Genomic DNA, 56615 nt, shown 5'->3' with positions numbered 1-56615 from the left:
CGCGCCGCCTCCCGTACGGAACGGACGGCGGCCACTTCCGCCGTGCCCACCGGCGGCAGCTCCGTCAGACGGTCCCGCTGGGTCTCCAGCCAGTCCGCGAGGCCGGCCGGGTCCGCGACGAGGTCCCCGATCGCGGTGTCGGTGTTGAGGAGGTCCAGGGCGAGGGGTTCGCCGGTGAGGGGGAAAGTCGCTGTCATGGTTCCACTCTATCTCTGACTAATGGGTGAGATGACCCTTGACCCGTTAGTGATCTCCGGTGAGACTAATGGAAACAACGCCCTTGGAGGAATGTGATGACCGCCGTGCCCGCCATCCGTCACCGCAGCGTCGACGTCGCCGGAGTCCAGGTCGCCTACCGCGAGAGCGGTCCGGCCGACGGCCCCGTCCTGCTTCTCCTGCACGGCTTCCCGACCTCCTCGCACCAGTTCGCCCGCCTGATGGACGCCCTCGGCTCCACCCCGTACCGGCTGATCGCCCCGGACTACCCCGGCTTCGGCCGCACCCGGGCCCCGGACGGGTTCACGTACACCTTCGACCGCCTCGCGGACATCGTGGAGGGCTTCACCGACGCCCTCGGCCTGGAGGGCTACGCCCTCTACGTCTTCGACTTCGGCGCCCCCGTCGGCCTGCGCCTCGCCGAGCGCCGGCCGGACCGGGTGACCGGCCTGATCGTGCAGAACGGCAACGCGTACGAGGAGGGACTGTCGGACATGGCCCGGGAGTTCGCCGGGCTGCGCCGGGAGGTGCCGGGCAACGAGGAGCAGGTGCGGGGGCTGTTCGGCGAGGACGGCACCCGGTTCCAGTACGAGGCGGGCGTCGCCGACACCTCCCTGATCTCCCCGGACGGCTGGACGCTCGACGTCCACTACCTGGGTCTGCCCGGACGCGCCGACGCCCAGGCCGACCTCGCCTTCGACTACCACTCGAACTTCGCCCACTACCCGGCCTGGCAGGCCTGGCTCCGCGCGGCGGGGGTTCCGGTCCTCGTCGTCTGGGGCGAGGGCGACCCCTTCTTCCTGCCCGCGGGCGCGAAGGCGTACCAGCGGGACGTGCCCGACGCCGAGGTGCACCTCTTCGAAGGCGCCGGGCACTTCGCGCTGGAGACGCACCTTGCGGAGATCGCCCCGCTGATCGAGGACTTCCTGGCGAAGCTGGGCTGAGCCCGGCCCGCGGCGGCCTCAGCCGACTGCGGCGGCGCCGCCCGCCTCGTGCCGGAAGGGGTCGCTGCGCAGCCCGCTGCCGCTGCTGACCACCACGGTGAAGGCGGCCGGTGCCGGGTCCGGCAGGGGAGCCGTCAGGGTGCCGCCCGATGCGTCCACGGAGGTGCCGGCGGCCGGGAGCGGTACGGAGTCCAGCTCCACGCGCGGGTCGCTCCCGAAGCCGCCGCCCCCGACGAGCAGCCGCCCGTCGGCGACCGTGACGTGGGTGATGACCGGGTTCGCCCGGGTCGCCATCTTGTTCACCAGGTAGGCCCCGGCCGGGGCTCCCGTCAGCGCCCACATCTCCGCCGGGAGCTTCGGCAGTCCGCCGCCGACGTCCGTCACGAAGAACGCCACCACGTAGAGCATGGTGACCGCGCTCAGGGCGACGTACTGGAGGTCGACCAGGTCGGTCCGCCCGCCGTCGTTCGAGATCAGGTCGTGCAGCGGGCGCCGCCCGGCGCCCTTCGGTGCGGGTTTGGCCATGCTGCCGTTCTCCACGCGCACGCCGACCACCGCCTTCGCCCCGATCATGGCGGCGTACGGGCCCCCGAGCAGCGGGAGGTAGACGCTGGTCAGCGAGGACAGGGGGCCGTCGGGGCCCTGGAACCAGGCGACTCCGCCGCCCGCGGTGAGCCCGTAGACGAGGATCGCGAGGAGCAGCCAGACCAGGATCACCGTCCAGGCCAGGGCCAGGGTGGTGGAGGTGGAGAGGCGGCCGTCGCGGCCGGTGACGAAGCCCGGGTGCCGGACGAGCCGCAGGGTGACGGGGCCGGCGACGGCGGCGAGTAAGGCGAGTGCGAAGAGTGCGGAAAGCATGGTGTCCCCCCGGGAGTGTGTCTCCGCAGAGAGTTACTCGTTCGGTCGGGTCATGACAAGTCATCCCCGCGCCGGGTCCTGGTCCCGCTCCTGGTCCCCGCCGGGTCCCGCTCCCGGGCCCGCGACTACTCCCGCAGTTCCGGCAGGACCGGGAACCGGCGCGGTGCCATCAGCAGCAGCACGAGCGCCGACGCGACCGCCGCCACCGACGCGCCGAGGAAGATGTGGTCCCCGGCGGCGTCCACCGCGCGCCGCAGGTAGTCGGACGCGTCCGGCGTGAGCAGCCCCGGCTGGGCCAGGGCCTTGGCCACGTCGTCCAGGTGCGAGGGGAGTCCGGTCATCGGGGCGTCCGCCAGCCGGCCGCTGATGGTGGCGTTGGCGACGGCCCCGAGCAGGGCCGCTCCGATGCTCTGGCCGACGTTGCGGCAGAACAGCACCGACGCGGTGGTGGTTCCGCGCTCCGCCCAGCCCACCGTGGACTGGACGCCGACGGTCAGCGGGAGCTGGAAGAGCCCGAGGGCCCCGCCCAGCAGGAGCATGATCAGCGCGGGCTGCCAGATGGTCGGGGGGTAGGGGAGCAGGGTGAAGGAGAAGAGGATCACGGCGGCCAGGGAGACCCCGATGGCGGCGGTGTTGCGGAAGCCGATCCGCCGGTAGACGTGCTGGGAGAAGGCGGCGCTGATGGGCCAGCTCAGGGTCATCGCGGAGGTGACCAGGCCGGCGCTGGTGGGGCCGAGGCCGAGCACGGTCTGCGCGTACGTCGGCATGAACACCATCGGGGCCACCATCAGCAGGCCGAGCGCGGCCATGGCGAGGTTGACGGCGGCGATGGTGCGCCGGCGCCACACCCAGCCGGGCAGAATCGGTTCCGCGGCCCGCCGTTCGATCCGCACGACCAGGGCGCCGAACGCCGCGCTCGCACCCAGCAGCCCCAGTGAGGGCGCCGACAGCCAGGGCCAGGCGACTCCGCCCTGGACGAGTGCGAAGAGCAGCAGCCCGCCGCAGGCGAAGACGCCGAGGGCGCCGGCCCAGTCGACGGGGCCCCGGCGGCCCGGGGCGCGGGTGGGCTCGACCAGGTGACGGCTGATGATCCACAGGGCGGCGGCCGCCGCCGGCAGGTTGAGCAGGAAGATCCAGCGCCAGTCGGTGTACGAGGCGATGAGCCCGCCGAGCGCGGGGCCGGCCAGTGCGGAGGAGGCCCACACCACGGACATCCGGGCCTGGATGCGCGGGCGGTCCTTGAGCGCGTAGAGGTCGGCGGCCAGGGTGTGGACGGTTCCTTGCAGGGCGCCGCCGCCGAGGCCCTGGAGGACCCGGAAGGCGATGAGGGCGGCCATGTTCCAGGCGGACGCGCACAGCAGCGAGCCGAGGAGGAAGAGGCTGATGCCGAAGAGCAGGACGGGCTTGCGGCCGTAGGTGTCGGAGAACTTGCCGTAGACGGGCAGGGTGACGGTTCCGGCCAGGATGTAGCCGGAGAAGATCCAGGAGAAGAGGGCGAAGCCGCCGAGGTCGCCGACGATCTGCGGGACGGCGGTGGAGACGATGGCCGCGTCGATGGCGACGAGTCCCATCGTCAGCATGAGCGCGGCGACCACGGCGGTACGGGGCCGCGCGGGCGCCCCGGCCCCGGCCCCGCCGGCCTTGGCTCCAGCTCTGGCCCCGGCTCCGGCTCCGGGTATGCCGCCGGGCGGGCCCGCGGCGCCCTCGTCAGTACTCGCGCCCGTGCTCTCCCCTGATGCCATGGCCGACCCTTCCCCCGTGCGTCCCCCGTGCGTACCTGCGCAGATACCTTCTCACCGTCCCGTGGCGGAGCGGTATCCCTCAGGGTGCGTCCTCCGGAGGGCCGAGAACCCCTAGGGGTTGCTCCTCACAAGGATCCAGGGACGCTTCGTCCCGGCGGAGGAGGAAGTCGGGCGCGGGCGGTCTTTAACTGGTTTCTACGGGGGACGGGGAGTCCGGGGGGTGGGGCTAGCACCCGTATGAATACGGCGCTTGGCACCAGCGCGCCGGACCCCCCGGTCCCGACAGACTTCACAGCAGATGATTCGCACCGATCGAGGGGGACACACCGTGACAACGGCTATGACCGAAACCAGGCACGGGGGCGCTGGAGGGCATGGAGCCGTCGCGGCGCGGGCGCGGCAGGTCGTCAAGGCCTACGGCTCCGGCGAGACCCGGGTCACCGCCCTCGATTCGGTGGACGTGGACATCCACGCCGGCCAGTTCACCGCGATCATGGGGCCCTCGGGCTCCGGCAAGTCCACGCTGATGCACTGCCTCGCCGGCCTGGACACGGTGACCAGCGGTCAGATCTTCCTTGACGAGACCGAGATCACCGGCCTCAAGGACAAGAAGCTCACGCAGCTGCGCCGCGACCGGATCGGCTTCATCTTCCAGGCCTTCAACCTGCTGCCGACGCTCAACGCCCTGGAGAACATCACGCTCCCCATGGACATCGCGGGCCGCAAGCCCGATGCGGAGTGGCTGAACCGGGTCGTGGAGACGGTGGGGCTGGCGGGGCGCCTCAAGCACCGGCCGACCGAGCTGTCGGGCGGTCAGCAGCAGCGCGTGGCGGTCGCCCGCGCCCTCGCCGCCCGCCCGCAGATCATCTTCGGCGACGAGCCGACCGGAAACCTGGACTCCCGGGCCGGCGCCGAGGTGCTCGGCTTCCTGCGCCGCTCGGTCAACGAGCTGGGCCAGACCATCGTGATGGTCACCCACGACCCGGTCGCCGCCTCCTACGCGGACCGCGTCATCTTCCTCGCCGACGGCCGGATCGTGGACGAGCTCCACGAGCCTACGGCTGACCAGGTCCTGGACCGCATGCTGTGCTTTTCTGGGGGACGCCCCCAGACCCCCGACTTCGACGCGCGCGGGCGGACGTCATGACCGTCATGAAGACCGCGCGGCGCAACTTCTTCGCGCACAAGGGGCGGATGGCGCTCTCCGCCGTCGCCGTCATGCTCTCCGTCGCCTTCGTCTGCGGCACCTTGGTGTTCACCGACACCATGAACACCACCTTCGACAAGCTGTTCGCGGTCACCGGTTCCGATGTCACGGTGACTCCGAAGAAGGCCGAGACCAGCGGTCAGACCGCCGACAGCGGCGTGCCCCGGACGCTGGCCGCCTCGGTCGTGGCGCAGGTGAAGAAGGCCGAAGGCGTGAAGTCCGTCGAGGGCGGCGTCTCGTCGATGGCCGTCACCGTCGTCAACTCCAAGAACGAGAATCTCGGTTCCACCACCGGTGCCCCGACCTTCGCGGGCAACTGGACCGAGAACGAACTGAAGTCGATGAAGATCATCGAAGGCCAGGCCCCGCGCGGTCCCACCGACGTGATGATCGACGCGGACACCGCGAAGAAGCACCACCTCAAGCTCGGTGACGACATCCGCACCATCGCCGTCACCGGCGACATCCGTTCCAAGATCACCGGCATAGCCGCCTTCACCGTGACCAACCCGGGTGCGACCGTCGTCTACTTCGACACCGCCACCGCGCAGCAGAAGCTGCTCGGTTCCACCGACGCCTTCTCCCTCGTCAACGTCACCGCCAAGGACGGGGTGAGCGACGAGCGGCTCAAGCAGAACATCGCTTCGGCCGTCGGGGCGGACACGTACACGCTCCAGACCGCCAAGGAAGCCGCGGACGCCGGCCGCAAGGACCTGTCCTTCCTCGACATCATGAAGTGGGTGATGCTCGGCTTCGCCGGGATCGCCTTCCTCGTCGGAATCTTCCTGATCTTCAACACCTTCTCGATGCTGGTCGCCCAGCGCACCCGGGAGATCGGCCTGATGCGCGCCATCGGAGCCGGCAGCGGCCAGGTGCTCAAGTCCGTGGTCGTCGAAGCCTTCCTGCTCGGTGCCGCCGGGTCGGTCCTCGGGGTCGGGGCGGGCATCGGCCTGGCCGTCGGCCTGATGAAGCTCATGGGCCAGTTGGGCATGAGCCTGTCCACCGACGATCTGACGATCGCCTGGACCACTCCGGTCGTCGGCATCGTCCTCGGCATGGTCGTCACGGTGGTCTCGGCCTACATACCGGCCCGCCGGGCCGGCAAGGTCTCCCCGATGGCCGCCCTGCGCGAGGTCGGCACCCCCGGGGACAAGAAGGCCGGCCGGATCCGGGCCGCGGTCGGCCTGGTCCTCACCGGCATCGGCGCCGCGGGCCTGTTCCTCGCCGCGACCGCCGACAAGGCGGGTACCGGAGCCCTGTGGCTGGCCCTGGGCGTCCTGTTCACCCTCATCGGCTTCATCGTGATCGGCCCGCTCCTCGCGGGTGTCGTGGTCAGGGCCCTGTCGGCCCCGGTGCTGCGGCCCTTCGGCTCCATAGGCCGGCTCGCCGAGCGCAACGCGCTGCGCAACCCGCGCCGTACCGGCGCCACCGCCGCCGCGCTGATGATCGGCCTCGCGCTGGTCGCCTGCCTGTCGGTGGTCGGGTCCTCGATGGTGGCCTCCGCCACCGAGGAGCTCGACAAGTCGGTCGGCGCGGACTACATCGTCCAGTCGCCGACCCGGCAGCCGGTCGTACCGCAGGCCGAGGAGGCCATCCGCAAGACCCAGGGGCTGGACCACGTCACGGCCTACCGGGAGGTGGACGTCAAGATCACGGCCCCCGACGGCACGACCGCGCAGGACGGACTCGGCGTCCAGGAGTCCACGTACGCCAAGGACATCCGGCGCAAGATGATCGCCGGCGAGCACGCGGCGGCGTACGGTCCGGGAGCGATGTCGGTCGGCTCGGAGTACGCCGACCAGCACCACGTCAAGCTGGGTGACGACCTGACGGTCGCCTTCACCGGCGGAAAGACCGCCAAGCTCAAGGTCGCGGCGATCACCAGCGACGAGGGCAACCTCGACAAGGGCATGAAGTACACCAGCCTCGCCGTCGCCGAGGCGAACCTCCCGGCCGACAAGCTGCCGATGCCGTTCATGCTGCTGGCCAGTGCGAAGGACGGTCAGCAGGACGCCGCGTACAAGGCGGTCAAGGCGGCGCTGGCGGAGTACCCCCAGTACACGGCGCAGAACCAGACCGACTACAAGCAGGCGCTGAAGGACCAGGTCGGCCAGTTGCTGAACGTGGTCTACGCACTCCTCGCCCTCGCGATCATCGTCGCGATCCTGGGCGTCGTGAACACCCTCGCCCTCTCGGTGGTCGAGCGGACCCGTGAGATCGGCCTGATGCGCGCCATCGGCCTCTCCCGCCGCCAGCTGCGCCGCATGATCCGCCTGGAGTCGGTGGTCATCGCCCTCTTCGGCGCCCTGCTGGGCCTCGGTCTGGGCATGGGCTGGGGCGCCACCGCCCACCAGCTCCTCGCGCTCCAGGGCATGAAGGTCCTGGAGATCCCGTGGCCGACGATCCTCGGAGTCTTCGCGGGCTCGGCCCTGGTCGGCCTGCTGGCCGCGCTCTTCCCGGCCTTCCGGGCGGGCCGGATGAACGTCCTGAACGCGATCGCCAGCGAGTAGCTCCAGCGGTCGTACGGGGGAACGCCCCGGCCCCGGTCCACCCTTTCGGGCGGACCGGGGCCGGTCGGCGTCCGCCGGTCAGACGGCCAGCACGGGGACGTCGTAGAGCGGGATGAACTTGTCGCGGGTGACGACCGTGAGCCCTTCGCTCTGGGCCTGGGCGACGAGCATCCGGTCGAAGGGGTCTTTGTGGTGGGGCGGCAGCTGGCCGGCCCGGATGCCGTGTTCGGCGACGATCGGCAGTGGCTGGAACTGGGTTTCCCGCGCGCGCACCGCCAGGTCCTCTGGACTGTTCAGCTTTCCAGTGGCCTGCTTCACGGAGATCTCCCATGGAGTCACGGCGCTCATGTAGACGTACCGTTCACGGGCCAGAAGCTCCCGTGTCTCCTCGGACAGGTCGCCGTTAAGCCACCACAGGACGACGTGCGTGTCGAGCAGAAGGCTCATGCGTCGGCTCCGAAGGCCTCGGCGAAGCCGTCGGGGAGCTCGTCGAAGTCCTCGGCGATCTCGACCTGGCCGCGCAAGGAGCCGTAATCGGTCCGCCGGACCTTGCCTGGAAGCGGGATCACCTTCGCGACCGGTTCGCCGGCCTTGCTGATGATCACCTCTTCGCCGGTGGCGACCGCCTCCAGGATCTTGGAGAAGTTCGTCTTCGCCTCGTGGACGTTGTACTGCCGGGCCGCTTCCATCGCGTACTCCAGGGCATGGGTGGACTAACTCCTGGGCTAAGCGTAATCAGGTTGGCTCAGTCCCCGCCAGCTCCGTCACTCGTCCGGGGGCCGGAATCCCTCGCGCGAGTGACACACCCGCGTCGTAGGGTGGGAACCCCCGGCCCGTGAGACGTGTCGGGTCCTTCGCGTTGCCGCTCCACGGCACCTCACCGGATGGAAAGCCGCTTCATGAGCCTGCACGGACTGCTCGACGCCGTCACCCGGGATCCCGCACTCGCCGAGGCGGTCACCGCGGCCGGGGACGGCAACCGCATGCACGTGGACCTCGTCGGCCCGGCCGCCGCGCGGCCCTTCGCGATCGCCGCGCTGGCCGCCCGTACCGAGCGCACCGTCCTCGCGGTCACCGCCACCGGCCGGGAGGCCGAGGACCTGGCGGCCGCGCTGCGCTCCCTGTTGCCGCCGGACGAGGTGGCGGAGTACCCGTCCTGGGAGACGCTGCCCCACGAGCGGCTCTCGCCGCGCAGCGACACCGTGGGCCGCCGGATCGCCGTACTGCGCCGGCTCGCGCACCCCAGCAAGGACGATCCGGCCGCGGGGCCCGTGTCCGTGGTCGTCGCGCCCATCCGGTCCGTGCTCCAGCCGCAGGTCAAGGGGTTGGGGGACCTGGTCCCGGTCAGCCTGCGGCAGGGCGAGAGCGTGGACCTGGGCGAGGTGACGCACGCGCTCGCCGCGGCCGCGTACGCCCGCGTCGAGCTCGTCGAGAAGCGCGGGGAGTTCGCCGTGCGCGGCGGGATCCTCGACGTGTTCCCGCCCACCGAGGAGCACCCGCTGCGCGTGGAGTTCTGGGGCGACGAGGTCGAGGAGATCCGGTACTTCAAGGTCGCCGACCAGCGGTCCCTGGAGATCGCCCAGCACGGCCTGTGGGCCCCGCCCTGCCGCGAGCTGCTCCTCACCGACCAGGTGCGGGAGCGCGCCGCGGCCCTTGCCGAGCTCCACCCCGAGCTCGGCGAACTGCTGAACAAGATCGCCGAGGGGATCGCGGTCGAGGGCATGGAGTCCCTCGCCCCGGTCCTGGTCGACGACATGGAACTGCTGATCGACGTCCTGCCCGCCGGGTCGATGGCCGTGGTCTGCGACCCCGAGCGGGTCCGTACGCGCGCCTCCGACCTGGTGGCCACGAGCCAGGAGTTCCTGATGGCCTCCTGGGCGGCCACCGCCGGCGGCGGCGAGGCCCCCATCGACGTCGGCGCGGCCTCGCTGCGCGGGATCGCCGACGTACGGGAGCACGCGCGCGAGCTCGGCATGATGTGGTGGTCGGTGTCCCCGTTCGCCGCCGACGAGGCGGATCTGAGCGGTGGCGACACGTTGAAGCTCGGCCTGCACGCCCCCGAGGCCTACCGCGGCGACACCGCCCGCGCCCTCGCCGACACCAAGGCCTGGATCGCCGACGGCTGGCACACCGTCTACCTCACCGAGGGCCACGGCCCCGCCGCCCGTACCGTCGAGGTCCTCGGCGGCGAGGGGATCGCGGCCCGGCTGGAGGCGAACCTCGACACCCTGGAGCCCTCCCTGGTCCACGTCTCGTGCGGCTCCCTCGACAACGGCTTCGTGGCCCCGGCCCTCAAGCTCGCCGTCCTCACCGAGACCGACCTGACCGGCCAGCGCACCGCCACCAAGGACCTCGGCCGGATGCCGACCCGGCGCCGCAAGACGATCGACCCCCTCACCCTGGAGGTCGGCGACTACATCGTCCACGAGCAGCACGGCGTCGGCCGGTACGTGGAGATGGTGCAGCGCACCGTGCAGGGCGCCACCCGCGAGTACCTCCTCGTGGAGTACGCCCCGGCCAAGCGCGGGCAGCCCGGCGACCGGCTCTACATCCCCACCGACCAGCTGGAGCAGGTCACCAAGTACGTCGGCGGCGAGGCCCCGACCCTGCACCGGCTCGGCGGAGCCGACTGGACCAAGACCAAGGCGCGCGCGAAGAAGGCCGTCAAGGAGATCGCCGGCGACCTGATCAAGCTCTACAGCGCCCGCATGGCCGCCCCCGGCCACACCTTCGGCCCCGACACCCCCTGGCAGCGGGAGCTGGAGGACGCCTTCCCGTACGCGGAGACGCCCGACCAGCTCACCACCATCGCCGAGGTCAAGGAGGACATGGAGAAGTCGGTCCCCATGGACCGCCTGATCTGTGGAGACGTCGGCTACGGGAAGACGGAGATCGCGGTCCGCGCCGCCTTCAAGGCCGTCCAGGACGGCAAGCAGGTCGCCGTCCTCGTACCGACCACACTGCTGGTGCAGCAGCACTTCGGGACCTTCTCGGAGCGGTACGCGCAGTTCCCCGTCAAGGTGAAGGCGCTGTCGCGCTTCCAGAGCGAGAGCGAGTCCAAGGCGACCCTGGAAGGCCTGCGCGAGGGCTCCGTGGACATCGTCATCGGCACGCACCGGCTGTTCTCGCAGGAGACCAAGTTCAAGGACCTGGGCCTGGTCATCGTCGACGAGGAGCAGCGGTTCGGCGTCGAGCACAAGGAGCAGCTGAAGAAGCTGCGTGCCAACGTCGACGTCCTGACCATGTCGGCGACCCCGATCCCGCGCACCCTGGAGATGGCGGTCACCGGCATCCGCGAGATGTCCACGATCACCACCCCGCCCGAGGAGCGCCACCCGGTCCTGACCTTCGTCGGCCCCTACGAGGAGAAGCAGATCGGCGCCGCGATCCGCCGCGAGCTGCTCCGCGAGGGCCAGTGCTTCTACATCCACAACCGGGTGGAGTCCATCGACCGGGCGGCCGCCAAACTGCGCGAGATCGTGCCCGAGGCGCGGATCGCGACCGCGCACGGGCAGATGTCCGAACAGGCCCTGGAACAGGTCGTGGTGGACTTCTGGGAGAAGAAGTTCGACGTCCTCGTCTCGACCACGATCGTCGAGTCCGGCATCGACATCTCCAACGCCAACACCCTCATCGTCGAGCGCGGCGACAACTTCGGCCTCTCGCAGCTCCACCAGCTGCGCGGGCGGGTCGGGCGCGGCCGCGAGCGCGGATACGCGTACTTCCTCTACCCGCCGGAGAAGCCGCTGACCGAGACCGCCCACGAGCGCCTCGCGACGATCGCCCAGCACACCGAGATGGGTGCCGGCATGTACGTGGCGATGAAGGACCTGGAGATCCGCGGCGCGGGCAATCTGCTCGGCGGCGAGCAGTCCGGTCATATCGCGGGCGTCGGCTTCGACCTGTACATCCGCATGGTCGGCGAGGCGGTGGCCGACTACCGGGCGGCGATCGAGGGCGGGCCGGAGGAGGAGCCGCCGCTGGAGGTCAAGATCGAGCTGCCGGTCGACGCGCACGTCCCGCACGACTACGCCCCGGGCGAGCGGCTGCGCCTGCAGGCCTACCGCTCCATCGCCGCCGCCAACTCCGAAGAGGACGTCAAGGCGGTGCGCGAGGAGCTCACCGACCGCTACGGCAAGCTGCCGGAGCCGGTGGAGAACCTGCTGCTGGTGGCCGGACTGCGGATGCTCGCCCGCGCCTGCGGGGTCGGCGACATCACCCTCCAGGGCCCCAACATCCGCTTCGGGCCGGTGGAGTTGCGCGAATCGCAGGAGCTGCGCCTGAAGCGGCTCTACCCGGGCTCGGTGCTCAAGCCGGCCGCCTCGCAGGTGCTGATCCCGCGGCCGAAGACGGCCCGGGTGGGCGGGAAGCCGTTGGTCGGGCGGGAACTGCTGGGCTGGACCGGGGAGTTCCTCGCCACCATCCTCGGCTCGTAGCCCCGGCTCGTAGCCCTGGCTCGTAGAGCTTCGGCCTGACGTGGCGGCGGCCGCGGCGGGGGACCTTTCCGGTCCCCGGCCGCGGCCGTTCGCGTTTCCGCCGGGCCTACTTGTTCGGATCGTCGTCGATGCCGAGCTTCTCTTCCATCTGCTGCTGGGCCTTGTCGATCTGGTCGGTGTACTTGTTGCCGGTCTTCTCGTTGACCTCTTGTTCGAGGTTGTCCGAGATGTCCTTGGCCTTCGCCTTGCCCTGATCCTTGAACCTGTCGAAAATCCCCATGCGGAGGGCTCCTTCCGTGATCCCTTTTGCGACGCTACGCGCCTTTCGCGGCGTTCGCTCGCCGAGGGGTCGGGGAAGGGTGGACCGGCTACTCCTTCTTCCAGTCCTGGCAGTCCACGGTCTTGAAGTAGCCGTCGCCGGCGGCGATCGTCACGATGGCCTGACCGGTGGGGTTCTCGTTCGCGATGATCGAGTCGGTGTTGCCCGAGGCGTCCTTGGTGCGCTCCCAGTAGCAGCCGGTGCCGCCCTCGGCGGTGCCGGCGGACTTGTAGGTGCCCGGGGCGATGTCCACGCCGACCTTGAGCATCCCGGCCTTGCCCGCGGCCTCCGCCTTCGGGGTTCCGGCGGCCTTGGGGTCCACGGCCGTCCAGTCCTTGCAGTCCTGGGACTTGAAGATCTTGTCGGAGGCCTCGATGGTGACGTACGTGGATCCGACCGCGTTCTCGTTGTCGAGGATCGAGTCGGTCTCGCCCGAGGCGTCCTTGGCCCGCTCCCAGTAGCAGTTGTCGCCGTTGCCGGTGGAGCGGTAGGTGCCGGGCTGGATGTCGGAGCCGACCTTGTAGGTGCCGCTGCCGCGGACGGCCGTCTTCTTGGCCTGGCCCGCGTCGGCGCTGTTCGACGCCGCGGGCTTCGATGCGGCGGTGTCGCCGGGCTTGGCGGCGTCACCGGCGGTGTCGGTGCCGCTGCACGCGGTCAGCGTCACGAGCGCGAGGACCGCGCCGCAGCCCGTCAGTGCCGCGTTCCTGGCGATCCAACTCGTGCGCGAGGTGTGGGACATGGGGTGGCTCCTGCCTTCGTCGGGTCGGGTCTGCTGTGCTCTGCTGAAGCTCTGCTGTGCGGTGTGATCATCACAGCAGAGCCTGTGAACCGAGTCAACGAGTTTCTGAGAGATTGTTAAATTCACACTGTGAAGAGAGCTCTCGCGTGTGCGGCGCCGGTAGGCTCGCGCCCATGCCGGAACAGACCCCCACCTCCCCGGAAGCCACCTCCCCGGAAATCACCGCAGCCGAGATCGCCCGCCTCGCCAGGGTCGGCCGCGCCGCCGTGAGCAACTGGCGCCGCCGCCATGCCGACTTCCCCAAACCCGTCGGCGGCACCGAGACCAGCCCCTCCTTCGCCCTCACCGAAGTGACGGACTGGCTCCGGGCCCAGGGCAAGCTCGCCGAGGTCCCGCTGCGCGAGCGCGTCTGGCAGTACGTCGCCGCCCACCCCGGCGGATCCGTCGCCGCGCTCGTCAGGGCGGGGGGCGCGCTGCTCCTCGTACGGGAGCGGCCCCGGGAGTGGCTGGAGCTGACGGCGGTCTCCGACGAGCGGATGGCCGCCCTGCTGCCGGCCGCCCTCGACCAGGTGCTCGGCCTGCGGCTCGGCTCCGCCCACCCGCTCGGTCCGGACGGTCCGGCCGGCCCCGCGCACCCGCTCGGCGCCACCGGTCCGCTGGGGCCCGAAGCGATGCCCTTCCTGCGGGCCGCCGGGGAGCTGGCCGCCGAACTCGGAGCGCGCGGTGCCTTCGAGTTCCTGCTCGGCCGTCACCTCGAAGCCAACCCGCGCCAGTACACGCTCACCCCGGACGGGCTCGCCGGCCTGATGGCCGCCCTCGCCGGGCCCTCCTCCGGTGCAAGCACCGGCTCCACCGGAGCGGCTGGCGCCGCGCCCTTTACGGTCCTCGACCCGGCCTGCGGCACCGGCACCCTGCTGCGGGCCGTCCCCGGGGCCACCGCCCGCTACGCGCAGGACAGTTCGCCCGAACTCGCCGCCCTGGCCGCGCTGCGCCTCGCCCTGCACGGCGACGCCCTGGTCCGGGCGGCCGCCGCCGACAGCCTGCGCGCCGACGCCTTCGCGCGCCCCGCCGCTGAGCCGGTCGACGCCGTGCTCTGCCACCCCCCGTTCAACGAACGCAACTGGGGACACGAGGAACTCGCCTACGACCCGCGCTGGGAGTACGGCTTCCCGGCCCGCGCCGAATCCGAACTCGCCTGGATCCAGCACGCCCTGGCCCACCTGCGCGAGGACGGCACCGCCGTCCTGCTCATGCCGCCCGCCGTCGCCGCCCGCCGCTCCGGCCGCCGCGTCCGCGCCGACCTGCTGCGCCGGGGCGCGCTGCGGGCCGTCGTCGCGCTCCCGGCGGGCGCCGCGCCGCCGTACGGGATCCCGCTCCACCTGTGGGTGCTGCGGCGGCCCTCCCCGCACGGGGCGCCGCCCCCGGGGCTGCTGCTCGTGGACACCGCCGGGCTCGCCGCCGAGGGGCAGGGCCGGGTCGACTGGCCCGCCGTTCACGGGGTCGTGGAGAAGACCTGGACGGCGTACGACCGGGCCGGCGCGGCCCCGGACGTCCCCGGCGTCAGCCGCGTCGTCCCCGTGATCGACCTCCTCGACGACGACGTAGACCTGACCCCGGCCCGCCACCTGCCGCCGGCCGCGGCCGGCGGAGGCGTGGCCGAGCTGGCCGCCGTACGGGAGCGGCTCGACGCGACGCTCGGCCGCGCGGCCCGGCTCACCCCGCCGCCCCCGCCCCCCGCCGTGCCCGCCCGGCCGGGCGAGCCCACGGCCCGGCTGCCGCTCACCACCATCGGCGAACTCGCCCGCGCCGGAGCCCTGCTGCTGCATGCGGGCACCGGCAGCGGGTCCGGAGCGGCCCCCGTGCTCACCGAGCACGACGTGGCCACGGGGGCCGGACCCTCCGGGATCCTGGCGGCGGCCGCGGGCGAGCCGCTGCTCACCGCCCCCGGCGACGTGGTCGTCCCGCTCACCGGCGGGGCGGGCGCCGCCCGGGTGGTCGACGCGGCCACCGCGGGCGCGGCGCTCGGCCGGGGCCTGCACCTGCTGCGGCCCGACCCGGCCGCGCTCGACCCCTGGTTCCTGGCCGGATTCCTGCGCGGCACCGCCAACAACCGCCGCGCCAGCAGCCACGCCTCCACCACGACACGACTCGACGTGCGCAGGCTCCAGCTGCCCCGGCTGCCCCTGGCCGAACAGGAGGTCTACGGGGCGCGGTTCCGGGCGCTCGCCGAGTTCGAGGACGCGTTGCGGCTGGCGGCGAGGCTGGGGGAGCAGCTCGTACAGGGGCTGTACGACGGGCTGTCGGACGGCACGGTGAGGCCGGAGTGAGGTCCGAGTGAGGCCTGGGTGAGGCCCTGGAGAGGCCCGGGTAAGGGTCCGGCAGCGACCGTGCAACGGTTGGGTGCATCAGCTCACTTCCGGCTGGAAACGCTGTATACGCTCAGACCCGGAACATTCGTCGGAACATTCGTCCGTACGGCCCGTCAGGAGTATCGATGTACGGCCCCGGCATCCCGCCGCAGCACGGTCAGCAGCCCGGCACCGGAGGCGCGGTGGGGCTGCGCGTGCTGTTCGCGCTGCTGCCCGTCCTGAGCTGCGGGTTCCTCGCGTGGGCCACGATGCTGCGGCTCGCGCTGGTCACCCGCAAGCTCCGGGACTGGTGGCTGCTGGGCGCCTCCGTGGCGGCCGAGTTCCTCTGGGTGCTGCTGAGCGGGCTCGACCAGACTCCCGACAACAACGGCTGGCAGGCCAACGTCGGCGCCGGCGGCACCATCGCCACCGGGGTCGCCGTCGCGGTGTACTTCCTGGTGGCCGACATCCGTCACCACACGGCGGTCCGGACGGCGCCGCCCGCGCCCTGGTACCCGGCGCCGCCCGCTCCGTACGTGCCGCGGCAACAGCCTCCGGCGTACGGGTATCCGCCCGCGCCCCGGCAGGCCCCGGCGCCCGTCGCGCAGCCGGCCCCCGAGCCCGCCCCGGCTCCGGCGCCCGCCCCGCCGCGCATCGGGCAGGTCCGCGCCGAACTCGACGAGCTCAGCGAACTGCTCCGCAGGCAGCCTCCGCAGCCGGGCGGCCCGCAGCCGGGCGGCCCGCAGCCGGGTGCCCCGCGCCACGAGGATCCCCGCGGCGACGACCGGGGCCCGCGCCCGTGACGGACCGCCTCATCGGAGACCGCTACCAGCTCGCCACCGTCCTGGGCCAGGGCGGCATGGGCCAGGTCTGGACGGCGTACGACCGCCGCCTAGACCGCCGCGTCGCGGTCAAACTGCTGCGTCCCGACAAGGTGGCCGGCCCCGGTTCCGTCGCCGACGAGCTGCGCCGCCGCTTCGTGCGCGAATGCCGGGTCACGGCGCAGGTGGACCACCCCGGGCTGGTCACCGTGCACGACGCGGGCAGCGACGGCGACGAGCTGTACCTGGTCATGGGTTACGTGGAGGGCTCCGACCTCGCGGACCACCTGGCCGAGCACGATCCGTACCCGTGGCCGTGGGCGGTCTCGGTGATCGCACAGCTGTGCTCGGTGCTGTCGGCCGTGCACGCGGTGCCGATCGTGCACCGGGACCTGAAGCCGCGCAACGTCATGATCCGCCCCGACGGGACCGTACTCGTCCTGGACCTGGGCGTCGCCTCGGTGATGGACACCGACACCACCCGCCTCACCAGCACCGGTTCCCCGATCGGCAGCCCCGCGTACATGGCCCCCGAGCAGGCCATGGGCGGAGCCGTCGGCCCGCACACCGACCTCTACGCGCTCGGCGTGGTGCTCTACGAGCTCCTGTCCGGCAACGTGCCCTTCGCCGGATCCACCGCCCTCGGGGTGCTCCACCGCCACCTGTACGAACCCCCGCTCCCGGTGCGCCGACTGCGCCCCGAGGTCCCGGAGCAGCTCGAAGCGGTCCTGCTGCGCCTCCTCGCGAAGGACCCGCAGGACCGGCCCGCCTCCGCGCAGGAGGTGTACGCGGCCCTCGCGCCGCTGCTGCCCCACCACGGCTCGGGCGCCCCCGGCGGCCCGCTCGACCCGACCCGCCCCTTCCTGCGCCCGCAGGCCCCCTGGCCCGACCGCGCCACGGTCATACCGCCGCGGCCCTCCGCCCCGCCCGCCCCCGTCCGGCCCGATGTCCCGGCGGCCGTGGAGGAGGCGAAGAACCTCCTCGACCAGGGGCAGCTCACCCAGGCCGTGGACATCCTCGGCGGCATCCTCCCGGCGGCGGCCGAGCAGCACGGCGAACACTCGACGGTGGTCCGCTCCTTGCGCAAGCAGTACGCGGCCACGCTGATGGACGACGGCCAGTACCGCCGCGCCCTGCCCGAACTGCGCCGCCTGGCGGAGGAGTTCCCGGCCGGCGACCCGAGCTCCCTGCGCTTCCGCTACGACGCGGCCCAGTGCCTGGAACAGCTCGGCGAACCGGCGGCCGCCCTCGCGGAATACCGCTCGCTGCTCCCGCTCTTCGAGAACCACTACGCGAACCCGGACCCGGGCCTGCCCCTGGAGGTCCGCCGCCGGATAGCCCACCTGCTGCTCTCCCTCGGCGACCGCCCGGCCGCCCACGACACCCTGGTCCGCCTCCTCTTCGACGCGGACCGCCTCCACGGCCCGTCCCACCCCTTCCCCACGGAGATCCGCCGCACCCTCCAGTGGCTGGGTCAGGTCCGCTGAAGCCTCGCCCGGCGCCGGGAGAGCAGGAACAGGGCCGTCAGGGTCAGCAGGGACGCCGACGCCGCCAGGGTGCCCGGGATCAGGCCCGGGGGGCGGAACGAGCAGGTCAGGGTGGTGGTTCCGGGGGCCAGGGGGGCCGCGACCAGGCCCAGGTACGAGGTGGCCGGGCGGCCGTCGCAGGTCCAGCCGGGGATGGCCGGGGCGGCGAGGACCGCCGTGCCCGTGGTGCCCGGCGGGAGGGTGGCGCCGATGCCCGAGGAGCCGACCCGGACGGACGAGGCCCCCGAGGCGCGCAGGGCGGCGACCGCCGCGGTCAGGCGGGTGCGGTCCAGGCAGGACAGCTGCCAGTGGGCCGGGGGCGCCTGGTCGAAGACCAGCTCCGAAGCCAGGCCGTGCGAGACGCCCATCGGCTGGAGGGCGGCCCGGTTGCGCGGCGGCCTCGCGTTCAGCCGGAAGGACGGGCCGTCCGCGAGGCGGGCCTTGGCGTTGTACTCCGGGGCCCACAGGAAGGCCTCCGTGCCCGCGCGGCAGACGCCGGGGGAGAGCGGGTCCTCGTAGACCCGGGCGCCGAGCAGGAGTTCCTGGTTGGCGAAGGGCGAGGCCCCGTAGGAGGGGGGTGGGCCCGGCGGGCGGACCGTGACCAGCGGCGGGACCTCCTCGCGGACGATCGTGCCGTCGGGCCGCAGCCGGGCGCCGACGGCGAAGACGGCGTCCGTCACCGGATTGTCGATGCTCTGCACGTTGCGGCCGCGCGAGGTCCAGCCGGCCCCGAGGGCCACCATGGTCCGGGTGAACAGGTCCGGGGTGTGGCTGCTGTAGTACGCCCCGCCCTCGCCGCCCAGCAGCATCGGGTCGTTGCCCGTCAGCGCGGGCCGTCCCGCGTCGGTGCGGTACGCGGGCCAGCCCTCGGCCCCCGCCAGGGCGTCGGCGCGGGCGGTGTGGGCCTGGCCCCAGACCGGGTAGTCGTCCAGGCCCGCCAGCTTGCCCTTCTCGCCGTACGCCGTGGTCGCGGCCGCCTGGGCGAGGAGGATCAGCACCAGCACGCCCGCGGCCGCCGCCGCGAGGCGGGGCCTGCGCAGCGCCCACCAGGCGGCCGCCGCCAGGGCCAGCCCGCCGCCGAAGAGGGCGAGTCCCCAGGCCGTGGCCAGCGCGCTGCCGCTCGCCGCGAGGGCCACGGCGGCCAGTACGGCCGCGCCGCCCGCCAGGGCCCGCGGGCCCGGCACCCCCGCCGAGAGCCCGGCCCAGGCGGCGATCACCACGATCCCGGCCAGCACGAAGGTCTGCCGGTACGCGCTGCCGTTCGGCGTCGCGAAGAGGTGCCAGGCCAGGTGGGTCGGCTTCCACTGGAAGGACAGCAGCACCACGAGCACCAGACCCGCCCACCACAGCCGGGTCCGCCCCGCCACCGCCCGGTGGAACGGCAGGGCCGCCACCAGCAGCAGGGTCCCCGTGCCGATGAACAGGGCGGGGGAGGAGAAGGAGTAGGTGGCGGGCAGCAGCCGGGCCAGCAGGTCCTCGGTCGACACGGGCTGGAACGGCCTGAACCATCCCGGGTAGGCCTGCTTCGAGCTGAGGAAGAGGGGGAGGAGGACCGGCAGGGACAGGGCGACGCCCAGCACGGTGGCCAGCGCCGCCCGCGCGAGGACCCGTAGACGGGCCGCGGCACCCTCCCGTACGAGCACCACCCGTACCAGCAGCACCAGGACGGCGCCCAGCGTCGCCATGTACGCGGTGTAGAAGTTCGCCGTCCAGCAGACCGCGACCACGAACGCCGCCGCCGTCGGGCGGCGCGAGCGCAGCGCCCATTCACCCGTCAGACACAGGAGCGGGAAGGCGATCAGCCCGTCCAGCCACATCGGGTTGTACGAGGCCTCGATCACCGACCAGCCGCACAGCGCGTACGAGGCCCCGAGCAGCCCCGCCGCCCACCACGGGCCGCGCCGATGGGTGCGCAGCAGCCAGGCCATGGCCGCCGCCGCGGCCATCGTCTTGAGCACGACGACCACGTACACGGCGAGGTCGATGTCCCGGCGCGGGAAGAGCGCCACCAGCGGGGCGAAGGGACTGGTCAGGTAGGTGCCGAAATCGGGCAGGAAGCTGGTTCCGTACCCGGACTGCCAGTTCAGCAGCAGTCCGCCCTCGGCGCGCCCGTGCAGCAGGTCCCACAGATGGGCGTGGAAGGGCACGAACTGATTGCCGAGGTCGTTGATGCTGCGGTGGCGCGGCCCGTACGGGAAGACGCGCGCGACGGCGTCTCCGGCGCATACGGCCACGGCCGAGATCAGGGCGGCGAGCGCCGAGCCGAGCAGACTCGCGCGGCGCGGGGAGCGGTGCGATGAGCGGTGCGGTGTCGACATGGTGGACCGACCCTGACAGCGCCGGAGGGCCGAAGGATGACCGCCGGGTGAACGCGAACCCCAACACCCCCGGAATCGTTGGTCGAACCGGTGGCTCAGACCACCTGGACTGCATAACATCGATCACCGCACGGCCCTTGTGCACCGACGCACAATCTCCCGGCCCTGGAGGCTCCTTTGCACCGTCGCACAGCGCTCTCCGTCTCCGCCGCCCTGCTCCTGGCGGCCCCACTGCTGTCCGCGTGCTCGGGCCAGGCCCGCCCCGGCACCGCGGCCGTGATCGGCGGCGAACGGATCACCACCTCCGCGGTCCAGGCCCAGGTCAACGACGTCCGCGCCGCGCAGAACCGTTCCGAACACTCCTCCGAGCTCATCGCGGCCGTCCCGCAGCTGGACCGGGTCAAGCTCAGCGCGATGCTCCAGAGCCGGATCCTCGACCAGATGGCCGAGGACGCCGGGATCGGCGTCACCCCCAAGGAGCTGGAGGAGGAGCGCAAGGCGTTCGAGAACGACAAGGGCGCCGCGGCCTTCGAGGCGACGGTCCTCCAGAAGTTCGCCATCGCCCCGGACCAGATCGACCGCTGGGCCACGGACCAGGTGCTCTTCACCAAGCTGAACGCGAAGTACGGGCAGGGCAACCTCGCCGAGCCCGCCGCGAAGGCCGCGGGCAAGCTGGGCATCCAGGTCAACCCGCGCTACGGGGTCTGGGACGCGCAGAAGGTCTCGATCGGCGACGCCGTGACCCCGTGGATCACCCAGGTCACCCGGCCCGAGCAGCCCCCGGCCGGGGCCTAGGCCGCACGCGCGGGGAGGTAGGTTCGGAGGGTGACTGACGACGTACCCTCCGAGCCCACCGGCCGTATCGTGCTGCTGACCACCAGCCACCGGGTCGCCCCCGGCGTGCTGTCCTGGCCGGCCTGGCAGACCCTGCGCGCCGCGGACCGGGTGCTGTGCGCCGATCCCGATCACGTACAGCTGCCGTACCTGCGCGAGGCGGGCGTCGAGGTCGAGCACGAGGCCCCGGACGCGCAGGCGCTGATCGAGGACTGCGCCGGCGGGCGCACGGTCGTCGTGGTCCTGAGCGGCGAGGGCGACCGGCGGCTCACCGACGGGCTGGCCCGCTTCGCCGGGTCGGGCCGGGTGGCCGTGCCGGACCTGGAGCTGCTGCCGGGCTCGTACGATCTGCCGGGCGCGCGGCTGCTCGACCTCGTCCAGGTCATGGACCGGGTCCGCCGCGAATGCCCCTGGACCTCGCAGCAGACGCACGAGGGGCTGGTGAAGTACGCCATCGAGGAGGCGTACGAGCTGGTCGAGGCCATCGAGGACGGGGACCGCGAAGAGCTGCGCGAGGAGCTCGGCGACGTCCTGCTCCAGGTCGTCTTCCACGCGCGCATCGCCGAAGAGGGCGGTCCGGGCGAGGAGGACGAGCCGTTCTCCATCGACGACGTGGCCGGGGCCCTCGTGGAGAAGCTGATCCACCGCCACCCGCACGTCTTCGCGGACGCCGAGGCGAAAACGGCGGAGGACGTCCACGCGCACTGGCAGCGCACCAAGCAGGTGGAGAAGCAGCGGGAGTCGGTGACCGACGGGATCCCGCTCGGGCAGCCCGGTCTCGCGCTCGCGGCCAAGCTCGCCGGCCGGGTCCGGGCGGGGGGTGTGGACGTGGAACTCCCGCGCGGCGAGGGCATCGGGTACGAGCTGCTGGAACTGGCGGCGCGCGCCGAGGCGGCGGGCACCGACCCCGAGACCGCGCTGCGCGCGGCGGCCCGGGTCTACCGGGACGCGATCCGGGCCGCCGAGGGAGTCGGCGGGTAGCCCCCGGGCTTCCCGGCTCGGGCTGGTGAACTCAGTGAGCCCGGGGTGCGCGCCCCGAGGGGTTGTGCCAGTGCGGGTCGGGCCGGTTCAGGAACCACTCCCCGAAGCCCATCGGCCGGCTTCCGCGGCCGTCCTGGCCCTGGCCGCCGATGGGTACGGAATCGTAGAAGATCCGGCCGGTGGGGGCGCCGAGCTCCTCCAGGAGGTACGCCGTCTCGTCGATGAACTGCGGCGGACCGCTGAGGTAGACGTCCTGGTCGGGCCAGAGCCCGCGGTTGCTCAGCGCGGTCGCCAGCCGGTCGGTGGCCTGGTTGCGGTGCTGCCCGGGGGCGGGGGTGATGTAGGTGACGCTCAGCCAGTCGCGGGCGGCCGCGTGCTCGTCGATGAGCGGGCGGTCGTAGAGGTGCGCGGCGTCCCGGGCGACGACGAAGAGCCGCGCGTCCTGATCGGGAGGATGCTCCGCCAGCTCCTCCAGCATGGCGCGGACCGGAGCCCAGCCGGTGCCGGCGGCTATGAAGCTGACCGGGCGGTCCTCGCGGCGGAAGGTCAGCTGCCCGCCGGCCGCACCCAGCCTCAGCATGTCGCCGGGGTGCGCCTCGCGGACCAGGGCGGTGCTGAGCCGGCCGCCCTCGATCCGGCTGACGTGCAGGTCGATCGTCCCGTCGGGGCGGGGCGCGTTGCCGATGGAGTACGTGCGCCAGGTGGTCGGGACCCGGTCGCTGCTCACGCTCACGTACTGGCCCGGCAGATAGGGGAGCGGGGCGTGCGGGCGCAGCGTCAGGACGGCTATGTCCTGTCCGTACTGCAGGTGGCGCACGATCTCGGCGTCCCACCAGGGCGGGTCCTGGCTGGCGGCGGCGCCGGCCATCATCGCGTCGGCGATGACCTGGTAGGCCTCGCCCCAGGCCTTTTCCACTGGCGGGGTCCAGGCCTCGCCGGAGGCCTCGGCGAGCGCGGCGAGCAGGCTGGCGCCCACGGCGGCGTAGTGCTCGGGGCCCGCCAGGAACTTGCGGTGGTCGCGGCCGAGGTCGCGTAGATAGGGGAGGAGCGTCTCGTTCTCCAGGTGCGCGATCACATGGGTGAGCGCGGCGAACAGCCGGTCCCGCTGACGCTCCATGTCCTCGAAGGAGGCCGGGAAGAGTTCACGGACTCCGGGGTTGTGCCAGAACAGGTGGGTGTAGAAGAACTTGACCGCGTGCTCGGCCCGTCTCTCCACCACCGCAAAGCTGCTTTTCAAGATCCTCACATCCACAAAACCGAAAGTAGGAATGCCGGAGAACGTGAGGTCAAGCCAGGGCTTATCTACGGACAGCCGCGGCGAATCCCCCATATGGGGTGATGGGTGGCGGGCGGGATACGGTCTCGGGGTGCATGAGCAGACTCCCGAAGCCCCAGAAGAGCCCACCGCCGCCCACTCCGTGGACGGGTCCGGCCCGACCCTGTTCGACTGGGAGTTCGCGACCGACCCGTACCCGGCCTACGCCTGGCTGCGCGAGCACGCGCCCGTGCACCGCACCAAGCTCCCCAGCGGGGTCGAGGCCTGGCTGGTCACCCGGTACGCCGACGCCCGCCAGGCCCTCGCCGACCAGCGGCTCAGCAAGAACCCGGCCCACCACGCGGGATCGGCTCACGCCAAGGGCAAGACGGGGATCCCGGGGGAGCGCAAGGCGGAGCTGATGACGCACCTGCTCAACATCGACCCGCCGGACCACACCCGGCTGCGGCGACTGGTGTCGAAGGCGTTCACCCCGCGCAGGGTCGCCGAGTTCACTGGGCGCGTCGAGGAGCTGACGGATCAGCTCCTCGACGGCTTCGCAGACCGGGGGGAGGCCGACCTCATCCACGAGTTCGCCTTCCCGCTCCCCATCTACGCCATCTGCGAGATGCTCGGCGTACCGCGAGAGGACCAGGACGACTTCCGCGACTGGGCCGGGATGATGATCCGGCATGCAGGCGGCCCGCGCGGCGGGGTGGCCCGCTCCGTCAAGCAGATCCGCGGCTACCTCGTCGAGCTGATCCACCGCAAGCGCGACGACCTGGGCGACGACCTGATCTCCGATCTGATCCGGGCCAGTGACCACGGCGAACACCTCACCGAGAACGAGGCCGCCGCGATGTGTTTTGTGCTACTTTTTGCCGGTTTTGAAACGACGATCAACCTCATCGGCAACGGGGCCTACGCCCTGCTGCGGAACCCGGACCAGCGCGAGCGTCTCCAGACCTCTCTCGCAGCCGGAGAGACAGACTTGCTGGAGACGGGCATCGAAGAGCTGCTCCGCTACGACGGCCCTGTGGAGATGGCCACTTGGCGGTACGCGACTCAACCGCTGACTCTGGGCGGCCAGGACATCCCAGTCGGCGACCCCGTCCTCGTCGTCCTCGCCGCCGCCGACCGCGACCCCGAGCGGTTCGCGGACCCGGACACCCTTGACCTCTCTCGGACCGACAACCAGCACCTCGGATACGGGCACGGCATCCACTACTGCCTGGGCGCCCCGCTCGCCCGGCTGGAGGGCCAAACCGCCCTTGCCGCACTGCTGACCCGCTTGCCCGACCTGGAACTCGCCGTAGAACCCTCAGAGCTGCGCTGGCGGGGTGGTCTCATCATGCGGGGCTTGCGCACTCTGCCAGTCCGCTTCACCCCGAGCCCCGGCCCCCGGGTATGACGAAGGCCCCTGCGGGAGGGAGCCTGAGTTTGACGCGGTAGGTCCGCATCCGCCTCACCGGCTGGGCGACTCCGCCGTGCCGTCTGACCGTAGGTGTGATGGACCGAAGTGCCTCACAGGCGCCTTCCGAGGCGCCTACGCTGGAAACGCCAAGACCCCGGAGCGTCCCGCTAAGAAGGCTCCAGGGTCTGACTTGCCAGTCGGGAAGGACTGACCGTGCGTGATTCAACCCTGCCTAGGAACAGCAAGGCAAGTGGAAGCCGGGGCAACAAGACCGAGAACGGCGTCCTTCAGGTCGTCATCTACCTCCGGGTGTCGACGAAGGCGCAGAGCGCGAAGTCCGGCCTCAAGCAGCAGGAGCAGGACTGCCGGGCGTGGCTCGACTGCCACTTGCGAGACACCCCCTACGAGATCGTCGGCGTCTTCGTCGACGACGGTGTCTCCGGGAAGCGCGACCAGCGCGATGACAAGGCACTCATCGAACAGCTCGTCCGGGATGGCAAGGTCGACCTGGCCATCGCGCAGAAGCTTGACCGGTACGGCCGCACCGTCCGGATCATCAACGACTGGATCTGGGAGATGGTCGACAAGGGGACGCGCGTAGTCACCTCGGACGACCGGATCGACTCGGCTGATGCCTCCAAGTTCAAGGTCGACATGCCGGTCCTGGCGTACCTCGCCGAGTTGGAACACGAGATGATCTTCTCCCGGACCTGGAACGGTCGCGAGCGGAAGCTCCAGGCGGGCGGCTGGGCAGGTGGACCCCCGCCGTACGGATTCGAGCTGCTGAACAAGGGGCAGAGCAGATCGATCATCGCTCTGTGCGAGGGCGAAGTTCACATCCTGGTGACGGCGGCGCATTGCCTCATCGATCTTGAGCTGAACTACTCCGAGACCTGCGATTACCTCAACAAGAACAAGATGTTCACCAGGAGCGGGCGCCCCTGGACGGTCGGGAACCTCGCCAAGCGTCTCGGCGGCGAACCCATCCTCGAGCTCTATGTCACCTACCGGAAGGAAGGCGGCAAGACAGCGGTCGATGAGGACGGAAACCGCAAGTACGGAGTAGCCGTCAAGATTCCCATGCCGGAGATCTTCGACGTGGAACGTCGAGCGCAACTCCGTGCCGCCATCGAAAAGCTCGGCTTCGAGTCTCGTCGCGAGAACTCCCTGTACCCCCTCTCCACCCGGATCAAGGGGAACTGCGGGGAGGTCTACATCGGCGGAGGCGTCCGCCGCGACGAGACGCGCGTTTACCGCTGTAAGGGCACCGCCCACAGGTGCGACGACGTCTACCTGGACGCAGGCGAGGTCGAGGACGCGGTCTGGGGACAGCTCGCGAGGCTCCTCGACGACCGCACCCTGGTCAAGGGGCTCGCCAAGGAAGGGACGGCGCCGCTCCCTGCAAGCAAGGAGCGCTACGAGGAACGTGTGGTCGAGCTGCGCGCGCAGGTGACCGAGAAGAAGCTGGAAGTCTCGGAGCTGATGCGCCGCAGCGTGAAGTTCAGGTGGGACGACGAGGCTACGGAAGAGGCTCTGTCGGGTCCGAACATGGAACTGGAATCTCTTCGTAAGACGCTCCGCGAGGCCGAGGGCTGGCTCGAGGGCTACGAGCAGACCCAGGCGATGGAGAGGGGGCAGCCCCCTCTCGGGGCGCAGCCGCGTCTGGACACTCCCGACTTGGAAGAGAAGGCGGAGCTGTTCCGGCTGTTCGATGTCCAGGTGAAGGTGGAGAACCACCGCTTCAAGAAGAAGGCCGGTGCGCGCTGCCCGGTGACGGAGTGGCACGTGGCCACGAAGCAGGATGTGCCGGCCGATGTGGTGGAGGAGGAGTGGGCCGGGGTGCGGAGCATCCTGGAGACGATCTACTCACCGGCTTCGTTCACCAAGACCAAGATCGACCTGCGGTTGGCCCTGAACGGCATGCTGCATCGCCTGCGTACGGGGATCACCTGGAATGAGATGCCCATGGAGTTCGGGACGGCACAGCGCATCCGTGAGCGGCAGCTCTCCTGGTGGCACCAGGAGGCATGGCCGCTGCTGGTGGAGTGGCTGAACGAGCAGCGTGCCGGGACGCCGGTGTACGTCCACCCGCCGATCCCGCCCCTGAGGGTGATGGCGCGCGCGGCGAAGTCCCGTTCCACCCCCCAAAACACCTGAAACCCGCCTGACCGGAAGTCAGTGGACGTCTGAACTTGTGACAGGCGTTCGAAGGCCGCTAGGTTCTGCCGTTACCCCGCCGTTATGCGAAAGGTGCAGCCTCATGCGTTCCGGGAACGGCCGCCACAGACGCCCCCGACAGGTGCCCGCACTTGTCGTCACCGCCGGAGTCACCGGCTCCGCCCTCGCCCTGCCGCTGCTCGCGGCCACCGGCGCGAGCGCGGCCGAGACCTCCACCTGGGACAAGGTCGCCGAGTGCGAGAGCGGCGGTACTTGGAGCGCGAACTTCGGCAGCGGCGCTTACGGCGGGCTGCAGTTCACCCAGGAGCAGTGGAAGAACGCCGGCGGGCTCGACTTCGCCGAGCGCCCCGACCTCGCCAGCCGGTCCCAGCAGATCGCGGTGGGCGAGCGGGTGCTGGCCTCCCAGGGGCCCCAGGCGTGGCCCCTGTGCGGGGCGCCGGCCGGACTCTCGCAGCAGGGGCCCGCCGCCGAGGTGGATCCGGGCCTGCCCGGGGGCGGCAGCGCGGCCTCGCACTCCGTCTCCCGTCCGGACGGCTCCGTTCCGTACCTCGGGACGCCCGCGCCCTCCACGGACTTCGGGGCGCCGACCGCGCCGGCCCCCAAGGCCCCGGCTCCCTCCCCTTCGGGCACGCCGGCCTTCCTGCTGCCCGACTACCCGCTGCCCGTCATGCCGATGCCGGACCTCCCGGCGACGCCTCCGGGGCTCCCGGGCGACCCGACGGCTCCCGCGCACCCGGCGGACCCCGCCGTCCCGACGGCGCCGTCCACGGACCCGGCCGCGCCCGTGACGCCCACGGATCCGACGCACCCCGCGCACCCGGCGCATCCGGCCGACCCCGCGCACCCGGCGGACCCCACGGCGCCGGCCGTTCCCGCAAACCCGGCGGCGCCCGTCACGCCCGTCACGCCCGCCGACCCGGCCGTCCCGGCGACCCCGGGGGCCACCACCGACCCGGCCGCCCCGGCGGGGGGTGCCGGTAAGCACCGCGGCCCGGCCGCGGTTGAGGCGCCCGTCACATCTGATGCCGCGTCGGAGCCCTCGTACACCGTGAAGGCGGGCGACAGCCTGGCCGCCATCGCGGACGCCAAGGGTGTGAAGGGCGGCTGGAACGCGCTCTACAAGGCCAACGAGCAGGTCATCGGCAAGGACGCCGATCTGATCACGCCTGGTCAGAACCTGGATCTAACCCACCAATAGGGACACTTGGGGCGCCCGGGAACCACCTGATTGTCCGTTTTCCGTAAGTGAGACATGTGTCTCTTCCGGTCAACTGGCGTGTCAGGTCCCGAGGGTTCCGCAAACCCCGCCCTCACCTGCGCAAACACCCCCGCGGAGAGCGCAAGTAGGCACCGTTTCCCCCCGATGTCGCTCGTTGAACATCGGGGGGAGACCTGTCTACCTTCTGAATCGCTCGCCACCGCGGGCTCCTTCGACCGCATCGCCGAATCCTGCCGGCGGACGGAGGGAACACTCGTCGCGCAAGCGCCGAAGGCAGGAGCGGGGGAACCAAGGTAGGCGCCGGAACCGGCCGTTGAGAGACGGTCACGGAACCGGCTAGGGGTTAAGACAGGCGCTAGGTCGCCTGGCCGGGCACTCACTCGCCCGAACCCGACAGCTCACCTCGAAGGCGTCGGTGAGGAGAACTCCATGCTGCTTTCTGCCAAGGGCAAGCACCGCCGCGGCTCCAAGGCCGTCCGGCTCGTCACGCTGGCCGGCGTCGCCGGTGTCGCCGTCGCGGCTCCGCTGATGGCCGCGGGCACCGCTTCCGCCGCGACCGGTGCCGAGTGGGACCGCGTCGCCTCCTGCGAGTCCGGTGGCAACTGGGCCATCAACACGGGCAACGGCTACTACGGCGGCCTGCAGTTCTCGTCCTCCACGTGGGCCGCGTACGGCGGCAAGGCGTACGCCGCGCAGGCCAACCAGGCCTCCAAGTCCCAGCAGATAGCCATCGCCGAGAAGGTCCTCAAGGGCCAGGGCAAGGGCGCCTGGCCGTCCTGTGGCGTGGGCCTGTCGAACGCCGGCTACACCGGTGGTGGCGAGACCGAGGCCGCCCCGAAGAAGACCGAGACGAAGAAGCAGGAGAAGAAGGCCGAGCCGAAGAAGGAGACCAAGCGCTCCGAGGCTCCGGCCAACCGCTCCGAGCGTCCGGCCGCCCCGTCCAAGCCGAAGACCGAGGCCCCGAAGACCGGCAACGGCTCCTACGAGGTCAAGTCCGGCGACACGCTGGGCACCATCGCCGAGGCGAACAACGTCTCCGGCGGCTGGGAGAAGCTCTTCGAGCTCAACAAGGACATCGTCTCGGACGCCGACCTGATCTTCCCGGGTCAGAAGCTGAAGCTCAGCTGAACCCTGCGGCAACAGTCGCAATAGCGTTCGCAACACGCAGGATTTCCACCGCCCGGCGCGTAACCCCCCACGCGCCGGGCGGTGGTGCGTGCCCGACGTTTTTCCTGATGGCGGGTCCGGCAGCCCCCTCCGGGCAAGAGCCCTATGTCCCGTAAGAGGGGCATTCAGGCCCTTTTTCGTCCCAGGACCCGGGCGGTCGGGTCGCCGAGTGCTCGGAGCCGGTTAGGCTCTAAGCGGCAAGGCCATCCCACGGCCTGACATGCCACCGCACACTCAGCGTCACATCCCAGAAGGAGATGCTCGTGCCGTCCATCGACGTCGTCGTAGCCCGGGAAATCCTGGACTCCCGAGGCAACCCCACGGTCGAGGTCGAGGTTGGCCTCGACGATGGCAGCACCGGCCGTGCTGCAGTTCCGTCCGGCGCCTCCACCGGAGCGTTCGAAGCCGTAGAGCTCCGTGACGGTGACCCCAACCGCTACATGGGCAAGGGTGTCGAGAAGGCCGTCCTCGCCGTCATCGAGCAGCTCGGCCCGGAGCTCGTCGGCTACGACGCCACCGAGCAGCGCCTGATCGACCAGGCGATGATCGACCTGGACGCCACCGAGAACAAGGGCTCCCTCGGCGCCAACGCCATCCTCGGCGTCTCCCTCGCCGTCGCGCACGCCGCGTCCGAGGCCTCCGACCTCCCGCTGTTCCGCTACCTCGGCGGTCCGAACGCGCACCTGCTGCCCGTTCCGATGATGAACATCCTCAACGGTGGGTCGCACGCCGACTCCAACGTCGACATCCAGGAGTTCATGATCGCCCCGATCGGCGCGGAGTCCTTCTCCGAGGCCCTTCGCTGGGGTGCCGAGGTCTACCACACCCTCAAGAAGGTCCTGCACACCAAGGGCCTCTCCACCGGTCTGGGCGACGAGGGCGGCTTCGCGCCGAACCTGGAGTCCAACCGCGCCGCGCTCGACCTCATCGTCGAGGCCATCAAGCAGGCCGGCTACGTCCCGGGCACCCAGATCGCGCTCGCGCTCGACGTCGCCGCGTCCGAGTTCTACAAGGACGGCAAGTACGAGTTCGAGGGCCAGTCCCGCTCGGCCGCCGAGATGACCGACTACTACGCCGAGCTCGTCGAGGCGTACCCGCTGGTCTCCATCGAGGACCCGCTGTTCGAGGACGACTGGTCGGGCTGGAAGACCCTCACCGACCGCCTGGGCTCCAAGGTCCAGATCGTCGGCGACGACCTCTTCGTCACCAACCCGGAGCGTCTCGCCCGCGGTATCGAAGAGGGCTCGGCCAACGCCCTGCTCGTCAAGGTGAACCAGATCGGTTCGCTGACCGAGACCCTGGACGCCGTCGAGATGGCCCAGCGCAACGGCTTCAAGTGCATGATGTCGCACCGCTCCGGCGAGACCGAGGACGTCACCATCGCCGACCTCGCGGTCGCCGTGAACTGCGGCCAGATCAAGACCGGCGCCCCGGCCCGCTCGGACCGCGTCGCCAAGTACAACCAGCTGCTGCGCATCGAGGAGATCCTCGACGACGCCGCGGTGTACGCGGGCCGCAGCGCCTTCCCGCGCTTCAAGGGCTAATCACGCCCTAGCCTCCCTACGTCCCCGCACTCGGTCCCGTACCGTGTGCGGGGACGTATTGCGTAGTGCGCATATAGGGGAGGCGGATCAATGGCCGGGAACCGGGACCGGTTCGCCACGTTCTCGACCGCGACCAGGCTCAAGCAGCTGGGCGAGCGGACCGCGGCGCACGTCTACCGCTCGCAGTCCCGCCGCCAGGTCCGCCGCAGCCGGCTCACCGGCCGGGCCGCCCTGCTCGTCCTGGTCCTCTGTACCCTGGTCGTCGCCCTCGCGTATCCGATGCGCCAGTACGTGTCCCAGCGCTCGGAGATCGCGGAGCAGCAGAAGGCCGCCGTCTCCGCGCGGGACCGGCTGGAACGGCTGCGCGACGAGAAGGCCCGCTGGCAGGACAACGCGTACGCGGAGCAGCAGGCGCGCAAGCACCTGCACTTCGTCCGGCCGGGGGAGACCAGCTACATCATGAACGCCCCCGGAGCCGAGGCGGCCGAACACCGCCGCGGCGGACAGGCCGCCACCGACCGGCCCTGGTACTCCAACGTCTGGGACGGCGTCGACAAGGCCGACCGCCCGGGCGACTGAGTCCCACCCATCCACGATTACGAAAAGACTTCCTCCAGGCATGCAGACGCCCCCGCCCCAGACCGACCGGACCGAGCCGACCGCCGCCGACATCGAGGCGTTCCAGCAGCAGCTCGGCCGCCCGCCGCGCGGGCTGCGCGCCATCGCGCACCGCTGCCCGTGCGGGCAGCCGGACGTGGTGGAGACCGCCCCGCGGCTCCCCGACGGCACGCCCTTCCCGACGCTGTACTACCTGACCTGCCCGCGCGCCGCCGGTGCGATCGGCACGCTGGAGGCCAACGGCGTGATGAAGGCGATGCAGGCCAGGCTCGCCGAGGACCCGGAGCTGGCCGCCGCCTACCGGGCCGCGCACGAGGACTACATCACCCGCCGCGACGCCATCGAGGTGCTCGAAGGCTTCCCGAGCGCCGGCGGCATGCCGGACCGGGTGAAGTGCCTGCACGTGCTGGTCGGCCACTCGCTGGCCGCGGGCCCGGGCGTGAACCCGTTCGGCGACGAGGCCCTGGCGATGCTGCCCGAGTGGTGGGCCAAGGGCGCCTGCGTCACCCCGTGCGCGGAGAAGGCCCCGTGCGAGGAGCAGAAGGAGTCGCGGGCGTGACCCGGGTCGCGGCCGTCGACTGCGGTACGAACTCCATCCGTCTCCTCGTCGCGGACCTGGACCCCTCGACCGGCGAGTTCGCCGAGCTGGACCGCCGGATGACGGTGGTCCGCCTCGGCCAGGGCGTCGACAAGACGGGCCGGCTGGCCCCGGAGGCGCTGGAGCGCACCTTCGCGGCCTGCCGCGAGTACGCGGCGGTCATCAAGGAGCTCGGCGCCGAGCGCCTGCGCTTCGTGGCCACCTCGGCCTCCCGGGACGCCGAGAACCGGGACGAGTTCGTCCGGGGCGTGCTGGACATCCTGGGCGTCGAGCCCGAGGTGATCACCGGGGACCAGGAGGCGGAGTTCTCCTTCACCGGGGCCACGAAGGAGCTGAAGGGCACCGACCACCTGGAGAAGCCCTTCCTGGTGGTGGACATCGGCGGCGGCTCGACCGAGTTCGTGGTCGGCGAGGAGCACGTCCGGGCCGCCCGGTCCGTGGACGTCGGCTGCGTCCGGATGACCGAGCGCCACCTGGTCGTCGACGGGGTCGTCACCGACCCGCCGTCCGAGGCGCAGGTCGCCGCCATACGGGCCGACATCGAGGCGGCGCTGGACCTGGCCGCCGAGAGCGTCCCGCTGGCCGAGGCGCGCACCCTGGTGGGCCTGGCCGGTTCGGTGACCACGGTCGCCGCGATCGCGCTCGGCCTGGCGGAGTACGACTCCTCGGCGATCCACCACGCCCGGATCCCCTACGAGACGGTCCGCGAGGTCAGCGAGCGGATGCTGACCCTGACGCACGCCGAGCGCGCGGCGATCCCGGTGATGCACCCGGGCCGCGTCGACGTGATCGGCGCGGGCGCCCTGGTCCTCCTGGCGATCATGGAGCGGATCGGCGCCACGGAGGTCGTGGTCTCGGAGCACGACATCCTGGACGGCATCGCCTGGTCGGTGGGCTGACGGGAGTCCCGGGGGTCTCCGGGGGTCCCCGAGGGCGCGTCCGGGCCCTTTCGAGGGTCTTACGGGGGCCTTAGGTCCCGTCGTCCACATGAACTTCGTGAAGTTCTTCACAAGGAAAAGATGCCCGTGAGGGCTCTTGAGGCGCCTTTTGGGTGACTCGGGGGCCCCTCGGGCCTTCTTTTTACGAGCGTTCGTGCGAATGGCGGCCGCCGCGAGGGTCCGGCGGTAGGTATCCACGAACCCGGTGGTCTACTCCGCCCAAAGGGCTGGAGGCCAGTTCAGGCCTGGTCTTCAACGACTCCCGTTACACCCTGGTTCCCGCTTCGCGCCATGACCTCGGTCACGTGGGCGGCGGAGTGTAGCAGAGGGTCTCCAGCCCCTTGTGAAGGGGCTCACGAGCGTCACCCCTTGGGGTGCTGGATACTCGTTCCATGAGCACCACGGAGCGTCCCAGGATCCTCGTTGTAGGAGGTGGGTACGTAGGCCTGTACGCAGCCAAGCGCATCATGAAGAAGATGCGCTACGGCGAGGCGACCGTCACGGTCGTCGACCCGCGCTCGTACATGACCTACCAGCCCTTCCTCCCCGAAGTGGCCGCAGGCAGCATCTCGCCTCGGCACGTAGTCGTCCCGCTGCGACGCGTGCTTCCCAAGGCTGAGGTCCTCACCGGCCGGGTCACCAGCATCGACCAGGACCGCAAGGTCGCCGTCGTCACGCCGCTCGTCGGCGAGGCGTACGAGCTGCCTTTCGACTACCTGGTGATCGCGCTCGGCGCCATCTCCCGCACCTTCCCGATCCCCGGCCTCGCCGAACAGGGCATCGGCATGAAGGGCGTCGAAGAGGGCATCGGCCTGCGCAACCACGTCCTTGAGCAGCTGGACAAGGCCGAGTCCACGACGGACGAGGACGTCCGCCGCAAGGCACTCACCTTCGTCTTCGTCGGCGGCGGCTTCGCCGGCGCCGAGACGATAGGCGAGGTCGAGGACATGGCCCGCGACGCCGTGAAGTACTACACCAGCATCAAGCGCGAGGACATGCGCTTCATCCTGGTCGACGCGGCCGACAAGATCCTTCCCGAGGTCGGGCCCAAGCTCGGCACCTGGGGCAAGGAACACCTTGAGTCCCGCGGCATCGAGATCTACCTCAACACCTCCATGGACTCCTGCGTGGACGGCCACGTGGTGCTGAAGAACGGCCTTGAGGTCGACTCCAACACCCTGGTGTGGACCGCGGGCGTCAAGCCCAACCCGGTGCTGGCCCGCTACGGCCTGCCGCTGGGCCCGCGCGGCCACGTGGACGCCGAGCCGACCCTCCAGGTCAAGGGCACGGACTACATCTGGACCGCCGGCGACAACGCCCAGGTGCCCGACCTCGCCGCCCGCAAGGCCGGCGTGGAGAACGCCTGGTGCCCGCCGAACGCCCAGCACGCGCTGCGCCAGGCCAAGGTCCTCGGCGACAACGTCATCTCCGGGATGCGCGGCTTCCCGCAGAAGCCGTACTCGCACTCCAACAAGGGTGCGGTGGCGGGCCTCGGCCTCCACAAGGGCGTGGCGATGATCGTCATGGGCAAGATGAAGATCAAGCTCAAGGGCCGGCTCGCCTGGTACATGCACCGTGGCTACCACGGCATGGCCATGCCGACCTGGAACCGCAAGATCCGCGTCTTCGCCGACTGGACCCTCGCCATGTTCCTCAAGCGCGAGGTCGTCTCCCTCGGTGCCCTGGAGACCCCCCGCGAGGAGTTCTACGAGGCCGCCAAGCCGGCGCCGGCTCCGGCCGCCGCCGCTGCCCCGGCCGAGAAGGCCAAGGCCTCCTGACCGGCTCCGGCCGAACTCCCCCAGCGTGACCCCGAAGGGGCCGCCCGCCATCCGTGGTGCGGGCGGCCCCTTCGGCGTGTCCGGCGGATTGTCCGCCGCCGAGGTGGGGTAGACGCTTGGGTCGGACCGTTATGGAGGTGTGCCATGACCGACGCCGCGCCGCGGCTGGCCGCTGTGGCCGAGACCCTGCTCGGCGCCCCCCTGCCCGTGCGGGTCCGGGCCTGGGACGGCAGCGAAGCGGGCCCGCCCACCGGCCCCGTACTCGTCTTCCACAGCCGCCGTGCCCTGCGCCGCCTGCTGTGGAAGCCGGGCGAACTGGGGCTGGCACGGGCCTGGGTCTCGGGGGACATGACCGTGGAGGGCGATCTGTTCGCCCTCCTGGACCGGGTGGCGCCCCTGCTGTGGGAGCGCGGCCGTCCCCCCGGCGAGGAACCGTCGCCCGAGGCTTCCGCCGGAACGCTCGCGCTGCTGCGCGATCCCGCGGCGCGCGCCGCCGTACGGGACCTCGTGGGCCTCGCGCGGCCCTGGCCGGCGCCCGCTCCGCCGCCCGAGGAGGCCCTGCGCCGCGGCGGGCCGCGCCACACCAAGGGCCGCGACCGCGCGGCCATCAGCCACCACTACGACGTGGGCAACGAGTTCTACGCCCATGTCCTCGGCCCCTCGATGGTGTACTCCTGCGCCTACTGGAGCCCCGGCGGCACCCTGGAGGAGGCCCAGCGCGACAAGCTCGACCTGGTCTGCCGCAAGCTCGCCCTCAAGCCCGGCGACCGGCTCCTGGACGTCGGCTGCGGCTGGGGCTCCATGGCCCTGCACGCGGCCCGCGAGTACGGGGCCAGGGTCACCGGGATCACGCTCTCGCGCGAGCAGGCCGCGTACGCCCGCAAGCGGGTCGCCGAGGAGGGGCTGGCGGACCTGGTGGACATCCGGATCCAGGACTACCGGGACGTCAAGGACGGCCCGTACGAGGCCATTTCCTCCATCGGCATGGCCGAGCACGTGGGCGCCGACCGCTACCGCGCGTACGCCCACACCCTGTACGGGCTGCTGCGGCCCGGCGGCCGGCTGCTGAACCACCAGATCGCCCGGCGCCCCGAGCCGGACGAAGAGGCGTACCGCATCGACGAGTTCATAGACGCCTACGTCTTCCCCGACGGCGAGCTCTCCCCGCTCGGCACCACCGTGGGCGAACTGGAGCGGGCCGGCTTCGAGGTCCGCGACGTGGAGGCGCTGCGCGAGCACTACGCGCTCACCCTGCGGGCCTGGGTGGCACGGCTGGAGGAGCACTGGGAGGAGGCGGTCCGGCTGACCTCGCCCGGCCGGGCCCGGGTCTGGAAGCTGTACATGGCCGCCTCGGCGCTCGGCTTCGAGCACAACCGGCTCGGGGTCAACCAGGTGCTCGCGGTGCGCAGCGAGGGGCCGGGCCGGGCGGACTCCGGGATGCCGCTGCGGGCCCGGGAGTGGCCGGCGCAGCGGTAGGGGAACGGGAACGGCGAAGGCGAAGGGCCCCGCGGCCGTGGAGGTCGCGGGGCCCTTCGCCGTTCGTCCGGCCGGTGCTACTCGGTCTTGATCGCGGTCAGCATGTTCAGCCGGGCCGCGCTGCGGGCGGGCCACATGGCCGCCAGCACGCCGACCACGCCGGCCAGCAGGAGGAAGATGCCGATCCGGTCCCAGGGCAGGACCAGGGAGTAGTCCGGAATGCTCTTGGCGATGGTGGTGCCCACCGCCCAGGCGAGGAAGATGCCGATGGCGACGCCGAGGACCGCGCCGAAGAGCGAGATGACCACCGCCTCTAGGCGGATCATGTTCTTGACCCGGCTGCGGTCGAGGCCGATCGCGCGCAGCATGCCGATCTCCTGGGTCCGTTCGAAGACGGACATGGCCAGGGTGTTGACCACTCCGAGGACGGAGATGATCAGCGCCATGCCGAGCAGGCCGTACATGATGTTCAGCATGGTGTTGATCAGGCCGCCCATCTCGTTGCGCACGTCCTGCTGGGTGGCGACCTTCATCGCCGGGTTCTTGCCGAGGGCGTCGACCACGGCCTGCTGCGCGGTCTTCGAGGCGCCGTCGGTGGTGTTGACGTAGACCTCGGGGATGTACAGGTTCTCGCTGTGCTCGCTGAGGATCTTGTTGTCGAGCACGTACGGGGAGAGCAGGCCGTCGAGGTCCTTGTAGACGGAGCCGACCTTGAGCGTGGCCTTCTTGCCGTCCTCGTACCGGACCTGGAGCGCGGAGCCGACCGAGAGGTTCTGCTTCTTCGCGGTCTTCTCGGCGACGGCCACCTCACCCCGGGCGAGGCTGTCCAGCGAGCCGCTGACGGTCTCCATGTTCAGCATGGAGCGGATGGCCGCCGGGTTGACGCCGGAGGCGGAGTCGGTGTCGTCGCCGATCTTCAGGTAACCCTCGGCACGGGGGGAGGCCTCCTTGATGCCGGGGGCCTTGGCCAGGGCTTCGACGACGGACTTGTCCAGGCTCATGCCCTCGGCGGCCATGGAGACCCGGTAGTCGGCCTTCAGCTTGTCCGTGCTCATCCGGTCGATGGCCTGGCCCAGGGTGATGCCGAGCACCGACAGGGTGGTGACCAGGGTCAGGCCGATCGCCAGGGAGGCGGCGGTGACGGCCGTGCGGCGCGGGTTGCGCACGGCGTTCTGCGCGGCCAGCTTGCCCGGGATGCCGAACACCTTCTGGAGCGCGGGGCGGACCGCCGCGATGAAGGGCTTGGAGAGCAGCGGCAGGACCACGATCAGGCCGATGAGCATGAAGAACGCGCCGGCGCCGACGAACAGGCGGCCGTTCGAGCCGCCCGCGGACACGCCGAGCAGGACCAGGCCGATGCCGAGGAGGCTGATGACCGAGCCGATGACGTTGCGCACGACCAGGGACTTCGCGGTGGCCGGGAGGTGGGCGCTGCCCATGGCGGCGACCGGGGCGATGCGACCGGTGCGCCAGGCGGGCAGCAGGGCGGCGAGGGTGGTGACGAGCACGCCGATGACCAGGGCCGCGACGATGGTGCCCGGGGCGATCACGAGGTCGCCGGCCGGGAGCTTGGCGCCGAAGGCCTCGATGGCGGAGCGCATCCCGATGGCCAGGCCGATGCCGGCGATCAGGCCGACGACGGCGGAGACCACGCCGACGACGACGGCTTCGGCGAGCACCGAGCGCATCACCTGGCCGCGGTTGGCGCCGACGGCGCGCAGCAGGGCCAGCTCCTTGGTGCGCTGGGTGACCAGCATGGTGAAGGTGTTGTAGATCAGGAAGACGCCGACGAAGAGCGCGATGCCGGCGAAGGCGAGGAGCATCGTGTTCATGCTGGTCATGCCCTTCTCGACCTCCTTCGCCTGCTCGGCCGCGAGGGCGGCGCCGGTCTGGGCCTTGGTGTGCTCGCCGACGAGCGGCTTGATCTCGGCGAGCAGCTGGTCGGCGGAGGTGCCGGCCTTGGCCGCGACCGACAGCTCCTCGTAGAAGCCGGGCTTGAGGTAGAGCTCCTGGGCGACGGCGTCGTCGAAGAGGACCAGGCTGCCGCCCGCGCTGACCGCGCCGTCCTCGGTGGTGAAGACGCCGGAGAGGGTGTACTCCTTCACCGGGCCGTTGGTGGCGACGCGGACCTTGTCGCCGACCTTGTACTTGCCCGCGTCGGCGGTCGCCCGGTCGAGGGCGATCTGGCCGGCACTGGCCGGGCCGGCGCCCTCGGTGAAGGTGTAGCGCGGATCCTTGCCGTCCTTGACCGGGGCGTAGTTGGAGCCCTTGTTGGACCAGCCGGAGCCGATCAGGTTGCCCTTCTCGTCACCGACGCCGGCGAAGCCGGAGACCCGGCCGGAGACCGAGTCGACGCCGCTCAGGGCCTGGACCTTGGCCAGGGTCTGCTGGGAGATCCCGGCCTCGCCCTCCTTCTGGCCGTCCTCGTTGCGGCGCTGGCCGTAGGAGGTCACGGAGACCGCGACGCCGTCGTAGCTCTTGGCGGACTGGCTGGAGAGGGACTTGCTGAGGGTGTCGGTGAAGACGAGCGTGCCGGAGACGAAGGCGACGCCGAGGACGACGGCGAGCACCGTCATCAGCAGCCTGGCCTTGTGCGCGAGTACGTTGCGCAGGGCGGTACGGAACATGGTGGAGGAGTCCAGAGTTAAGGGGTCAGCGGGGACGGGGAGGGAACGTCCCTCAGCTGGTGCGGCCCTTGGCGTCGAAGGCCTTCATGCGGTCGAGCACGCCGTCCGCGGTGGGGTTCAGCATCTCGTCGACGATGCGGCCGTCGGCGAGGAAGATCACGCGGTCCGCGTAGGAGGCGGCGGCCGGGTCGTGGGTGACCATGACGACGGTCTGGCCGAGCTCGCGGACGGAGTTGCGCAGGAAGCCGAGGACCTCGGCGCCGGAGCGCGAGTCCAGGTTTCCGGTGGGCTCGTCACCGAAGATGATCTCGGGGCGGGAGGCCAGGGCGCGGGCGACGGCCACGCGCTGCTGCTGGCCGCCGGAGAGCTGGGTGGGGCGGTGGCCCAGACGCTCGGAGAGGCCGATCATGCTGATCACCGAGTCCAGCCACTGCTTGTCGGGCTTGCGGCCCGCTATGTCCATGGGGAGCGTGATGTTCTCCAGGGCGGTCAGCGTCGGCAGCAGGTTGAAGGCCTGGAAGATGAAGCCGATCTTGTCCCGACGCAGCTGCGTGAGCTGCTTGTCCTTGAGCGTGGAGAGCTCGGTCTCGCCGATGCGGACGGATCCGGCGGAGAAGGTGTCCAGACCGGCCACGCAGTGCATCAGCGTGGACTTGCCGGAGCCCGAGGGGCCCATGATCGCGGTGAACTGGCCCTGGGCGAAGTCCACGGTGACGTTGTCCAGGGCGACCACCTGGGTCTCGCCCTGGCCGTACACCTTGGAGAGGCCGGTGGCGCGCGCGGCGACGGCCTGGGAGGTGTGCGGGGCGTAGTTCATGGTGGTCACGGGGGCGACTCCTGACAGGGACGGGGCCTGCGGACCGGGCTCACGGTCCGCGGTTGGGCGGGACCCTTCCATCCTCGTGGCGGGTACCCCCGCTCCGGATCAGCCGTGATGCCCGTTCCACGGGCCACTGGAGTCTGACCGAGGAGGGGCCGGTCTCCTCCTCTGGTATGACGGCCGGCCGCGCGGAGTAAGGGGAGGGACCCGGCGGCGGCCGCGGCTGAGGGGGTGGCGCGCGGGGTGGCGCGGGCCGTCGAAATCCCGTCAATCCCACGTGGCCATGATCGATGCGGTGAGGGGGCCGACCGTGCGTTCTCTGCCCTGACGCCCCATCAATCACCAATGAAATCAGACAACATCGGCGAGACTCCCAGGTCGGGGCGTAGTTCCGACGGATAGACTCGCCCGCAGGGTTCAGGGCTTTTCCCAGGGGGCCGCTATGCCTTGCCCGGATGGTGGAATGCAGACACGGCGAGCTTAAACCTCGCTGACCTTCGGGTCGTGCCGGTTCAAGTCCGGCTTCGGGCACGACGACGTTCCGCGCGAAGCGGAAGCGCGAGCGGCGGGGGCGCCCGAGGGGCCCCCGCCGCTTTTTTTGCCGGGGCCGCGACGAGGGCGGCCCGGAAAATCCTCCTAGAGCAGTAGGGCGATTCCTTTGCTACCGCATTACTCTTGACACCAAGGCCGCGCACGGTGGCCACGGAGGAGTGAGATGAGGAGCAGCAACCCGGTCTTCTCGCGACGGGGGTTCAGCCGCGACAACGGCGCTTACGCGGGCTTCGGCACGCAGCAGCCCCAGGCCGGGACCACGACCAACCCGTACGCGACCAACCCCTACGCGACCGACCCGGCCACGGGTATGCCGCAGGCGCCGGTCCGCGGAAACGCGATGACCATCGACGACGTCGTGAGCCGTACGGCCATGACGCTCGGCACGGTCATCCTCACGGCGGTCATCTCGTGGATCGCGCTTCCGGTCGACGCGGCCAACCTGAAGACCTCGTACGGCATCGCCATCGGCGCCGCGCTCGTCGCGTTCGTCTTCGCGATGGTCCAGTCGTTCAAGGCCAAGCCCGTCCCGGCGCTGATCCTGGCCTACGCGGCGTTCGAGGGCGTCTTCCTCGGTGTCATCAGCTCGGCCACCAGCACCTACCTCGGCCCCGGCACGGTCATCCAGGCCGTCATGGGCACGATGTGCGTCTTCGCCGGCGTGCTGATCGCCTACAAGATGCGCTGGATCAACGTGAACCGGCGCTTCGTCGGCTTCGTGATGGCGGCCGCCATGGGCTTCATGCTCCTGATGGTCGTCAACCTGCTGTTCTCGATCTTCGCGGGCGGCGACGGCCTCGGCTTCCGCAGCGGCGGCCTCGGCATCCTCTTCGGTGTCATCGGCATCATCCTCGGCGCCTGCTTCCTCGCCATGGACTTCAAGCAGGTCGAGGACGGCGTGACCTACGGCGCCCCGCGCGAGGAGTCCTGGCTGGCGGCCTTCGGCCTCACCATGACCCTGGTGTGGATCTACATGGAGATGCTGCGCCTGATCTCCATCCTCAAGGGCGACTGACCCCGTACCCGTTGAGCAGAGGAAGGCCCCGCGAGCACACGCTCGCGGGGCCTTCCCGCGTGTCGGGGGTCAGGAAGTCAGGGGGTCAGGAGGTCGGAGACAAGGACAGGGGCAGGGGCTCGCCGCTCAGCCGAATCTGCGGGCGGCCCTGCGCAGGTCGTACTCGTGGATGATCGCCTTGGCCTGGCCGTACGAGAGCTCGTGCGCGCCGCGCAGCCAGCTGACCTTCTCTTCGAACCGGATGAGGGAGGGGCCCTCGTCCACGGTGCGGAGCCAGTCGGAGAGTTCACGACCGGTGGTCTCGGGGATTCTGTCGATCATGTTGCGGTGTGTCTGCTCGGAGAACTCTACGGACATGGGCGCCTCCGGAGGTATCGCCGTTCTGCTCTCTTCACGCCACCGTGCCGGAGAGTTCGCCCGTTGGCAATGGTGCCGCGGCGGCGCGTAAGGTCGGCCGGGTGCTCGATACCTCACCCCTGACCGCCGCCGTGGAACGCTTCGCCGACCGGCTCCGGGCCGCGCCGCAGAGCCGGCTGGGGCAGGGCGCCGCCGAGACGGCGCTGGAACTGGCCCGGGAGCTCTCCGTACGGGCGCAGCGGCTGGAGGCCGCATCCGCCGGCGCCGGGGACGGCACGGGGGCGGCTCCGGCGCGGGAGATGCCGGACGCGGGGATGTTCGTCGTCGGCGATCAGGTGGCCGTGGCCGGGCTGGACCTCGCGGAGGCACTGCGCACGCTGGGTCCCGCAGGGGAGCCCGTACCGGGCCCGGACGGCGCGAAGGCCCCGTCCGAGATGCTGGACGAGGCCGTACGGCTGGTGGAGCGGGCGGAAGTCAGAGCGATGCGATGACGCGGTCCGCGAGGATGTAGACGTTGCTGTCCGGGTCCTCGGCGTCGCCGCAGGAGAAGGTCAGGGCGTAGGCGCCGGAGATGCCCGAGCCGCCCAGCAGGACCGGAGCGCTGCCCGAGCGCAGGGCATCGGCCAGGCGCTCCGCGGTCTCCCGGTGTCCCGGGGTCATGCAGAGCGTGGTGCCGTCGGTGAAGACGTACACGTCCAGGGTGCCCAGCGGGCCGGGGCGGACGTCCGCGAGGGCCGTACGGGCCTCCGCGAGCTCCTCCAGGCGGCTGACGGTGCGCTCGTGGTCGGCGCCGGGGTGCGAGGCCTGGACCGGCACGAAGTCGGGGTGCGAGGGGTGGCGCCGGCGGGCGGCGGCCAGCTCGGCCGAATCCTCCGGGTACTCCTCGACCAGGTCCTCGCCGATGAGCGGCTCCAGGCCGACCATGTCCGCCTGCCGGGGCAGGAACACCGGGCCGTCCTCGCCGAGCCCGCTCAGCCCGCCCAGCAGGGAGGGGGCGTCGGCCGCGTCGCGGGCCTCCTGGGCGGCCCAGAAGGCGCGGGCCTCGGCGAGCTCGCGCTCGCGCTCCTCGGCGAGGGCCTCGGCCACGGCGGCTCGTATCTCGGCTGCGGGGGACTCCACGGCGCTGCGGGCGTGCGGGACGGTGGCACCACGGGGGTGAGCCGAGACCACCAGCTCACCGCGCAGGGCCGTGACCTGCTTGCGCAGGCCGTGGACGGCGTGCAGCGCGGCAGCGCCGACGGTCGTGGCAGCGGCCGTGGTCAGCAGTAGGGCAAGAGACATGGCGCTCACTGACTAACTCCTGATTGATTCGATCCCCCGACTTCCTACATCAGCTTGTCCTGACCTGGGAATGGCTTGCAGTGCATTACGTCATGAATTGGACAGGCCTTTCGTCCCGACGCCCCCGTGGGAACCTGCCCTGACCTGGGAAAACAATGATCCCCCAGGACTAAGGTCACATCCTGGGGGACATTTGGTTACAGAATGGCCGCGACAGGATTAGATTCGATGTCAGTACGGCGTATGGGATCAAGCGGATCCCTTACGGCGCCTGGCATCGGACCTTGATCCGGTCGGCCGCCGACTAGCTCAAACGCTCGATGACCATGGCCATGCCCTGGCCGCCGCCGACGCACATCGTCTCCAGGCCGAACTGCTTGTCGTGGAACTGGAGGCTGTTGATCAGCGTGCCGGTGATGCGCGCACCGGTCATCCCGAAGGGGTGACCGACGGCGATGGCCCCGCCGTTGACGTTCACCTTCTCCAGGGGGATCTCCAGATCCCGGTAGGACGGGATGACCTGGGCCGCGAAGGCCTCGTTGATCTCGAACAGGTCGATGTCGCCGACGGTCAGGCCCGCCCGCTTCAGCGCCTGCCTGGAGGCCTCGACCGGGCCCAGGCCCATGATCTCGGGGGAGAGGCCGGTGACACCGGTGGAGACGATCCGGGCCAGCGGGGTCAGGCCCAGCTCGCGGGCCTTGGTGTCGCTCATGACGACCAGCGCGGCGGCGCCGTCGTTCAGCGGGCAGCAGTTGCCGGCCGTGACCAGGCCGTCGGGGCGGAAGACGGGCTTGAGGCCCTCGACGCCCTCCAGCGTGACCCCGGCGCGCGGGCCGTCGTCGGTGGAGACGACCGTGCCGTCCGGGGTGGTGACCGGGGTGATCTCGCGGGCCCAGAAGCCGTTCTTGATGGCTTCCTCGGCCAGGTTCTGCGAGCGGACGCCGAACTCGTCCATGTCGCGGCGGGTCACGCCCTTGAGGCGGGCCAGGTTCTCGGCGGTCTGCCCCATCGCGATGTACGCGTCGGGGACCAGGCCGTCCGTGCGCGGGTCGTGCCAGGAGGAGCCGGTGCTCTGGGCGACCGAGGCGGTACGGGCCTCGGAGTCGGCGAAGAACGGGTTGTGGGTGTCCGGCAGGCCGTCGGAGGAGCCCTTCACGGACCGGGACACCATCTCCACGCCCGCGGAGATGAAGACGTCGCCCTCGCCCGCCTTGATGGCGTGCAGGGCCATCCGCGAGGTCTGGAGCGAGGAGGCGCAGTAACGGGTGATCGTGGTGCCGGGCAGGTAGTCCATGCCCATCTGCACGGCGACGATGCGGCCCAGGTTGTGTCCCTGCTCGCCGCCCGGGAGGCCGCAGCCCAGCATCAGGTCGTCGATCTGGCGCGGGTCCAGCTCGGGGATCTTGGCGAGGGCGGCCTGGATGACCGTGGCCGTCAGATCGTCCGGGCGGACGTCCTTGAGGGATCCCTTGAAGGCACGGCCGATCGGCGACCGGGCGGTGGAAACGATGACGGCTTCGGGCATCGGGGCTCCAAGGGAGGTGGTGTCGTACCGGGACCGCATGCGAAGTTACCGCCCCGTACCGTCGAGGTCACTGCCCTTACGGTGTGACTCCGGTCGCTCTGGGCGCGCCCCCGGCCGCCTCGCCGGTCCCTCCCCCTCCAGTCTGCTCCTCGTGCTCCGTGCGCTGCCCGCCCTGCGGCTCGCCCCGCCGCTCGCCCGGCTGTCCGCCCTGCTGCTCGCTCTGCTGGCCGTTCTGCGGTCCGTTCCGCTCGGTGAGGTCCTCGCCAGGTACCCGCCGCCTGCGCCGGTGCTTGAGCAGGGCCCAGGGCCCGCGGGCCCCCGTGACCTCCGTACCCGCCAGCCCCGCCGCCGCGGAGGCGGCCTTGGCCACCGGGAGCATGTCCTCGTTGCGCGACACGTCGAGGCGGTCCGACTCGGGCCAGACGCCCAGCGCCGCGCACAGGGTCGGCAGCACGGCCATCGCGGCGGTCGCGTACCCCTCCGCCGACGGGTGGTAGGAGTCCGGGCCGAACATCTCGCGCGGGTTCGCCGCGAACTCCGCCCCCATCAGGTCGCCCATCGAGACGGTACGGGCGCCCAGCGCGAGCACCCCGATCGTCTGGGCGGCCGCCAGCTGGCGCGAGACCCGGCGGGCCAGCCACCGCAGCGGCTGGTACACCGGCTCGATGGTCCCCAGGTCCGGGCAGGTGCCGACCACGACCTCGGAGCCCGCGAGCCGCAGTCTGCGTACCGCCGAGGTCAGCAGCCGCACCGACTGGGTCGGCGGCATCCGCCGGGTCACGTCATTGGCGCCGATGATGATCACGCACACGTCGGGGGCCGGCCCGTCGTTCCCGGCCGCGCCGTCGAGCAGTAGACCCACCTGCCGGTCCAGGTCGTCCGACATGGCCCCGGACAGCGCCACGTTGCGCAGCTCCACCGGCCGCTCGGCCACCGCCGCCAGCCCAGAGGCCAGCAGTGCGCCCGGGGTCTGTCTCGCCCGCCGCACGCCCAGCCCGGCGGCCGTGGAATCGCCCAGCATGCCGAGCCGCAGTGGGCCCGGACTCATCTCGGGACCGCCGAACTCGCCCCCGTACAGCCCGTCCGCGCGCGGCGGATCGGGCAGTCCGGTGCCGACCGTCCGCTTCGCGAACTGCATTTCCGCCACGACCAGACCCACCGCGGCGACCCCGACGAGCCCGAGCCCGCCGCCGCCGTACGCCGCGCCCGCCGCGATCCGGCGGGCCGTCCTCGCCCTCGACACCCTTCAGGCCACCTCCTCGGCACCCGGTCCTGTTTGACCTTCCTGCCCCGTACGCACGGTCGGCCAATCCCTTTCCGCATACTCTGGCCGAGCCTCCCGGAGAACCCGTGGAGTCCCCTCCTTGGAGAACATGGTGCAATTCCACGACTCGATGATCAGCCTCGTCGGCAACACCCCGCTGGTGAAGCTCAACCGTGTGACCGAAGGCCTCCAGGCCACCGTGCTGGCCAAGGTCGAGTACTTCAATCCCGGCGGATCCGTGAAGGACCGGATCGCCGTCAGGATGATCGAAGCCGCCGAGCAGAGCGGAGCACTCAAGCCCGGCGGCACCATCGTGGAGCCGACGAGCGGCAACACGGGTGTAGGACTCGCCATCGTGGCCCAGCAGAAGGGCTACAAGTGCATCTTCGTCTGCCCTGACAAGGTCTCGACCGACAAGATCAACGTGATGCGTGCGTACGGCGCCGAGGTCGTGGTCTGCCCGACCGCCGTCGACCCCGGGCACCCGGACTCGTACTACAACGTGTCCGACCGTCTCGCGCGCGAGCCCGGTGCCTGGAAGCCCGACCAGTACAGCAACCCGAACAACCCGCGTTCGCACTACGAGACCACCGGTCCCGAGCTGTGGGAGCAGACGGACGGGAAGATCACCCACTTCGTGGCCGGCGTCGGCACGGGCGGCACGATCTCCGGCACCGGCGGCTACCTCAAGGAGGTGAGCGGTGGCCTTGTCAAGGTCATCGGCGCCGACCCCGAGGGCTCGGTCTACTCCGGCGGCTCCGGCCGCCCGTACCTCGTCGAGGGCGTCGGCGAGGACTTCTGGCCGACCGCCTACGACCGCAACGTCACGGACGAGATCATCGCGGTGTCCGACAAGGACTCCTTCCAGATGACCCGTCGCCTGGCGAAGGAGGAGGGCCTCCTCGTCGGCGGTTCCTGCGGCATGGCGGTCGTCGCCGCGCTGCGCGCCGCCGAAGGGCTCGGCCCGGACGACGTGGTCGTCGTCCTGCTCCCGGACAGCGGGCGCGGCTACCTCAGCAAGATCTTCAGCGACGAGTGGATGGCCGGACACGGCTTCCTGGAGGAGGCCGGCCCGTCGGCCCGCATCGGCGACGTCCTGGCCGACAAGGAGGGCGGTATCCCCTCCCTCGTCCACATGCACCCCGAGGAGACCGTCGGGGAGGCCATCGAGGTGCTGCGCGAGTACGGCGTCTCGCAGATGCCGATCGTCAAGCCGGGCGCCGGCCACCCCGACGTGATGGCGGCCGAGGTCATCGGCTCGGTGGTCGAGAAGGAGCTGCTGGCGGCACTGTTCGCGCAGCGCGCCTCCCTCGGCGACCCGCTGGAGAAGCACATGTCCGCGCCGCTCCCGCAGGTCGGCTCCGGCGAGCCGGTGGCCGAACTGATGGCGGTGCTCGGCGAGGCCGACGCGGCGATCGTGCTGGTCGAAGGCAAGCCGACCGGTGTGGTGAGCCGTCAGGACCTGCTGGCCTTCCTCGCGAAGTCCGCGAAGTAGCCCGAAGCGGTACGGGGGCCCGTGCCTTGGCCGACGCGCAAACGGTACGGGCCCGACACGTAGTGGCAGCACCCGCTTAACACGGCTCCGGCACAGTGGTGGTTGTCGGCAGGGAAGCCCGGGGAACCGGGACCCGGCCGGCGCCACGAACGGCGTTGGCGCACTTCCGGAGCGGCTCCCGGACCGCGTTCGACGCCACGGACGCGCGGACGGCCCTGACCCGGCCCGTGTCCTTCGCGGGGACCGCCGTCGTCCCGCCCCCGGGCAACCGGGGTGCGGCGGTCCCCGCGACAAACTTCCGCGGGCCGGCCCGCGATTCGGCTCCGCGATTCCGTCGTGCGGTTCAGCTCCGCGATTCAGTCCTGTGCTTCAGTCCTGCGGGTCCGGCTCGGGCCGCCGCAGGGACTTCGACGCGTGGACGAAGTTGACGCCCAGGATGCCGAGCCAGACCACGATCAGGCCGGGCAGGTGGGCCTGGGCCGCGCCGATCGCCGAGAGCGGGATCGCCAGCACCAGGGTGACGATCGCGAACCCGAAGCGTTCCCCGAAGTTGCCCGCCGGCGATTCCTCCGGGCGTCCCGGACCGCGGGCGGCGGACAGCCGCTCTTCCGCCAGCCGCCGCCGGACCTGGGTGTCGATCTTCTCCACGAACGAATCCACCAGCGCGGCCTCGTACTCGGGCCCCAGCTCGCGCCGGGCGTCCAACGTGGCGGCGAATTCCTTCTTCAGCTCCTGGGACTCCATGCCCCCAGGGTAGGAACCGCCACCCGTACGGGCACGGGGGCTAGCCCCCGTATTGCCGGTCCCGGGAGTCTCGGATCGCGGGCGCGGGTTGCCGTCCTGCATAACCGCATGCAGAGTGCTTCGTGACTGAATATCTCACCGGGGACGTACGGGACGGAGGGGGCGGGATGAGCGAGAGCCCGGCAGCGCGGCTGCAGAAGCTGTTCGAGGGGCACCGGCTGACGCCGACCCAGCGGCGCATCGCGCACTGCATGGTGCGCGGGGCCGCCGAGGTGCCGTTCCTGTCGAGCGTGGAGCTCGCCGAACTGGCCGGCGTGAGCCAGCCGTCGGTGACCCGGTTCGCGGTGGCCCTGGGTTTCGACGGCTACCCGGCGCTGCGCAAGCACCTGCGGGAGGTGGCCCCCGCGGGGCGGGCCGGGGGCGGGCACGAGGACGCGTACAACGAGTACCAGCAGGCCGTTCAGGGCGAGATCGAGAACCTGCGGCAGCTGTCGGCGATGCTCGCCGACCCGGCGCCGGTCCAGGAGGCGGGGCGGCTGCTGGCCGCGTCGAGGCCGCTGCCCGTACTGGGGCTGCGGGCGGCCTCCTCGCAGGCGCGCGGGTTCGCGTACTTCGCCTCGAAGGTCCATCCGGACGTGCGGCTGCTCGACGAGGGCGGCTCGATGCTCGCCGACCGGATCGACGCGGCCGTCGCCGCCGGGGCCTCGACCCTCCTGTGCTTCGCGCTGCCCCGCCACCCCAAGGAGGTCGCGGAGGCGCTGGACCACGGGCGGGCGGCCGGGCTGACGGTGGTGACGGTCGCCGATTCGGCCTTCGCCCCGGTGGCCGGGCATTCGGACCTGCTGATCCCGGCGCCGGTCGGGACCGGACTGGCCTTCGACACCGCGTGCGCGCCGATGCTGCTGGGGCGGGTGCTGCTGGAGGCGATGGCGGACGCGCTGCCGGACGCGCAGGCGCGGCTGGAGGCCTTCGACGCGAGGGCCGCGGCGCGGGGCCTGTTCGTGGAGTGATCCCGCGTCGGTGATTCCCGTCGGCTCACCGGTAGTTGAGCTCGGCCAGCTCGGTGGCGAGGCGCTTGCGGAGCGCCGGGACGCGGGCGAGGAGCGGGAGCAGGGTGTTGCGTACGGCGCGCAGGGCCGGGTCGTGGAGGTTCGCGACGCGGGTCATCCGGTCGGTCAGCGCCACCACGCGCAGGGCGACGGGCCGGCGGGTGGCCTCGTACGGGTCGAGGTCGCCCGGCTTCCCGGAGGCGAGGGCGCGGGAGAGGGCGAGGCCGAGGGCGTGGCCGTCCTGGATGCCGGTGTTCATGCCCTGGCCGCCGGCCGGGCTGTGCACGTGCGCGGCGTCACCGGCGAGCAGCAGGCGGCCCGAGCGGTAGCGGTCGGCGACCCGGTGGTGGATCCGGAACCTCGACGACCAGGTGAGGCCGGTGACGGTGGCCTGGCCGGGGATGCGGGCGTCCAGCAGGGCCTGGACGAAGGAGAGGTCCGGCTCGGCGGGAGCCTCGGTGACGGTGGCGACGACGCGGTAGCGCCGCCCCGCTCCCGGGAGCCCGGCGGGGGAGGCGGGGGATCCGCCTTCGGGCAGCGGGGCGACCACGGTGAGGCCGGCCCTGCCGAAGGTGAGGGAGACCTCGCCGGGGCCGGGGGCCCAGTCCATCACCACGTCGGCGAGGACGAAGGATTCCCCGTAGGCGCTGCCGGTGAACCCGATCCCGGCGGCCTCGCGGACCGTGCTGTGCATGCCGTCCGCGCCGACGGCGTAAGCGGCGCGCAGGGTCTCGCCGGTGGCGGTGGTGAGGGTGACCCCGCCGCCGTCCTCGTCCTGGCGGACGCCGGTGACCTCGTAGGGGCGGTGGACATCGCCACCGAGGGCGCGGAGGCGGTCGAGGAGCACGGCCTCGGTCTGGTCCTGGGGGAGCATCAGGGCGTACGAGTGGGCCGTGGGCAGGCCGTCGAAGGTGACGGCGGCGAGGGGGCGGGCGCCGTCGCGGATCTGGAACCGGTTGACGGGGATGCCGCGGCGGATCAGCTCGGCGGTCAGGGCCCCGGTCGGGTCGAGCTCGTCGAAGACCTCCAGGGTGCGGGCGTGGACCACGGCGGCGCGGGAGGTGTTGGCGCCCTCGGCCTGCCGGTCGAGGAGCACGAAGTCGATGCCGGCCCCGGCGAGGGTGAGGGCAAGGGCGAGGCCGGTGGGACCGGCGCCGACGATCGCGACGTGGGTGGTGGCGGGGAGTGCGGCGGGGAGCGATCCGGACATTCTGAGCCTCCTACGGGATGCCAACGAGTGTTGGCCAACAACCGTTGATGCAAGGATGCGGCGGCCGCACTGGAGTGTCAACGGTTGTTGGCCTACATTTGTTGGCATGAGGCAAGACGCAGAGCACGAGGGCCGGGGCGCGCAGACCAAAGCGGCGATCCTGCGGGCCGCGCGGGAACGGTTCGCCGCGCAGGGGTACGAACGGACGACCATCCGCGCGGTCGCGGCGGACGCGGAGATCGACCCGTCGATGGTGATGCGGTACTTCGGGAACAAGGAGCAGCTCTTCGGCGCCGCGCTGGCGGTGGACCTGCGGCTGCCGGACCTCTCGGCGGTCCCGCCGGAGGACATGGCGGGAGTGGTCCTACGGCACTTCGTGGACCGGTGGGAAGGCGATCCGGCGGACGACGCGCTACTGGTGCTGTTGCGCTCCGCGGTGACCAACGAGGCGGCGGCGGAGCGGATGCGGGAGGTCTTCGCGACCCAGGTCGCCCCCGCGCTGGGCCGGGCACTGGGCCCGGAGCGGGCCCGGCGGGTGGCGGGCCTGATCTCGGCGCAGCTCCTGGGCCTGGCGCTGGTCCGCTACCTGCTCCGACTGCCGGGAGTGGCTTCACTGACCCCGGACGAGGTGGTGGCGGGCCTCACCCCGGCGATCGCGGCGACGCTGGCGTCCCCCTCCAGCCCGTCCCGGGGGCACCTCCCAGCGGTAGCTGGGGGAGTTTGAGGACCGGGTCCGGGCGGAGCCCGGGGAACGGTGGAAGGGCGGGAGGGGACACGCCCCGCGCAGCGGAACACCCGCAGCCCGGCACTGGCATCGCGCAGCGGCCCGGCGGGGTCAGAGCAGCGCGTCTGGCGTGGCTGCGCCGGCTTCCGCGGCGATTGCCGACAGCGACTGCGCCGCCCGCACGGGGGCGAACCGGACCGACTCCGGCTCCGGGTGACGCCCCGGCCCCGGCTCCGGCACCGTGAATCCGAAGATCGCCGGACGCGGCAGGCTGTTGTAGCCGTAGTGCGCCGTGAAGGCGTACGCACCCGTGTCGGGGACGGCGATCAGGTCCCCGGGGGACAGCAGCGGGAGCTCCCGGGCCGTGGCCAGGAGGTCGCCCGCGAAGCAGGCGGGGCCGGCGATGTCCTGGGGGACGGGCGGGCCCGTCAGCGGGGTGCCCTTGGCGTCGTAGGGCAGGATCCGCAGCGGCCAGGCCGCCGGGTTGTAGACCGTACGGGTGGCCAGCTGGACCCCCGCGTGGGTCAGGGCGATCGCGCGGCCGCCGGTGGTCTTCGTGTACTCCACGCGCGACAGCACCAGCCCGTGCTTCGCCAGCAGCGACCGCCCGAACTCCGTGACCAGGCCGTACGCGCCCGAGAACAGCCCGGGGGCGGCGGAGCGCAGGGCCGCCACGTAGTCGGCGTAGGTGGGCGTGACCTCGTCCGAGTCGAAGTTCACCGGCAGGCCGCCGCCGATGTCCAGGGTGTCCACCTGCCGGCGGCCGGCCGCCGCGTTGATCTCCTCGGCCAGGGCGTACAGCTCCCGTACGCCTTCGCCGATCAGGGAGAGGGAAACGCCCTGGGAGCCCGAGTGGAGGTGCAGCCGGGTGAGCCACGGCCGGTCCACGAAGGCCCGTACGAGCCATTCGCGCGCGCCCGGATCGCGCAGGGCGACGCCGAACTTCGAGGTGGCCTTGGCGGTGGAGAGGGCGTCGATGGCCCCCGCGCCGGTCTGCGGGTTGATCCGGATCCCGATGGGGGAGCCGGTCGGAGCGGCGGCCACCAGCGCGTCCAGGCGCTGGAGCTCCTGGCGGTTGTCCAGGTTGACGGCGATGCCGAGGGAGAGGGCCTCGCGCAGCTCGGCGGGGGTCTTGGCGGGGGAGTCGAGGACGGTCCGCTCCGGTGTGACCCCGGCCGCCCGCGCCAGGGCCAGCTCGCCGGGGCTGGCGACCTCGCAGCCGATCCCCGCGTCGTCGAGCAGCCGCAGGACGGGGACGAGCGGGGCGGCTTTGACGGCGAAGGCGTGCAGGACCGGGGTGCCGGCGGGGAGGGCGGCCGCGAAGGCGTCCGTCAGGGCGGCGGCGGAGGCGCGGATGCCGGCGGTGTCCAGCAGGCAGACGAGGGAGGGGTCGGGGCCGAGGTCCGGGGCCGGCCCGATCAGGCCCTGCGCCACGGCGGCTTTTACGGCCAGGTCCCGTCGCGCGGCCGGTGTCCCCGGTGTGGAGGGGCTGGTGTGCGTAAGCGGTGTGTTGGCCATGTCGTTCATCCCATCATCCGGCGCGGCGGGCCGCAGCTGTTGACTGAATCTATTCAGGGAGTGAGTATGTGAATGGATTAACCAACACCGGAGGAGGCACCGCCATGTCAGGACCCCGCCCCGTACGTGCCGCACGAGGTACCGACCTGAGCACCCTGGGATGGCAGCAGGAGGCCGCGCTGCGGATGCTCCAGAACAACCTCGACCCCGAGGTCGCCGAGCACCCCGACAAGCTCGTCGTCTACGGCGGCACCGGCAAGGCCGCCCGCGACTGGCGCTCGTACGACGCCATGGTCCGCACCCTCCAGACGCTGAAGCAGGACGAGACGATGCTCGTCCAGTCCGGCCGTCCGGTCGGCGTGATGCAGACGCACGAGTGGGCGCCGCGCGTGCTGCTCGCCAACTCCAACCTGGTGGGCGACTGGGCCAACTGGGAGGAGTTCCGCCGCCTGGAGAACCTGGGCCTGACCATGTACGGCCAGATGACGGCCGGTTCGTGGATCTACATCGGCACCCAGGGCATCCTCCAGGGCACCTACGAGACCTTCGCGGCCGTCGCCGCCAAGAAGTTCGGCGGGACCCTGGCCGGCACCATCACCCTCACCGCCGGCCTCGGCGGCATGGGCGGCGCCCAGCCGCTGGCCGTGACGATGAACGACGGCGTCGCGATCTGCATCGACGTCGACCCGCGCGCCATCGACCGCCGCATCGAGCACCGCTACCTCGACGTCAAGGCCAACGACCTGCGCCACGCGCTGCAGCTCGCCGTCGAGGCGCGCGACGCCCGCAAGCCGCTCTCCATCGGCCTCCTCGGCAACGCCGCCGACCTGCTCCCGCAGATGCTGGCCGAGGGCGCGCCGATCGACATCGTGACGGACCAGACTTCCGCGCACGACCCCCTCGCGTACCTCCCCACCGGCGTCGACTTCGACGACATGGCGGACTACGCGGCCAAGGACCCGGCCGGATTCACCACCCGCGCCCGCGAGTCGATGGCCAAGCACGTCGAGGCCATGGTTGGCTTCATGGACGCGGGCGCCGAGGTCTTCGACTACGGCAACTCCATCCGCGGCGAGGCCCAGCTCGCGGGCTACGAGCGCGCGTTCGCCTTCCCCGGCTTCGTCCCCGCCTACATCCGGCCGCTGTTCTGCGAGGGCAAGGGCCCCTTCCGCTGGGCGGCGCTGTCCGGCGAGGCCTCGGACATCCACAAGACCGACAAGGCGATGCTGGAGCTCTTCCCGGAGAACGAGTCCCTGCACCGCTGGATCAAGATGGCCGGCGAGCGCGTCCACTTCCAGGGCCTGCCCGCGCGCATCTGCTGGCTGGGCTACGGCGAGCGCGACAAGGCCGGCGAGCGCTTCAACGAGATGGTGGCCGACGGCACGCTCGCCGCGCCGCTGGTCATCGGCCGCGACCACCTCGACTGCGGCTCGGTGGCCTCCCCGTACCGCGAGACCGAGGCCATGCTGGACGGCTCCGACGCGATCGCCGACTGGCCGCTGCTCAACGCCATGGTCAACGTGGCCTCCGGCGCCTCCTGGGTCTCCATCCACCACGGCGGCGGCGTCGGCATGGGCCGCTCGATCCACGCCGGCCAGGTCACCGTCGCCGACGGCACCAAGCTCGCGGGCGAGAAGATCCGCCGCGTGCTGACCAACGACCCGGGCATGGGCGTCATCCGCCACGTCGACGCCGGCTACGACATCGCCGAATCGGTGGCCGACGAGCGCGGCGTCCGCATCCCGATGCGCGAAGGCGACTCGGCGTGACCCAGGAAGCCGCGGCCGGAGCCTCGTTCCACGAGATGTGGGCCGAGCTCCGGCCCATCGGCCGGGACCAGGGCAGCGGCGGGTACCGCCGCTACGCCTGGACCGGGGCCGACACCGACTGCCGCACCTGGTTCCGCGCGCAAGCGGAGGCGCGCGGGCTCGCGTACGAGACCGACCGCAACGGCAACCAGTGGGCCTGGCTCGGCGACCCCCAAGCCGGTGACGCCGTGGTCACCGGCTCCCACCTGGACTCCGTCCCCGACGGCGGGGCCTTCGACGGCCCCCTCGGGGTGGTGTCCTCCTTCGCGGCCCTGGACGAACTCCGCAGGAGGGGCGCGGAGTTCGCCAGGCCACTGGCCATCACCAACTTCGGTGACGAGGAAGGGGCCCGCTTCGGCCTCGCCTGCGTCGGCTCCCGGCTGGCCGCCGGGCAGCTGACCAAGGAGAAGGCGTACGAGCTGCGCGACGCGGACGGCATCCGGCTGCCCGAGGCCATGGAGGCCGCCGGGTACGACCCCGCCGCCATCGGGGCCGACCCCGAACGCCTCGCCCGCATCGGCGCCTTCGTCGAACTGCACGTGGAACAGGGCCGCGCCCTGGACCTGTCCGGCGACCGGGTCGGCATCGCCTCCGCGATCTGGCCGCACGGCCGCTGGCGCTTCGACTTCCACGGCGAGGCCAACCACGCGGGCACCACCCGCCTGGTGGACCGCCGCGACCCGATGATCACCTACGCGCAGACCGTGCTCGCGGCCCGCACCGAGGCGGCCCTCGCCGGAGCCGTGGCCACCTTCGGGAAGATCTCCGTGGAGCCCAACGGGGTCAACGCCATCCCCTCGCTCGTACGCGGCTGGCTCGACTCCCGCGCCGCCGACCAGGCCACCCTCGACACGGTCGTGACCGCCATCGAGAAGGCCGCCCGCGAGAGCGCCGACCGGGACGGGATCGACCTGGACATCGTCCGGGAGTCCTTCACCCCGGTCGTCGAGTTCGAACACGCCCTGCGCGACGAGATGAACCGGATCCTGGGCGGGGCCGTCCCCGTCCTCGGCACCGGCGCGGGACACGACGCGGGAATCCTCTCCGCGGCCGTCCCGACGGCGATGCTGTTCGTACGGAACCCCACCGGCGTCTCCCACTCCCCGCGGGAGTTCGCCGCCGAGGACGACTGCGTGGCAGGCGTCCTCGCCCTCGCCGACGTACTGGAAGGTCTCGCGTGCCGTTGACCGCGCACAAGACGTACTGGCTGGAGCACGCCTGGCTCGGCACCCATGTCGAGCCGGGCGTAGCCCTGGACGTTTCGGCGGACGGGCGGATCGCCGCCCTGCGGACCGGACCCGGGTCCGAGACCCCGCCCCCGGGCGCGGAGATCCTGCGCGGGCTCACCGTCCCCGGCCTGGCCAACGCGCACAGCCACGCCTTCCACCGGGCGCTGCGCTCCCTGGTCCAGGTAGGTTCGGGAACCTTCTGGACCTGGCGCGAGTTCATGTACCAGGTCGCCCAGAACCTCACCCCCGACAGCTACTTCGCGCTCGCCCGGGCGGTCTACGCGGAGATGGCGCTGGCCGGGATCACGGCCGTCGGCGAGTTCCACTACGTCCACCACGCGCCGGGCGGTACCCCCTACGCCGACCCCAACGCCATGGGCGAGGCGCTGATCGAGGCCGCCGCCGAGGCCGGTATCCGGATCACCCTCCTGGACACCGCGTACCTGTCGTCGGGCTTCGGCCAGGCCCCCGAGCCCCACCAGCTCCGCTTCTCCGACGGCACGGCGGACGCCTGGGCCGAGCGGGTCGGTGCCCTCAAGCCCCGTCCGCACGCCCTGATCGGCGCCGCGATCCACTCGGTCCGCGCCGTGCCGGCCGGGCAGCTCGCCACCGTGGCCCGCTGGGCCGAGGAGCGCCGGGCCCCCCTGCACGTCCACCTCTCGGAGCAGACCGCCGAGAACGAGGCCTGCCTGGCGGCCCACGGCCGCACCCCGACGCAGCTCCTCGCCGACCACGGGGTGCTGGGCCCGCGCACCACCGGGGTGCACAACACGCACCTCACGGACGCGGACATCTCCCTCCTGGGCGGCACCACCACCGGCACGTGCATGTGCCCCACCACCGAACGCGACCTCGCCGACGGAATCGGCCCGGCCGTACGCCTCCAGCGCGCGGGCAGCCCGCTCTCGCTCGGCAGCGACAGCCACGCCGTGATCGACCTGCTCGAAGAGGCCCGCGCGATGGAGCTCAACGAGCGGCTCAGCAGCCGCACGCGGGGGCACTGGACGGCGAACGCGCTGCTGACGGCCGCCACGGCCGACGGCCACGCGGCGCTCGGGTGGGCCGATGCGGGGCGCCTGGAGGCGGGTGCGCTCGCGGACTTCACCACGGTCGCGCTGGACTCCGTCCGGACGGCGGGCGCCGTGCCTCGGCTGGGTGCGGAGACCGCCGTCTTCGCCGCCACGGCCTCGGACATCCGCCACACGGTGGTCGGCGGCCGCCACATCGTCCGCGACGGCGCCCACACCCTCGTCCCCGACGTCCCGTCGGCCCTGGCATCAACCATCGCCGCCCTCCGCGGCTGACCGCTCCGCCTGCGGCGGGCCTTTCCCCCACCCCGCCCCCGCCCCCACCCCGGGGGGCCCCCCCCGCCCCCGAGCCCCGGGGGGGCCGGGCCGGGGGGGGGCAAACCCC

45 protein-coding genes, 1 tRNA gene and 1 riboswitch (1 of these 47 running past the window's edge) are annotated in these 56615 nt (G+C 71.6%); of the genes, 28 read left to right on the top strand and 18 right to left on the bottom strand.

Translation table 11 applies throughout. The features are described from left to right. Positions 1-197 carry the beginning of a CGNR zinc finger domain-containing protein gene (locus tag ACFXDJ_RS27645; protein WP_384658485.1) on the bottom strand. Its footprint begins 367 nt before the window's first position, so 197 of the gene's 564 nt are visible here — the first part of the coding sequence; the start codon lies at positions 195-197; the stop codon falls past the left edge of the window. A 96-nt stretch (positions 198-293) separates the two neighbouring features. On the opposite strand from ACFXDJ_RS27645, the gene ACFXDJ_RS27640 reads away from it, so the two are divergent. Next, entirely contained in the window at positions 294-1160 is an 867-nt protein-coding gene (locus tag ACFXDJ_RS27640; protein ID WP_384850665.1) for an alpha/beta fold hydrolase, read from the top strand. 18 nt (positions 1161-1178) lie between these two features. Here the strand turns inward: ACFXDJ_RS27640 and ACFXDJ_RS27635 are convergent, their stop codons facing one another. Then, complete coding sequence (locus tag ACFXDJ_RS27635) at positions 1179-2018, bottom strand: hypothetical protein (RefSeq protein WP_384658490.1); 840 nt, start codon at positions 2016-2018, stop codon at positions 1179-1181. 125 nt (positions 2019-2143) lie between these two features. After that, complete coding sequence (locus ACFXDJ_RS27630) at positions 2144-3760, bottom strand: MFS transporter (protein ID WP_384658493.1); 1617 nt, start codon at positions 3758-3760, stop codon at positions 2144-2146. Between the two features lie 340 nt (positions 3761-4100). On the opposite strand from ACFXDJ_RS27630, the gene ACFXDJ_RS27625 reads away from it, so the two are divergent. Together ACFXDJ_RS27625 and ACFXDJ_RS27620 are read left to right on the top strand one after the other, a co-directional pair. Further along, complete coding sequence (locus tag ACFXDJ_RS27625; protein ID WP_384658494.1) at positions 4101-4907, top strand: ABC transporter ATP-binding protein; 807 nt, start codon at positions 4101-4103, stop codon at positions 4905-4907. Beyond that, positions 4904-7477, top strand: coding sequence for an ABC transporter permease (locus ACFXDJ_RS27620; protein WP_384658497.1), 2574 nt, complete (start codon positions 4904-4906; stop codon positions 7475-7477). Before ACFXDJ_RS27625 ends, ACFXDJ_RS27620 begins: the two co-directional genes overlap by 4 nt. A 78-nt stretch (positions 7478-7555) precedes the next feature. Here ACFXDJ_RS27620 and ACFXDJ_RS27615 read toward each other — a convergent pair whose 3' ends face one another. Further along, positions 7556-7924, bottom strand: coding sequence for a type II toxin-antitoxin system VapC family toxin (locus tag ACFXDJ_RS27615; RefSeq protein ID WP_384658499.1), 369 nt, complete (start codon positions 7922-7924; stop codon positions 7556-7558). After that, complete coding sequence (locus tag ACFXDJ_RS27610) at positions 7921-8166, bottom strand: type II toxin-antitoxin system Phd/YefM family antitoxin (RefSeq protein ID WP_384658502.1); 246 nt, start codon at positions 8164-8166, stop codon at positions 7921-7923. The genes ACFXDJ_RS27615 and ACFXDJ_RS27610 overlap by 4 nt, the downstream gene beginning before the upstream one ends. Before the next feature lie 210 nt (positions 8167-8376). Here ACFXDJ_RS27610 and mfd point away from each other — a divergent pair, with 210 nt between their 5' ends. Then, positions 8377-11913, top strand: a complete 3537-nt coding sequence (mfd, locus tag ACFXDJ_RS27605) for a transcription-repair coupling factor (RefSeq protein ID WP_384658504.1) — start codon at positions 8377-8379, stop codon at positions 11911-11913. Between the two features lie 106 nt (positions 11914-12019). Here mfd and ACFXDJ_RS27600 read toward each other — a convergent pair whose 3' ends face one another. Together ACFXDJ_RS27600 and ACFXDJ_RS27595 are read right to left on the bottom strand one after the other, a co-directional pair. Next, positions 12020-12193, bottom strand: coding sequence for an Rv0909 family putative TA system antitoxin (locus ACFXDJ_RS27600; RefSeq protein WP_384850662.1), 174 nt, complete (start codon positions 12191-12193; stop codon positions 12020-12022). 88 nt (positions 12194-12281) lie between these two features. Further along, the gene (locus ACFXDJ_RS27595) at positions 12282-12971 is read right to left on the bottom strand and encodes a hypothetical protein (protein ID WP_384650940.1); all 690 of its coding nucleotides are present in this window, start codon (positions 12969-12971) and stop codon (positions 12282-12284) included. 173 nt (positions 12972-13144) lie between these two features. On the opposite strand from ACFXDJ_RS27595, the gene ACFXDJ_RS27590 reads away from it, so the two are divergent. The 3 genes from ACFXDJ_RS27590 (at position 13145) to ACFXDJ_RS27580 (ending at position 17627) form a co-directional block, all read left to right on the top strand. After that, positions 13145-15298, top strand: coding sequence for an N-6 DNA methylase (locus ACFXDJ_RS27590; RefSeq protein WP_384650938.1), 2154 nt, complete (start codon positions 13145-13147; stop codon positions 15296-15298). A gap of 167 nt (positions 15299-15465) precedes the next feature. Beyond that, a complete protein-coding gene (locus ACFXDJ_RS27585; RefSeq protein WP_384650936.1) occupies positions 15466-16122 on the top strand; it encodes a hypothetical protein in 657 nt (218 codons plus the stop codon). Continuing rightward, a complete protein-coding gene (locus tag ACFXDJ_RS27580) occupies positions 16119-17627 on the top strand; it encodes a protein kinase (protein WP_384650934.1) in 1509 nt (502 codons plus the stop codon). Before ACFXDJ_RS27585 ends, ACFXDJ_RS27580 begins: the two co-directional genes overlap by 4 nt. Here ACFXDJ_RS27580 and ACFXDJ_RS27575 read toward each other — a convergent pair. Further along, the gene (locus ACFXDJ_RS27575) at positions 17615-19984 is read right to left on the bottom strand and encodes a YfhO family protein (protein WP_384650932.1); all 2370 of its coding nucleotides are present in this window, start codon (positions 19982-19984) and stop codon (positions 17615-17617) included. The genes ACFXDJ_RS27580 and ACFXDJ_RS27575 overlap by 13 nt on opposite strands. Positions 19985-20161: 177 nt before the next feature. Between ACFXDJ_RS27575 and ACFXDJ_RS27570 the strand changes: the two genes are divergently transcribed. Further along, positions 20162-20779, top strand: coding sequence for a SurA N-terminal domain-containing protein (locus ACFXDJ_RS27570; protein WP_384650930.1), 618 nt, complete (start codon positions 20162-20164; stop codon positions 20777-20779). Positions 20780-20809: 30 nt separating this feature from the next. Beyond that, positions 20810-21799: a nucleoside triphosphate pyrophosphohydrolase gene (locus ACFXDJ_RS27565; RefSeq protein ID WP_384650928.1), complete on the top strand. Its 990-nt coding sequence runs from the start codon at positions 20810-20812 to the stop codon at positions 21797-21799. A 31-nt stretch (positions 21800-21830) separates the two neighbouring features. Here ACFXDJ_RS27565 and ACFXDJ_RS27560 read toward each other — a convergent pair whose 3' ends face one another. After that, positions 21831-23018 carry a globin domain-containing protein gene (locus tag ACFXDJ_RS27560; protein WP_384650926.1) on the bottom strand — a complete coding sequence of 396 codons (1188 nt, stop codon included), beginning with the start codon at positions 23016-23018 and terminating at the stop codon, positions 21831-21833. A gap of 199 nt (positions 23019-23217) precedes the next feature. Here ACFXDJ_RS27560 and ACFXDJ_RS27555 point away from each other — a divergent pair, with 199 nt between their 5' ends. The 10 genes from ACFXDJ_RS27555 (at position 23218) to ACFXDJ_RS27510 (ending at position 35984) form a co-directional block, all read left to right on the top strand. Continuing rightward, the gene (locus ACFXDJ_RS27555) at positions 23218-24465 is read left to right on the top strand and encodes a cytochrome P450 (RefSeq protein WP_384650947.1); all 1248 of its coding nucleotides are present in this window, start codon (positions 23218-23220) and stop codon (positions 24463-24465) included. 216 nt (positions 24466-24681) lie between these two features. Then, complete coding sequence (locus ACFXDJ_RS27550; protein WP_384650924.1) at positions 24682-26625, top strand: recombinase family protein; 1944 nt, start codon at positions 24682-24684, stop codon at positions 26623-26625. Between the two features lie 103 nt (positions 26626-26728). Next, complete coding sequence (locus tag ACFXDJ_RS27545) at positions 26729-27844, top strand: transglycosylase family protein (RefSeq protein ID WP_384650922.1); 1116 nt, start codon at positions 26729-26731, stop codon at positions 27842-27844. A gap of 276 nt (positions 27845-28120) precedes the next feature. Beyond that, a riboswitch (cyclic di-AMP (ydaO/yuaA leader) is annotated at positions 28121-28292 on the top strand. A gap of 2 nt (positions 28293-28294) precedes the next feature. Beyond that, positions 28295-28993, top strand: a complete 699-nt coding sequence (locus ACFXDJ_RS27540) for a transglycosylase family protein (RefSeq protein ID WP_384650921.1) — start codon at positions 28295-28297, stop codon at positions 28991-28993. A 296-nt stretch (positions 28994-29289) separates the two neighbouring features. After that, positions 29290-30576: a phosphopyruvate hydratase gene (gene eno / locus ACFXDJ_RS27535; RefSeq protein WP_384650919.1), complete on the top strand. Its 1287-nt coding sequence runs from the start codon at positions 29290-29292 to the stop codon at positions 30574-30576. Between the two features lie 90 nt (positions 30577-30666). Beyond that, a complete protein-coding gene (locus ACFXDJ_RS27530) occupies positions 30667-31155 on the top strand; it encodes a septum formation initiator family protein (protein WP_384650917.1) in 489 nt (162 codons plus the stop codon). Between the two features lie 40 nt (positions 31156-31195). Next, the gene (locus tag ACFXDJ_RS27525) at positions 31196-31753 is read left to right on the top strand and encodes a DUF501 domain-containing protein (RefSeq protein WP_384850659.1); all 558 of its coding nucleotides are present in this window, start codon (positions 31196-31198) and stop codon (positions 31751-31753) included. Continuing rightward, on the top strand, positions 31750-32691 hold the full coding sequence (locus tag ACFXDJ_RS27520) for an exopolyphosphatase (protein ID WP_384850657.1): 942 nt from the start codon (positions 31750-31752) through the stop codon (positions 32689-32691). Before ACFXDJ_RS27525 ends, ACFXDJ_RS27520 begins: the two co-directional genes overlap by 4 nt. A 431-nt stretch (positions 32692-33122) precedes the next feature. Then, positions 33123-34508, top strand: coding sequence for an NAD(P)/FAD-dependent oxidoreductase (locus ACFXDJ_RS27515; RefSeq protein WP_384650913.1), 1386 nt, complete (start codon positions 33123-33125; stop codon positions 34506-34508). Positions 34509-34652: 144 nt separating this feature from the next. Then, on the top strand, positions 34653-35984 hold the full coding sequence (locus ACFXDJ_RS27510) for a class I SAM-dependent methyltransferase (protein WP_384650911.1): 1332 nt from the start codon (positions 34653-34655) through the stop codon (positions 35982-35984). Positions 35985-36061: 77 nt separating this feature from the next. Here ACFXDJ_RS27510 and ACFXDJ_RS27505 read toward each other — a convergent pair whose 3' ends face one another. Next, positions 36062-38611 carry an ABC transporter permease gene (locus ACFXDJ_RS27505; RefSeq protein ID WP_384650909.1) on the bottom strand — a complete coding sequence of 850 codons (2550 nt, stop codon included), beginning with the start codon at positions 38609-38611 and terminating at the stop codon, positions 36062-36064. A 52-nt stretch (positions 38612-38663) separates the two neighbouring features. Further along, positions 38664-39428 (bottom strand): ABC transporter ATP-binding protein, encoded by a 765-nt coding sequence (locus tag ACFXDJ_RS27500; protein ID WP_384650945.1) that lies wholly within the window; start codon positions 39426-39428, stop codon positions 38664-38666. Positions 39429-39880: 452 nt separating this feature from the next. Between ACFXDJ_RS27500 and ACFXDJ_RS27495 the strand changes: the two genes are divergently transcribed. Further along, positions 39881-39962: transfer RNA gene (locus tag ACFXDJ_RS27495), tRNA-Leu, on the top strand. A 184-nt stretch (positions 39963-40146) separates the two neighbouring features. Continuing rightward, positions 40147-40998, top strand: a complete 852-nt coding sequence (locus ACFXDJ_RS27490) for a Bax inhibitor-1/YccA family protein (protein WP_384650907.1) — start codon at positions 40147-40149, stop codon at positions 40996-40998. Between the two features lie 126 nt (positions 40999-41124). Here the strand turns inward: ACFXDJ_RS27490 and ACFXDJ_RS27485 are convergent, their stop codons facing one another. After that, positions 41125-41355, bottom strand: a complete 231-nt coding sequence (locus ACFXDJ_RS27485) for a DUF4287 domain-containing protein (protein ID WP_384650905.1) — start codon at positions 41353-41355, stop codon at positions 41125-41127. Positions 41356-41456: 101 nt separating this feature from the next. Here ACFXDJ_RS27485 and ACFXDJ_RS27480 point away from each other — a divergent pair, with 101 nt between their 5' ends. Further along, the gene (locus ACFXDJ_RS27480) at positions 41457-41846 is read left to right on the top strand and encodes a hypothetical protein (protein WP_384650902.1); all 390 of its coding nucleotides are present in this window, start codon (positions 41457-41459) and stop codon (positions 41844-41846) included. Here the strand turns inward: ACFXDJ_RS27480 and ACFXDJ_RS27475 are convergent. The 3 genes from ACFXDJ_RS27475 to ACFXDJ_RS27465 form a co-directional block, all read right to left on the bottom strand. Further along, positions 41830-42636 carry a hypothetical protein gene (locus ACFXDJ_RS27475; RefSeq protein ID WP_384650901.1) on the bottom strand — a complete coding sequence of 269 codons (807 nt, stop codon included), beginning with the start codon at positions 42634-42636 and terminating at the stop codon, positions 41830-41832. The two genes, ACFXDJ_RS27480 and ACFXDJ_RS27475, sit on opposite strands and share 17 nt — an antisense overlap. A 304-nt stretch (positions 42637-42940) precedes the next feature. After that, positions 42941-44161 (bottom strand): acetyl-CoA C-acetyltransferase, encoded by a 1221-nt coding sequence (locus ACFXDJ_RS27470; RefSeq protein ID WP_384650899.1) that lies wholly within the window; start codon positions 44159-44161, stop codon positions 42941-42943. Between the two features lie 76 nt (positions 44162-44237). After that, the gene (locus tag ACFXDJ_RS27465; protein WP_384650897.1) at positions 44238-45404 is read right to left on the bottom strand and encodes an SGNH/GDSL hydrolase family protein; all 1167 of its coding nucleotides are present in this window, start codon (positions 45402-45404) and stop codon (positions 44238-44240) included. Positions 45405-45537: 133 nt separating this feature from the next. On the opposite strand from ACFXDJ_RS27465, the gene ACFXDJ_RS27460 reads away from it, so the two are divergent. After that, complete coding sequence (locus tag ACFXDJ_RS27460; RefSeq protein WP_384650943.1) at positions 45538-46920, top strand: cystathionine beta-synthase; 1383 nt, start codon at positions 45538-45540, stop codon at positions 46918-46920. A 369-nt stretch (positions 46921-47289) separates the two neighbouring features. Here ACFXDJ_RS27460 and ACFXDJ_RS27455 read toward each other — a convergent pair whose 3' ends face one another. After that, positions 47290-47664: a hypothetical protein gene (locus ACFXDJ_RS27455; protein WP_384650895.1), complete on the bottom strand. Its 375-nt coding sequence runs from the start codon at positions 47662-47664 to the stop codon at positions 47290-47292. Positions 47665-47831: 167 nt separating this feature from the next. Here ACFXDJ_RS27455 and ACFXDJ_RS27450 point away from each other — a divergent pair, with 167 nt between their 5' ends. Further along, positions 47832-48674: a MurR/RpiR family transcriptional regulator gene (locus ACFXDJ_RS27450; RefSeq protein ID WP_384650893.1), complete on the top strand. Its 843-nt coding sequence runs from the start codon at positions 47832-47834 to the stop codon at positions 48672-48674. Between the two features lie 25 nt (positions 48675-48699). Here the strand turns inward: ACFXDJ_RS27450 and ACFXDJ_RS27445 are convergent, their stop codons facing one another. Continuing rightward, positions 48700-49923, bottom strand: a complete 1224-nt coding sequence (locus ACFXDJ_RS27445) for an FAD-dependent oxidoreductase (protein ID WP_384650891.1) — start codon at positions 49921-49923, stop codon at positions 48700-48702. A gap of 106 nt (positions 49924-50029) precedes the next feature. On the opposite strand from ACFXDJ_RS27445, the gene ACFXDJ_RS27440 reads away from it, so the two are divergent. Further along, a complete protein-coding gene (locus ACFXDJ_RS27440) occupies positions 50030-50647 on the top strand; it encodes a TetR family transcriptional regulator (protein WP_384650889.1) in 618 nt (205 codons plus the stop codon). Positions 50648-50758: 111 nt separating this feature from the next. Here the strand turns inward: ACFXDJ_RS27440 and ACFXDJ_RS27435 are convergent, their stop codons facing one another. Next, positions 50759-52165 carry a diaminopimelate decarboxylase gene (locus ACFXDJ_RS27435; protein ID WP_384650887.1) on the bottom strand — a complete coding sequence of 469 codons (1407 nt, stop codon included), beginning with the start codon at positions 52163-52165 and terminating at the stop codon, positions 50759-50761. Positions 52166-52269: 104 nt separating this feature from the next. Between ACFXDJ_RS27435 and hutU the strand changes: the two genes are divergently transcribed. Genes hutU through ACFXDJ_RS27420 form a run of 3 tightly spaced genes read left to right on the top strand, consistent with a single transcriptional unit; the run spans position 52270 to position 56506 of the window. After that, positions 52270-53934, top strand: coding sequence for a urocanate hydratase (hutU, locus tag ACFXDJ_RS27430; RefSeq protein ID WP_384650885.1), 1665 nt, complete (start codon positions 52270-52272; stop codon positions 53932-53934). A 35-nt stretch (positions 53935-53969) separates the two neighbouring features. Next, positions 53970-55160, top strand: coding sequence for an allantoate amidohydrolase (locus tag ACFXDJ_RS27425; protein ID WP_384650941.1), 1191 nt, complete (start codon positions 53970-53972; stop codon positions 55158-55160). Then, positions 55151-56506, top strand: a complete 1356-nt coding sequence (locus ACFXDJ_RS27420) for a formimidoylglutamate deiminase (protein WP_384650883.1) — start codon at positions 55151-55153, stop codon at positions 56504-56506. The genes ACFXDJ_RS27425 and ACFXDJ_RS27420 overlap by 10 nt, the downstream gene beginning before the upstream one ends. The last annotated feature ends 109 nt before the right edge of the window (positions 56507-56615 follow it).

Source organism: Streptomyces sp. NPDC059443 (assembly GCF_042750105.1).
In the GTDB taxonomy this organism is placed as follows: domain Bacteria; phylum Actinomycetota; class Actinomycetes; order Streptomycetales; family Streptomycetaceae; genus Streptomyces.
Note: the sequence above shows the minus strand (reverse complement) of the source record. Positions and strands in the feature narration are given on the sequence as shown.

What these genes read in the sequence shown, in the direction of transcription:
- ACFXDJ_RS27640 (WP_384850665.1), top strand. Translation starts at nt 294, where the DNA reads ATGACCGCCGTGCCCGCCATCCGTCACCGCAGCGTCGACGTCGCCGGA.
- ACFXDJ_RS27635 (WP_384658490.1), bottom strand. Translation starts at nt 2,018, where the DNA reads ATGCTTTCCGCACTCTTCGCACTCGCCTTACTCGCCGCCGTCGCCGGC.
- ACFXDJ_RS27630 (WP_384658493.1), bottom strand. Translation starts at nt 3,760, where the DNA reads ATGGCATCAGGGGAGAGCACGGGCGCGAGTACTGACGAGGGCGCCGCG.
- ACFXDJ_RS27625 (WP_384658494.1), top strand. Translation starts at nt 4,101, where the DNA reads ATGACCGAAACCAGGCACGGGGGCGCTGGAGGGCATGGAGCCGTCGCG.
- ACFXDJ_RS27620 (WP_384658497.1), top strand. Translation starts at nt 4,904, where the DNA reads ATGACCGTCATGAAGACCGCGCGGCGCAACTTCTTCGCGCACAAGGGG.
- ACFXDJ_RS27615 (WP_384658499.1), bottom strand. Translation starts at nt 7,924, where the DNA reads ATGAGCCTTCTGCTCGACACGCACGTCGTCCTGTGGTGGCTTAACGGC.
- ACFXDJ_RS27610 (WP_384658502.1), bottom strand. Translation starts at nt 8,166, where the DNA reads ATGGAAGCGGCCCGGCAGTACAACGTCCACGAGGCGAAGACGAACTTC.
- mfd (WP_384658504.1), top strand. Translation starts at nt 8,377, where the DNA reads ATGAGCCTGCACGGACTGCTCGACGCCGTCACCCGGGATCCCGCACTC.
- ACFXDJ_RS27600 (WP_384850662.1), bottom strand. Translation starts at nt 12,193, where the DNA reads ATGGGGATTTTCGACAGGTTCAAGGATCAGGGCAAGGCGAAGGCCAAG.
- ACFXDJ_RS27595 (WP_384650940.1), bottom strand. Translation starts at nt 12,971, where the DNA reads ATGTCCCACACCTCGCGCACGAGTTGGATCGCCAGGAACGCGGCACTG.
- ACFXDJ_RS27590 (WP_384650938.1), top strand. Translation starts at nt 13,145, where the DNA reads ATGCCGGAACAGACCCCCACCTCCCCGGAAGCCACCTCCCCGGAAATC.
- ACFXDJ_RS27585 (WP_384650936.1), top strand. Translation starts at nt 15,466, where the DNA reads ATGTACGGCCCCGGCATCCCGCCGCAGCACGGTCAGCAGCCCGGCACC.
- ACFXDJ_RS27575 (WP_384650932.1), bottom strand. Translation starts at nt 19,984, where the DNA reads ATGTCGACACCGCACCGCTCATCGCACCGCTCCCCGCGCCGCGCGAGT.
- ACFXDJ_RS27545 (WP_384650922.1), top strand. Translation starts at nt 26,729, where the DNA reads ATGCGTTCCGGGAACGGCCGCCACAGACGCCCCCGACAGGTGCCCGCA.
- ACFXDJ_RS27540 (WP_384650921.1), top strand. Translation starts at nt 28,295, where the DNA reads ATGCTGCTTTCTGCCAAGGGCAAGCACCGCCGCGGCTCCAAGGCCGTC.
- eno (WP_384650919.1), top strand. Translation starts at nt 29,290, where the DNA reads ATGCTCGTGCCGTCCATCGACGTCGTCGTAGCCCGGGAAATCCTGGAC.
- ACFXDJ_RS27530 (WP_384650917.1), top strand. Translation starts at nt 30,667, where the DNA reads ATGGCCGGGAACCGGGACCGGTTCGCCACGTTCTCGACCGCGACCAGG.
- ACFXDJ_RS27525 (WP_384850659.1), top strand. Translation starts at nt 31,196, where the DNA reads ATGCAGACGCCCCCGCCCCAGACCGACCGGACCGAGCCGACCGCCGCC.
- ACFXDJ_RS27515 (WP_384650913.1), top strand. Translation starts at nt 33,123, where the DNA reads ATGAGCACCACGGAGCGTCCCAGGATCCTCGTTGTAGGAGGTGGGTAC.
- ACFXDJ_RS27510 (WP_384650911.1), top strand. Translation starts at nt 34,653, where the DNA reads ATGACCGACGCCGCGCCGCGGCTGGCCGCTGTGGCCGAGACCCTGCTC.
- ACFXDJ_RS27505 (WP_384650909.1), bottom strand. Translation starts at nt 38,611, where the DNA reads ATGTTCCGTACCGCCCTGCGCAACGTACTCGCGCACAAGGCCAGGCTG.
- ACFXDJ_RS27500 (WP_384650945.1), bottom strand. Translation starts at nt 39,428, where the DNA reads ATGAACTACGCCCCGCACACCTCCCAGGCCGTCGCCGCGCGCGCCACC.
- ACFXDJ_RS27490 (WP_384650907.1), top strand. Translation starts at nt 40,147, where the DNA reads ATGAGGAGCAGCAACCCGGTCTTCTCGCGACGGGGGTTCAGCCGCGAC.
- ACFXDJ_RS27485 (WP_384650905.1), bottom strand. Translation starts at nt 41,355, where the DNA reads ATGTCCGTAGAGTTCTCCGAGCAGACACACCGCAACATGATCGACAGA.
- ACFXDJ_RS27475 (WP_384650901.1), bottom strand. Translation starts at nt 42,636, where the DNA reads ATGTCTCTTGCCCTACTGCTGACCACGGCCGCTGCCACGACCGTCGGC.
- ACFXDJ_RS27470 (WP_384650899.1), bottom strand. Translation starts at nt 44,161, where the DNA reads ATGCCCGAAGCCGTCATCGTTTCCACCGCCCGGTCGCCGATCGGCCGT.
- ACFXDJ_RS27455 (WP_384650895.1), bottom strand. Translation starts at nt 47,664, where the DNA reads ATGGAGTCCCAGGAGCTGAAGAAGGAATTCGCCGCCACGTTGGACGCC.
- ACFXDJ_RS27450 (WP_384650893.1), top strand. Translation starts at nt 47,832, where the DNA reads ATGAGCGAGAGCCCGGCAGCGCGGCTGCAGAAGCTGTTCGAGGGGCAC.
- ACFXDJ_RS27445 (WP_384650891.1), bottom strand. Translation starts at nt 49,923, where the DNA reads ATGTCCGGATCGCTCCCCGCCGCACTCCCCGCCACCACCCACGTCGCG.
- ACFXDJ_RS27440 (WP_384650889.1), top strand. Translation starts at nt 50,030, where the DNA reads ATGAGGCAAGACGCAGAGCACGAGGGCCGGGGCGCGCAGACCAAAGCG.
- ACFXDJ_RS27435 (WP_384650887.1), bottom strand. Translation starts at nt 52,165, where the DNA reads ATGGCCAACACACCGCTTACGCACACCAGCCCCTCCACACCGGGGACA.
- hutU (WP_384650885.1), top strand. Translation starts at nt 52,270, where the DNA reads ATGTCAGGACCCCGCCCCGTACGTGCCGCACGAGGTACCGACCTGAGC.
- ACFXDJ_RS27425 (WP_384650941.1), top strand. Translation starts at nt 53,970, where the DNA reads ATGTGGGCCGAGCTCCGGCCCATCGGCCGGGACCAGGGCAGCGGCGGG.